Genomic DNA, 55049 nt, shown 5'->3' with positions numbered 1-55049 from the left:
CGCCGAGCGGCATGGCCATCGCCGAGATGGGCGGCGACCAGCACGGGCGGCTGCTGCGCACCAACGACGCCCTGTGCCGGCTCCTCGGGCGGCCCGCCTCCGTCCTGCGCCGGTACTCCTTCTCCGACCTCGTCCACCCCGAGGACATCGGGACGCTGCTGCGCACCTCCGCCGAGGGCGGCCGGGCGGAGCTGCGGCTGGGGCGGCGCGACGGCACGTACGTGTGGGTCTCGCTGCGCAACTCCGTCGTCGCCGACGCCGCCGACGGGCCCCGGTTCCTGCTCACGCACGTCGAGGACATCGAGGAGCGCAAGCGGCACGAGCTCCAGCTCGCGCACCGGGCCAGCCACGACTCCCTCACCGGCCTGCCCAACAGCGCCGAGCTGCGCGCCCGGCTCGGCGCCCGGCTGTGCCGGCGGCCCCAGTCGGTGCGGGCCGGCGCCGTGGAGGCGCTGGACGCGGCCTTCGAGGGCCGGCCGGAGGGCGGCGTCGGGGCGGGCGGCGAGCACGGCTACGACGGCGGGTACCCCGCGGCCGGCGCGGGCCAGGGCGGAGCCGACGGCTTCGACTTCCCCGGCCTCCCGGGGCAGCCCGAGGGCCCCTACGACCACCACGTCCACACGGTGGCGCCCGCCTCGGACGTCGACGACGGCACCAAGGGGCTCGCGGTGCTCTTCTGCGACCTCGACGGGTTCAAATCGATCAACGACCGGTTCGGGCACCACACGGGCGACGCCGTCCTGATCGAGGTGGCCCGGCGGCTGACCACGGGCGTCCGGGACGGCGACACCGTCGCCCGGCTCGGCGGTGACGAGTTCGTCGTCCTCGCCGACGGCCTCGGCGCGGCGGACGCCGCCGATCTCGCCGTCCGCCTGCGCAACGCGATCATCCCGCCGATCCGGGTGGACGGGCGGGCCGTGCGGGTCGGGGCGAGTTTCGGCATCGGCTGGGCCAGCTGCGGGATGTCGGCGGACGAGGTGCTGCGCTCCGCCGACCAGCGGATGTACATCGAGAAGAGGTCCCGCTCCAAGGCGCACCGCCGGGCCGGGTGATCGGATCGGCCACCCGTGGGCGCACGTGTTCGGGGTAGGCTCCCGTGGGTCGAAAGGAGTGACCTGCGATGACGACGCCCGCGAACAACGGCCCGCACGGTGGGGCGAACCAGCCCGAGGACGACGACCCGTTCGGCTACCTCTACGCGGACGGCCAGGCCGCCGGAGCCACCCCGCCCGGTCAGGGCGGCGGATACGGCTACCCCGGCCCGGCGGCCGGAGGTCAGCCCGGTGCGCAGCCCGGCGTCCCCCGTACCTCGTACAACCAGGTGCGCACGGTCGGTGAGCGGACGTACGGCGGCCAGCGCGGCGCCGTCCCCCAGCAGCAGCCCCCGCAGGCCTACCAGGCCCAGTACCAGGCCCCGGAGGCCCTCCAGGCCAACGGCTACGGGGTCCCGCAGCAGCCGTCCCCGCAGTCCCAGACCCAGACGATGGGTCCGGCGGGCGGCCGCGGCCGCGGCGGCAACGGCGGCGGCTCCAGCCGCAAGGGCCTGCTCATCGCGGCGGTGGCCGTGGTGGCGGCCGTCGGCATCGGCATCGGCGCGGCGGTGGTCTTCGGCAAGGACAAGGACAAGGCCGGCACGAACCAGGCCTCCCAGTCGCAGAAGCCGGCCCCCCCGAAGGGCAACCAGCCCTCGGACGACCCGAGCGCCTCGCCGCAGCCCTCGAAGACCCCGCTGCCCAAGGGCGAGGCCGCCAGCACCGGTATGGCCCTCACCGGTGGCGCGACCCTCCAGAACACCGTGCAGGGCGCCAAGAGCTCCGGCGGCCAGTACGTCGGCAACTTCAACCAGCCGGGCGCGGCGCTGACCTGGACGCTGGACGTGCCCGCGGCGGCCCAGTACAAGCTGAAGATCAGCTATGCGGTGCCGGGCAAGGCGGCGAGCACCACGCTGACCGTCAACGGCGAGCAGCAGACGCGCCCGATAAACATGAACAACTTCTCCAACGCCAAGCCGGGCGAGTGGGACAAGTGGACGTACACCCACTCCAACGTGGACCTGAAGAAGGGTACGAACACCGTCAAGATCTCCTGCGAGACCGGCAACCAGTGCGAGATCATCATCGATCAGCTCTGGCTGGAGCCGCTGTAGCCGGTTCCTAGCCCGGCTGACAGGGCGTGACCTTCACCGACCCCCGTACCTCCGCGTAGGTGCGGGGGTCGAACTCTCCCGCCGTCGGGGCGTGGACGGTGGCCGTGGCCAGGGCCACCGCGCGGGTCAGGCGGTCCGGCCAGGGGAGGTCCTCCGTCAGGGCCGACAGGAGGCCCGCCACCGCCGAGTCGCCCGCGCCCGTCGGGTTGCCGCGCAGGGTGCGGGGCGGGGTGGCGTGCCAGGTGCCCTCGGGGGTGGCGGCCAGGAGGCCGTCGGGGCCCAGGGAGGTGACCACCGCGCGGGCGCCCCGGCGGCGGGCGTCGCGGGTGGCGGGGAGCGGGTCGCGCGAGCCCGTCAGCTCGGCGAGTTCCGTCGCGTTCGGCTTGATGATCTCCGGCCGGGCGGCCACCCCGCGGCGCAGCGCCTCGCCGCTGGTGTCGAGGAGGACGGGGGCGCCGGCCGAGCGGGCCGCCCGCACGAGCACCGCGTACGCGCCGACCGGTACGCCCGGCGGCAGGCTCCCGCACAGGGCCACCGCGCGGGCCCCGGCGGCGAGTTCGGTGTAGCGGGCGAGGAACGCCGACCACTCGGCGGCCGTGATCTGCGGGCCCGGCTCGTTGAACTGGGTGGTGTCGCCGGTGCTTTCGTCGACGACCGCCAGCGTGCGCCGGGTGGTCCCGGCGCAGGGGACGAGGGCGTCCACCACCCCGGGGGAACCGGCCAGCAGCTCCCGTACGAGCGCGCCCGCCGGGCCGCCGGCGAAGCCCGTCGCCGTCACCTCGTGGCCGAGGGCGGCGAGCACCCGGGCCACGTTCAGCCCCTTGCCGCCCGCCCGTTCGGTGACGGCGGTGGCCCGGTGGGAGGTGTGCGGCAGCAGTCGCGGCACCCGGTGGGTGACGTCGAGCGCGGTGTTGAGCGTCACGGTGAGGATCATGGCCAGCCCCGGTCTTGGTGTGTGCCGGGATCATGCCAAATGGCGGGCGGCCAGCCCAGCCCTGCGGGCCGGCCGCCTCGTGTCCGTACGCCGGAAAGGCCGGTTCAGCCCAGTGGGCTGACGATCCATTCGCCCCGTCGCATGACGCCCTTGACGTCGAACTCCGCGTCCAGGACCACCAGGTCGGCGTACTTGCCGGGCTCCAGCGAGCCCACCTCGCCGTAGACGCCGAGCAGCTTGGCCGGGTTGGCGGAGATCGCCTGCACCACGGACTCCACGGGCAGCCGGTCGACGGTCACCGACCGCTTGAAGGCGGTGTCCAGGGTGAGCGTGGAGCCGGCGATGGAGCCGCCCTCCACCAGCCGGGCGACACCGTCCCTGACCTCCACCTCCAGCGGGCCCAGGTGGTAGGTGCCGTCGCCGAAGCCGGCCGCGTCCATCGCGTCGGTGATCAGCGCGACGCGGTGGGCGCCCGCGTGGTGGAAGGCCAGCTCCAGCATCGCCGGGTGCAGGTGGGTGCCGTCGTTGATCAGCTCGACGGTGACCCGCTCGTCCTCCAGCAGCGCCGCGATCGGGCCGGGGGCGCGGTGCTCCAGGCCGGGCATCGCGTTGTACAGGTGGGTGGCGACGGTCGCGCCCGCGTCGATGGCCTGGCGCGTCTGGTCGTAGGTGGAGTCCGTGTGGCCGATCGCCGCGATGACCCCGTGCTCGGCGAGCAGGCGTACGGAGTCCAGCCCGCCCGGGAGCTCGGTGGCGAGGGTGACCATGCGGGCGGCGCCGTGCGCGGCGTCGATCAGCTTGCGGACCTCGGCCGGGTCGGGGTCGCGCAGCAGGTCCTCCTTGTGCGCGCCCTTGCGGCAGGGGTTGATGAACGGCCCCTCGAAGTGCACGCCGGCGATCTCGCCCTGCTGGGTGAGCTCGGCGAGCAGCGCGGCGCGCCGGGCGAGCTCGTCGAGGTCCCCGGTGACGGTGGACGCGACGAGGGTGGTGGTGCCGTGCTCGCGGTGGGTCCGTACGCCGGCGAGGACCTCCTCGGCGGTGCCGGAGGTGAAGGAGGCGCCGCCGCCGCCGTGGTTGTGCATGTCCACGAAGCCGGGGACGATCCAGTGCCCCGACAGGTCGGCGAGCTCGGCGTCCTCGTGGGCGCTGCCCGCGATCCGGGCGCCCTCGACGATGACGCGGCCGCCCGCCACGATGCCGGTGGGCAGCACCACCCTGGCGCCGGAGAGAACGGTGCTGTGTGCGCGTCCGGACATCAGGCAGGTACCTCCGTGGCGAGTAGGTCCCAGGCGAGCAGCCCTGCGCCCAGGCATCCGGCGGTGTCCCCGAGGGCGGCCGGAACGATCTCGGGCAGCCGCTGGAACGTCACGCGTTCCCCGACGGCCGTCCGCAGTGGTGTGAACAAGGTTTCCCCCGCCTCGGCGAGCCCGCCACCGATGATCAGCGTGCTCGGGTCCAGCAGGGTGATGGCGGTGACGAGCCCGTCGGCGAGCGCGCCGATGGCGGCCAGCCAGACCTCCTCGGCGCGGGCGTCGCCGGACTCGACGGCCTTGGCGCAGTCGGCGGCGTCGGCCTCGGGATCGCCGGAGGCGGCCGCCCAGGCGCGCGAGACGGCCGAGGCGGAGGCCAGGGTCTCCAGGCAGCCGTACTGGCCGCAGCCGCAGGCGGGGCCGCCGGGGCGGACCACGATGTGGCCGATCTCGCCGGCGTAGCCGTGGGCGCCGGCCTCGATGCGGCCGGCGATGCCGATGGCGCCGGCGATGCCGGTGCCGAGGGGGACGAACAGGAAGCGGTCGGCGCCCAGCCCGGCGCCGATGCGGCCCTCGGCGAGCCCGCCCGTGCGGACGTCGTGGCCCAGGGCCACCGGGATGCCGCCGAGGCGCGCGCTGAGGAGGTCGCGCATCGGTACGTCGCGCCAGCCGAGGTTCGCCGCGTACACGGCGATGCCGCGCTCGGCGTCGACGATGCCCGGGACGGCGACGCCGGCGGCCGAGGCGGCCGCGCCGAAGCGGTCGCGGCCGAGGTCGAGGAGTTCGGCGGCGAAGTCCAGGATCGTCTCGACGACGGCTTCGGCGCCCCGCTCGCGGCCGGTGGCGCGGCGCGCTTCGTGCAGCAGGGTGCCGTCTCCGGCGATGAGGGCGGCCTTCATCCCGGTGCCGCCCACATCGAGGGCGATGACGTGTTTCACGGGTTTCACAGGAGACAGTCTCGCGTGCTCGAAGGGGAAAGGTCTAGTCCATTGGGCGGGATTGTTGAGCGGCCATACAAATTCGGGAACGCCTGTGGGACGGCGCCGTACGACGGTTTGGAAACAGTCCGCGCGTGACGCCGTTCCGGATGTGAAGGAGCCGCCAAAGTGGTGTAGACCTTACGTCGGATCGTACGTACAACCTGGGGTGGATCGAGAACTGTGAAGGGCCGTTACCTGAGGCTGGCCGCGTCCGGCGCCGCACTGTGGCTGACCGGAGTGACGCTGACCGGCTGTGGAGCCGTGCCGGGCCTCTCCGGGGACAACGAGGTGACCCTCCGGGTCGTGGCGGCCGACTACGGCGACAATCCGCAGAACTCCTCCGCCGGCTACTGGAAGAACCTCGCCACCGCCTTCGAGAAGGACAACCCGGGCGTCAAGGTCGAGGTCAGCGTCTACTCGTGGTCGGAGGTCGACGCCAAGGTCGCCGCCATGGTCAAGGACGGCAAGGCCCCCGACATCGCCCAGATCGGCGCCTACGCCGACTACGCCGAGGCCGGCAAGCTCTACACCGCCGACGAACTGCTGTCCGTGAAGACCGAGGCCGACTTCCTCGCCCCGCTCGCCGACGCCGGCAAGGTCCGCCGCGTCCAGTACGGCATGCCGTTCGTCGCCAGCACCCGGCTGCTCTTCTACAACACCAAGCTCCTCGGCGACGCCGGGATCATCCCCAAGGACGGCAGCACCGCCTGGCAGCCCAAGAGCTGGGCGGACGTCGAGGCCGCCGCCAAGAAGCTCAAGGCCGCGGGCGTCCCCACCCCCTTCGCGCTCCCGCTGGGCCGCGAGGAGGCCCAGGCCGAGACGATGATGTGGATGCTCGCCGGCGGCGGTGGCTACACCGACAACGAGGAGGCCTACGCGATCGACTCCCCGGAGAACGTCAAGACCTTCGAGTTCCTGCGCGACCGCATGGTCGGCCAGGGCCTCACCGGCCCCGTCGAACCCGGCAAGCTCGACCGCCAGGCCGCCTTCGACGCCTTCACCCGCGGCGAGGCCGGCATGCTCAACGGCCACCCCACGCTGCTGAAGCAGGCCGCCGGCAAGGGCGTCAAGTTCGGCATGGTGGCCATGCCCACCGCCGACGGCACCGACCACTCCACGATGGGCGTCGCGGACTGGGTCATGGCCTTCAAGAACGGCCACAAGAAGGAGGCCGGCAAGTTCCTCGACCAGCTGTACACGGCGAAGAACGTGACCAACTTCACCAACCAGTACGACCTGCTGCCCGTCACCACCAGCGGCTACCGCGCCATGGAATCCGCGAACGGCGGCCCCGCCACCCAGCTGCGCACCTTCCTCACCGCCCTCCCGAGCGCCCGCCTGTACCCGGTGGGCAAGAAGTCCTGGGCCGGGGTGAGCGAGGACGTCAAGCAGAACATCGGCAAGGCGGTCCAGCCGGGCGGCCAGCCGGCGAAGGTCCTGGAACAGATAGCGGACGCCGCCCGGAAGGCGGACGGGGCGAAGTAGCCCCTGCCGGCCCCGCACCGCGCCGGGGGGTGTCGGTGGGCCGCGTTAGTGTGGCGGTATGACAGACGACGGTCAGGCGGATGAGGCGGCGGCGACGGACGTGACGTCCGCCCGGCTGACCTCCGCCGAAGCCGCCGTACTCGCCTACGAAGGCCGCAGCTGGCCCGGCCCCGGCGCCAAGGAGCGTGCGATACGCGAGGGGCTCGGCCTGAGCCCCGTCCGGTACTACCAGCTGCTCAACGCCCTCATGGACGACCCCCGCGCCCTCGCCCACGCCCCCGGCACCGTCAACCGCCTCCGCCGCATCCGAGAGGCCCAGCGGGCCCGGCGGTAGGGCCCGGAGGGGCCCCGGGGGGAGGCCCGGTGGGAGCCTCGGGCTGGATCACGGCTGGAGGGGCTGGGCGGCGTCCCCACGACGCCGGTAGGGTCGTCCGCATGGGGAGCCATCCGCACGATCCGCCGATGCCCGTGCCCGCCACCGCCGCCGGACGCGAGGGACTCGAAGCCCTCCTCCGCACACCCCGCAGAGCCGTCGTCGCTCTCGACTTCGACGGCACCCTCGCCGACATCGTCCCCGACCCCGACCACGCCCGGGCCCACCCCGACGCCGTCCCCGCGCTCGCCGCACTCGCCCCCCGGGTCGAGGCCGTGGCCGTGGTCACCGGCCGCCCCGCCGGCGTCGCCGTCCGCTACGGCGGCTTCGCCGGGGTAGCCGGACTGGAGCACCTCGTCGTCCTCGGCCACTACGGGGCCGAGCGCTGGGACGCCGTCACCGGCGTCGTCCACGCCCCCGCCGAACACCCCGGCGTGGCGGCCGTACGGGCCGAGCTGCCCGGCTTCCTCGACGCCATCGGGGCCTGGCGCGGGACCTGGATCGAGGAGAAGGGCCGGGCACTGGCCGTTCACACCCGCCGCGCGGAAGACCCCGAGGCGGCGTTCGGCGCCCTCCGGGAACCCCTCGCGGAGCTCGCCGCCCGCCACGGGCTGATCGTCGAGCCGGGGCGCGCCGTCCTGGAGCTCCGCCCGCCGGGGATGGACAAGGGCGTCGCCCTGACCGAGTTCCTCCAGGAGCGCGACGCGGGGCCGGTCCTGTACGCGGGCGACGACCTGGGCGACCTCGCGGCGTTCTCGGCGGTCGAGAAACGACGGGCGGAGGGCCTCCCGGGGCTGCTGGTGTGCAGCGGCTCGGCGGAGGTCCCGGAACTGGCGGCCCGAGCTGACCTGGTCCTCCCGGGCCCGGCCGCGGTAGCGGCGTTCCTGGCACAGCTGGCGCAGGCCCTGCAGGCCTGAGGCCCCGGGCGCGCCGGCTTTCTGGTTGGGCCGCGGATGCCTGCCTGATCGGCATTTCGTGCGGGTAGCGGCCCCAGGCGGCCGCCGGACGCTGAGACGACAGGAGCGCGTAGCGATCTGGTGCGTGGGGTGGCGCCGGTTGACGGTGATGGGGGCCGGAAGGCTGGTCTGCCGTGTCCCGACGACCCCGACGGGTCCCTGACACGGCCGCATGTCCAAGGAACGTCCGTCCCGTTCCTTTGGGGGTTTCCCGGCAGTCTTCGTTTTTCCGTGGCGGGACGGGCTGTCAAGGGTGGCCGAAGGCCATCGCGAAGCGACGCGACGAAGGAGCGCCCTTGACAGGGCGGCCCGACGCGGAAGGACGATGAGGCTGACGGGAAAGCCCCAAGGCTGCTCTGAGACCGCCCAGGTCAGACCCCGCCCACCCCCCGCCCCGGCCGGCTCCCGGGCCTAGCCCAGTGCCTCCAGTTGGGCCGTGAACCAGGATGCCGGGGGGAGGGACGTGGCTGCCGCCGCCAGGCGTTTCGTGCGGGCCGACCGCTCCTCCTCCGGCATCGTCAGGGCCGTGTGGAGGGCTTCGGCCGTGGCCGTGACGTCGTACGGGTTGACCGTCAGAGCGTCCTGGCGGAGTTCCTCGTAGGCGCCCGCCCCCGTCGACAGGACCAGGACGCAGCCCGCCTCCGACACGACCGGGATCTCCTTGGCGACCAGGTTCATGCCGTCCCGCACCGGGTTGATCAGCGCCACGTCAGCCATCCGGTACGCCGCCAGGGACCGCGCGAAGTCGTCCTGGACGGAGACGAGCACCGGCTGCCAGTCGTCCGTCCCGAACTCGGCGTTGATGTCGGCGGCCAGGGACGTGACCGAGGCGGTGTAGTTCCGGTAGACCTCCAGGTCCTGGCGGGAGGGGTACGCCGACGCCAGGTGGACCACCCGGCCCCGCCACTCCGGGTGGACGGTCAGCAGCTCCCGGTACGCCAGCAGCCCCCGCAGGATGTTCTTCGACAGCTCGGTGCGGTCCACCCGCACGATCGTCTTGCGGTTCCCGACCTCCGCGCGCAGCCCCGCAAGCTTGTCGTCGACCTCCGGCCGGTGGGCGAGTGCCCGCAGGTCGTCGCCGTCCACACCCAGGGGGTACTGGCCGACCCCGGTGAAGCGCAGCTGCGTGTACCGGCCGTCCGCCGTCAGCCTGCGGTGGTGGACGCCGCCCTGGTGGTCCTCGCGGGGGACGAACCCGTCCGCGACGCCGTGCACGTCGTCCACCGTCGCGCCGCTGATGAAGGCGGCGGCCCAGGCCGCGGTGTGGAAGCCCAGCTGGTCGGCGCCGAGCATGCCCCACACCAGCCGGCTGCGGACGTCGTCGGGGAGCATGTGCAGGAAGTCGGGGGAGGCCCACGGGGTGTGCGTGAAGTGCGCGATCCGCAGGTCCGGGCGCAGCTCCCGCAGGGCCCCCGGGACCAGGGCCAGGTGGTAGTCCTGGACGAGGACGCGCGCGCCCGGCGCCGCCTCCTCGGCCAGCGCTTCGGCGAAGGCCTGGTTGTAGGCGGTGTACGAGTCCCAGCGCCGCCGGAACTCCGCGTCGAAGACGGGCTCGCGGGGGACGTCGTAGAGGTGGTGGTGGGTGAACCAGAGCACCGAGTTCGCGATGCCGTTGTACGCGTCGTCGTACACCGCGGGGTCGATGTCCAGCATCCGCACGCCGGGCTCGGAGACCCCCCGCCGGACCGCTTCGCGGTCGGCGTCGGAGAGGGCCGCGCAGATCCACAGGGCCTCCGGCTGTGCCGCGAGGGCCGCGGACAGGCCGGAGACCAGACCGCCCCCGCCGCGCCGGGCGCTGAGCGTGCCGTCGGCGGCGAGGGCGTACGAGAGCGGGCCGCGGTTGGCGGCGACGAGTACCTGAGAAGCCATGCCGCGAACCTAGCCCGGGGTCTCCTCGCTCAAACGTCCGGGAAATGCCCGGTTCGTCACGCGCCGGTCAAGCCGGCCGCCGGGCGGTACGGGCTCACGCCACGCGCCGGACCGCGTACTCCTCGATCTCCAGCATCGGCGGCCGCTCCTCCGTGTCCACGGGGTAGGTGCGCGGAACGAACCCGTCCGGCCCCCTCTCGAACTGGGTGAGCTCGGGCCGTACGAGGTGTCCGCGCGAGAGCCGCAGCTGGGCGGTGCGGTAGATCGCGGCGGCCATCCGGCCGAGCGCCTGCCCGCTCTGGTGCTTGTGCAGCCGGACCCCGACGTCCACCTGGGCCATGGCGTCCAGGCCGACGGTGTGCAGGGCGTCGACGAGCAGGCCGAGCTCGACCCCGTACCCGACGGGGAAGGGCAGGCGCTCCAGCAGGGAGCGGCGTACGGCGTACTCGCCGCCGAGGGGCTGGACGAAGCCGGCCAGCTGCGGCCAGTGGAGGTTGAGCAGGGGGCGCGCCACCAGCTCGGTGACGCGTCCGCCCTGGCCGGGGGCGTCCCCGAGGGGGCGGTCGTACATGGCCTTGACGAACTGCACCTGCGGGTCGGTCAGCAGCGGGCCGACGATCCCGGAGACGAAGGCGGACGAGAAGTCGCGCAGGTCGGCGTCGATGAAGCAGACGACGTCCCCGGTGGTGGCCAGCAGGGAGCGCCACAGCACCTCGCCCTTGCCGCGTACGGCGGGGACGCGGGGCAGGATCTCGTCCCGGTGCACGACGCGGGCGCCGGCCTTGGCCGCGACCTCGGCGGTGCGGTCGGCGGACCCGGAGTCGACCACCACCAGCTCGTCCACCAGGGGGACCGGCGGGGCCTCGATCAGATCGCGCCGGATCACCTCGACGATCTCTCCGACCGTGGCCTCCTCGTCGAGCGCGGGCAGCACCACGCTCACCGTGGTCCCGGTCGCCCGTTTGCGCTCCAGGAGCTGGTCGAGCGGTCGGTCGGCGGCGGACCAGGAGCGGTCGGCCAGCCAGCGCTCCACCTCATCCAGCACTCTCAGCACTCCCCGGCTAGTCGGCCGCGGCACCACACCCGGCGCTTTTCGGCCGAATTGTGATCCATCTCGCGGTTCGGACGACTGTCTCAACCAGCCGCCCCTTCGGTTACAGTCTTGAACAACGCGAAGGCCCACCGCATGCCGGGGGCCCCGCAACAAACGCACCGGCGCGCCATCGAGCGCGTATGCCGGTGCCATACCGCTCATCCAGAGGGGCAGAGGGACACGGCCCGTTGAAGCCCCGGCAACCCTCCAGTCGGTTCTCGCGATGCGATACGCATCCCGCGGGGTCCCCGGCTAGGGAAGGTGCCAATTCCGTCTCATGGCGAAGTGCGCCATGGGGAAGATGAGGAGAAAGGGCCTCGCCATCATGGCTGCACAGTCTGTCGCCACCTCTGCAAACGCCTCCGCCGCCGCCGGATCCGTCGATCTCGGCCCCGCCACCGGCCTTTCCTGTCGTGAGTGCGGCACCCGTTTCGAGCTCGGCCCCGTCTTCGCCTGCGTCGAGTGTTTCGGTCCGCTGGAGGTGGCCTACGAGCTGCCCGCCGGTGACCCGGAGGCCCTGCGCGCGGCGATCGAGGCCGGCCCGAACAACATCTGGCGTTACGCGCCGCTGCTGCCCGTCCCCGCGGACGTGGCGTCCAAGCCGAGCCTGAACCCCGGCTTCACCAAGCTGGTGGACGCGCGGAACCTGGCCAAGGAGCTGGGCGTCACCGGCAAGCTTTACGTCAAGGACGACTCCGGCAACCCGACGCACTCCTTCAAGGACCGCGTCGTCGCGATCGCCGTCGAGGCCGCCCGCGCCTTCGGCTACACCACCCTCTCCTGCTCCTCCACGGGCAACCTGGCCGGTGCCGTCGGCGCCGCGGCCGCCCGCGCCGGCTTCCGCTCCTGCGTGTTCATCCCGCACGACCTGGAGCAGGGCAAGGTCGTCATGGCCGGTGTCTACGGTGGCGACCTGGTCGGCATCGAGGGCAACTACGACGACGTGAACCGCTTCTGCTCCGAGCTCATCGGGGACCCGCTGGGCGAGGGCTGGGGCTTCGTCAACGTCAACCTGCGCCCCTACTACGGCGAGGGCTCCAAGACCCTGGCGTACGAGATCTGCGAGCAGCTCGGCTGGCGGCTGCCCGACCAGATCGTCATCCCGATCGCGTCCGGCTCACAGCTCACCAAGATCGACAAGGGTCTCCAGGAGCTGATCAAGCTCGGGCTGGTCGAGGACAAGCCGTACAAGATCTTCGGCGCCCAGGCCGAGGGCTGTTCCCCGGTGTCCACCGCCTTCAAGGCGGGTCACGACGTGGTCCGCCCGCAGAAGCCGAACACCATTGCCAAGTCCCTGGCCATCGGCAACCCGGCGGACGGCCCGTACGTGCTCGACATCGCGCGCCGCACCGGCGGCTTCGTCGAGGACGTCAACGACGAGCAGGTCGTCGAGGCCATCCGGATCCTGGCGCAGACCGAGGGCATCTTCGCCGAGACCGCGGGCGGCGTGACCGTCGGCGTGACGAAGAAGCTCATCGAGAACGGGCAGCTCGACCCCTCGCTGACCACCGTGGTCCTGAACACCGGTGACGGCCTCAAGACCCTGGAGGCGGTGTCCGGCACCGGCCAGACCGCCACCATCCGCCCGAGCCTGGACGCGTTCCGCGCCGCCGGCCTGGCCTGACCCTTCCCTCGTACTACACGGAAAGGCGGTAGCGCCATGAGCGTCAACGTCCGCATCCCCACCATCCTGCGCACCTACACCGGCGGCGCCGCCGAGGTCCCGGCCGAGGGCACGACCCTCGCGGAGGTCATCGACTCCCTGGAGGCGAACCACCCGGGCATCGCCGCGCGCGTCCTGGACGACCAGGGCAAGCTGCGCCGCTTCGTGAACGTCTACGTCAACGACGACGACGTGCGCTTCGAGGGCGGCCTGCAGACGGCGACGCCGGACGGCGCCGGCGTCTCGATCATCCCGGCCGTGGCCGGGGGCTGCTGATCCGGAAGTAATCAGAATTGCCCCCTCCGCTAAAAGCGGAGGGGGCAATTCTGCTTGATTGGGCGCGGTAGAGTTGGGGAAGTCCCCTCCGCTGTTCTTGCCCGCCGCATATGAGCGGGCTGCGTGAGGGTTGACATTGAGTCAACATGCGCGCGCCTTTTGGGGCATTGGTGAGCCTTGTCGGGCCCGACTTGCCCAGGAATAGGACAACTTTTCAGCCTATTTCCACGTTTGCTCGTGTCCAGATTTCTCGTCGGATTGACCTGTTGCAGACAGCAGCGGTGCAGATACATTCAGCCCCGGTCGAGGCGTTCCGGCGCAAGTTCTGACCCGGGTCCGCGAAGTGCGTGACCTGCGCAAGGGCCAGTAATAGGGGAGTTAGGCATGGCTCAGGGCACCGTCAAGTGGTTCAACGCGGAGAAGGGCTACGGCTTCATCGCGGTCGACGGTGGTGCGGATGTGTTCGTCCACTACAGCGCCATCCAGATGGACGGGTACCGCACCCTTGAAGAGGGTCAGCGGGTCGAGTTCGAGATCTCGCAGGGCCAGAAGGGTCCGCAGGCGGACATGGTCAAGCTCGCGGCCGGCTGAGTCGAAGCGCGATCGGCCACCGACGCACGCACCAACACGTGAGGGGCCCCATCCCGGCCGGGATGCGGGCCCCTCACGTATGCCCGGACCGTCCCGGCGCGCACGTCCCGGCCCGCCATGGCTCGAAGCCGCTTGCACTCGTGGGGGCCGAGTGCTAATCATTGGCGTTAGCACTCTCCGGGTGAGAGTGCTACAAGACGAGGACCGGGCCGGTGAGGCCCGCAGGGTCCGGCGGGAAGGAACCGCCGGGTCGGCAGGCCGTCCGTCGCGGGCGCGGGCGCGGTCCGGAGCAATCCACCCTCCCCTGTCGCCTGGCGGCGCGGGGGGAACCCCAGTCCTGGAGGACCACTTCAGATGGCCAAGATCATTTCGTTCAACGAGGAGGCCCGGCGCGGTCTCGAGCGTGGCATGAACCAGCTCGCCGACGCCGTCAAGGTCACCCTTGGCCCCAAGGGTCGCAACGTCGTCCTTGAGAAGAAGTGGGGTGCGCCCACGATCACCAACGACGGCGTCTCCATCGCCAAGGAGATCGAGCTCGAGGACCCGTACGAGAAGATCGGCGCCGAGCTGGTCAAGGAAGTCGCCAAGAAGACGGACGACGTCGCCGGCGACGGTACGACCACCGCCACCGTCCTCGCCCAGGCTCTCGTCCGCGAGGGTCTGCGCAACGTGGCCGCCGGTGCCAACCCGATGGCCCTCAAGCGTGGTATCGAGAAGGCCGTCGAGGCCGTCTCCGCCGCCCTGCTGGCCCAGGCCAAGGATGTCGAGACCAAGGAGCAGATCGCTTCCACGGCCTCCATCTCCGCCGCCGACACCCAGATCGGCGAGCTCATCGCCGAGGCCATGGACAAGGTCGGCAAGGAAGGCGTCATCACCGTCGAGGAGTCCCAGACCTTCGGTCTGGAGCTGGAGCTCACCGAGGGTATGCGCTTCGACAAGGGCTACATCTCGGCGTACTTCGCCACCGACATGGAGCGTATGGAGGCGTCCCTCGACGACCCGTACATCCTGATCGTCAACTCCAAGATCGGCTCGGTCAAGGACCTGCTGCCGCTCCTGGAGAAGGTCATGCAGTCCGGCAAGCCGCTGCTGATCATCGCCGAGGACGTCGAGGGCGAGGCCCTGTCGACCCTGGTCGTCAACAAGATCCGCGGCACCTTCAAGTCCGTCGCCGTCAAGGCCCCGGGCTTCGGCGACCGCCGCAAGGCCATGCTCGGCGACATCGCCATCCTCACGGGCGGCACGGTCATCTCCGAGGAGGTCGGCCTCAAGCTGGAGAACGCCGGTCTCGACCTGCTCGGCCGCGCCCGCAAGGTCGTCATCACCAAGGACGAGACGACCATCGTCGACGGTGCCGGTGACAGCGACCAGGTCCAGGGCCGCGTCAACCAGATCCGCGCCGAGATCGAGAACTCCGACTCGGACTACGACCGCGAGAAGCTCCAGGAGCGCCTCGCGAAGCTGGCCGGCGGCGTGGCCGTCATCAAGGCCGGTGCCGCGACCGAGGTCGAGCTCAAGGAGCGCAAGCACCGCATCGAGGACGCCGTCCGCAACGCCAAGGCGGCCGTCGAAGAGGGCATCGTCGCCGGTGGTGGCGTGGCCCTGCTCCAGGCCTCCTCGGTCTTCGAGAAGCTGGAGCTCACCGGTGACGAGGCGACCGGCGCCAACGCCGTGAAGCTCGCGCTGGAGGCCCCGCTGAAGCAGATCGCCGTCAACGGTGGTCTCGAGGGTGGCGTCGTCGTGGAGAAGGTGCGCAACCTGGCCGTCGGCCACGGTCTGAACGCCGCCACGGGCGAGTACGTCGACATGATCGCCGAGGGCATCATCGACCCGGCGAAGGTCACGCGCTCCGCGCTGCAGAACGCCGCGTCCATCGCCGCGCTCTTCCTGACCACCGAGGCCGTCATCGCCGACAAGCCGGAGAAGGCCGCCGCCGCTCCGGGCGGCATGCCGGGCGGTGACATGGACTTCTGATCGGCCCCTGGCTGATCGGCTGTTCTCGAACGAGGGCGGCACCCCTTCCGGGCGGAGGGGGTGCCGCCCTCGGGCGTTTGCGGGGGCGGGGGGTCAGTGGGCGTAGTCCTTGAGTTTCTCGGTGTCCAGCGTGATCCCGACGGGGTCGGGGAGCGTGACCGTTTCCCCGTAGGCGTACGTAACGGACCGTCGGTACATCCCGTTCTCCGGGTCGCTATGGACGATGAGCAGGTCCGCGTCCCGGTCCACGAGGAGGTACACCGGGATCCGTGCCTGGGCGTACGCGGTGCGCTTCTCGTGCCGGTCGCGCCGGTCGGTGTCGGGGTCGAAGGACGTGACCTCCACGACCATCAGTGTCCCGGCGGGATCCGCCCACTCGCCGTCCTGGGCGGCGTAGTGGTCGTACGGCGCGAGCGCCCCGTCGGCGCGGGCCCGTCCGGTGCGGTAACTGTCCACCTTCAGCCCCTGCTCGGGGTAGAGGGCGAGCTCGGGGCGCTGCTGCATGCACTGGCGCAGCAGCCACATGATGATGGCACCGTGGCGCTGATCGGGCACCGGCTTGACTCCGAGCTTTCCGTTGATGAATTCGAGCGTGACCGTCTCGGGTGCGCGGCGGGCCAGTGTCTCGAAGTCATCGAGGGACATCTGGGCGCGTGCGGCGGTGCTGGGGGTCATGGGGTCGCCTCCTCGACACCATGGTGCCCGTGTTCGGCGCCGGTGGATCGGTGGACTGGTCATCGGCGGTTCCTTTCGCGGATGCGGGCCGCGTGGGCGCGGACCTCGGCCGGGGTGAGGGTCGGGGTGAACACCGGCGGGCGGGGGGTGTCGGGGCGGCAGGCGCGGCAGCGGCCGTCGGTGAAGGCGGCGGGCGGGCCGGGCGCGCGGCATTCGGCGCACTCGGCGCGGGGCGGGGGTGGGGTTGGGGCGGGGTCGGGGTCGGGTGGTGCGGCGGGGAGTTTGGACTCCAGGCGCTTGCGGACCAGGGCCGCCGGGTGGTGGACCGGGGACGGCAGGCCGGCGGTGAGGGCGAGCCGGATGCGGTCGGGGGCGACGCCCCGGGCCAGCCAGGGCACGAGGAGCGGGGCGAGGGCCGTGCAGTCGGCCTTGGAGAGCGCGAGGGCGGGGGCGGTACGGCCGAGCGAGGCGAGGATGGCGTACGCGTCGGGGCCGGCGGGGGGTGGTGCCGGGGCCGGGGGCGGGGCCGGGGCCGGGGCCGTTGGCGGGCCCGGGGAGGTTGGCGGGGCCTGTGGCGGTGACATCGCCGGGGCCGGGGGCGCTGGTGGCGCCTGCGGGGCCTGGGCCGGTGGCGGCGGCGGGGACGGCTGGTGGGCCGGTGGGGTCGGCGGGGGTGTCTGTGGGGGTGGTGGTGGGGTGGTTGGGGCGGGGGCATCCCTGCGGGTGAACCGGGACCACCAGGCGTCGTCGCGGGGGGTGCGGGAGAAGAAGGTGCGGGTGACCCACCGTGTGGTCTCGCCGGGCAGCCGCTGCCGTACGCGGTGCAGATGGCCTGCGGTGGCCAGCCGGTTGAGGGCGGTGCGCAGGGCGCACTGGCCCCACAGGGGCAGCACGGCCGCGAGGGTCTTCACGCTGATGTCGGCGCCGTCCGGCAGCCGGTCGAGGTACCCGGCGACGGCCGCCTCCCGGGCCGGGAGGTGCGCGAAGTCGCGGGCGGTGCGGGGCGCTTGCTCCGGTGCGGCGATTTTGCCGTAGCCGGGCTTGGCGAGGGGGTGCGGGGCAGCACTAAGCTGAGTGGCATCCATGGGGATCGCGCTCACGATCTTGATGGTCAGGCCCTCGTATGGTGTTGGCGCACCGGCGGGGGCCGATTTTCGTTTCCAGCCGCAAGGTAGGGCCTGACGGCCCTGCGTGGCAAGCCGCTCACGGATCGTCATCTCACCTGGTATGGGGGCCGGTTGGGAGGGTGGTGGGTGGTGGTGGGCTCCGCCCACCACCCATTCCACAGACAGGGCGCTCGGACTCCCGCGGCTTGAGCCCCGGGCGCCGGCGACCGCCCGGAACGTGGGACGAAACGGCGCGGCGGGGCGGCGTTTGGTTGACTTGCGGCATGAGCGACGGGAAGAGCGTGTTCATCAAGATCTGCGGCCTCAAGACGCCCGAGGACGTCGACGTGGCGGTGGAGGCGGGCGCCCATGCCGTCGGGTTCGTGCTCGCGCCGAACAGCCCCCGCACCATCGACGCCGCGCGGGCGCGCGAGCTCGCCGCCCGGGTGCCGGACGGGGTGCTCACCGTCGGGGTGTTCCGGGGGCAGCCCCTGGAGGAGGTGCGCCGGCTCACCGAGGAGAGCGGCGTGCGCGGGGTGCAGCTGCACGGCGACGAGGACCGCGCGTACTACGAGGAGCTCCGCGCGCCCGGCCGGACCCTGCTGCGGGCCACCGCCGAGCACGTCGCGCGCTGCGGTGAGTACGGCGAGGACCTGCTGCTGATCGACGCCCCCGACCCGGGCTCCGGCAAGCCCTGGAACTGGGGATCCGTGCAGTTCACGGCCCCCGAGGGGCGCTGGCTGCTGGCCGGCGGGCTCGCCCCGGGCAACGTCCGCGAGGCGATCGCGGCCACCGGCGCCTGGGGTGTGGACGTCTCCAGCGGGGTCGAGCGGGAGCGCGGCGTGAAGTCCCCGGAGCTCATCCGGGCCTTCATCGACGCCGCCTCGCAATCATACGATTACTCTGAGTGAGAACACGGGGGTGGCGGCCCGCACGCCGGGCAGGACACCTCCATGGAATCGGACCACTCCGGATGGCTGCGCCGCCTGACCGGCCGCCTCCTCCCCGCGGCCGGCGGCGGAGGCCTGCCGGCGTTCACCCCGCGCCGCGCGCCCGTCTTCACCGCCGACTTCACCTCCACCGCCCAGTGGGTGGCCGGCCGCTCCTGGGCCTATCCCGACGGCGGCCCGGTCAACCCGGGCGACAACAAGCTCGACCACCTCGTCGAGGACCCCTCCTACAGCCGGAGCGGCACCTTCAGGGCCACCCGCCGCCCCGACGGGAACTGGGACACCGGGCTGCTCACCACCGAGGGCAGCGACCAGGGGTTCACCGTCCGCACCGGTGACGTCCTGGAGGCCCGGGTCCGGCTGCCCACCGAGACGGGGGCCTGGCCCGCGATCTGGACCTGGCGGGACGGCGGCCAGGAGATCGACGTCTTCGAGTACCACCCCGACAACGCGGACCTGCTGGAACTCTCCAACCACGTCCGCGAGGCCCACCGCTACCACCGTGACCCCTCCGTCCGGCCCGGCGCCTGGATCGACCTGCGGATCGAGTTCGGCAAACGGTCCGTGGTCTGGTGGGTCAACGGCACCCGCGCCTTCTCCGACGGGCGGGGCGTGGGGCGCGGCTGGCGCGCCTACCTCATCGTCAACCTGTCCGTCTGCGCGGGCCGCTACCACCCGGCGCCGGAGCCGGAGCAGACGGAGATGTCGTACGAGGTGTCGGAGCTGCGGGTCTACCGCGGCTAGGCGGGCCCGTCGGCTCCCCGGGCGGTGACCGGGCGGCCCGCCGATAATGGGAGCCGTGGACGCGCCGCGCAGGACGCACCGGGCGCAGGCCATGGCCCGCCCCAGGGGGGCCGGCCTGGCGTTCTGGCCGTTCGGCGTACGGGCGGCGGTGCTCCTGGTCCCCGTCCTGCTGGTCCTCCTGTCCCTGGCCTGGGGCGCCGCGCGTGACGCGCTGGGCCTGGGCGCGGTGTCGGCGGGGTGGGCGCTGCTGGTCATCGTCGGCCTGAGCGTGCTGCCCGTCCTGCTGGTGCTGCTCAGCGGGTTCGTCGCGTCCGGCGGCGCGGGGGGCGTCGAGCCCGGCGCGGTCAAGGCCGCCCTCACGGCGGCGGCCGCCTCCCGGCGCGGTCTGGCCGTGTCGCCGGCCGGCTTCGGCGGGGCCGTGACCTCGCTGCGGGGGCTGCGCGGCGCCGAGGTGGTGGTCGTCGACCTGGAGGACGGGCACGCCTGGTGGGAGCACCGGCTGCTGCTCCTGTGCGCGGCGGCGGCCCGGCCCGGCGGGCCGGCGGTGGTCGTCTTCACGGCGCACGGGGAGGGCCGTGACGGCCGGTACGTCGGCTGGGCGCGCCCGGCCGACCTCCTCCAGCGGCTCCAGGACGCGGACCCGGACCTGCGCAAGGCGTACCTGGAGGCCTCCGGGCAGGCCGTCGGGGTCCGTCTCGCCGAGGCGTCGGGGCCGGCGCCGGCGGCGCGGCTGATGAAGGAGCTCGGTCTGGAGGGCCTGCGCGGCCTGACGCACCCGCCGCCGCGCGACGCCCTCAGCCCGTTCCTGGAGGAACAGCTGCTGGCCCGGCGCGTGGACCGGTTCGACGGCTCACCCGACGAGATCGACGTCCCGCGGCTGCGGCAGCTGTTCGCCCCCGTCCTGCATACGCGGTCGCTGGAGCACACCGACGAGGACGCGGCCTGGCTCAGGGCGGCCCTCCTCGACGAGGAAGACCACATCGCCTTCACCGACGCGGGCCGCTACACCGGCATCCTGCCGGGTCCCGCCGTGGCCAGGACGGTGCTCCTGGCCCTGCTCCGGCCGGACGCGGGGGCGCCCGGCCTTCGATGACACCCCATCGAGGTGTTCCATGAAACCGAAACCCTTCTCCACCGCTGCCGCCCTCCTGTGCGGCCTCGTCATGATGGGTTCGACCTCGACCGCCTTCGCGTACACCCCCGCGACGGTGGCGAAGTCCGCCCTGTGCCCCACGGCCAACCCCCCGCCCGGCACGGGCTCCCAGATCACGGCCGCCGACGCCGACGCCCTCGTCCGCGCCCATAACGACGCCCGCCGGGCGGCCATCAAGAAGTACAACCCCGACCTCGCCCTGACCTCCGTCACCTGGAGCCCGAAGCTCGCGTGCGACGCGCAGGCCTGGGCGGACGATCCGGCGTCCAGCGCGAACGGTCGACTGCACCACAGCAGCCGCGCCACCAACGGCAACGAGGGCGAGAACCTGCTCAACAGTGCCCCCGGACCGGCCCGTCCCCTGATGGCGCTCGACCCCTCGGTGAGCTACAGCTGGATCGCCGAGAAGGACGCGTTCGACAAGGACCAGAACGCCCCGATCAACGACACCAATTACAAGGTCTGGGGCCACTACTCCCAGATCGTCTGGATGTCGCCCCAGTCCCTCACCACCGCGATCGGTTGCGGTGTGAAGGAGGGCGTGCCGGTGAACGAGACCAAGGGCTGGATCCTGGTATGCCGGTACGCCGCCGCGGGCAACATCATCGGGCAGCGGGCCATCCCGGCCGGCAGCGTCAAGCCGCTTCCTCCTCCCGTGCCCCCGAAGCCCCCCGCGCCCACCACGCCCTTCCGGGGCACCAGCGCCGTCGCGCAGCGCAACAACCATCTGGACGTGTTCTGGGTGGGGCCCGACGGTTCGGTGCGTTCGCAGTGGTGGGACGCCGGTGCGGGTGGTGCGTGGGCTTCGCACCCCTCGTTCAACATCGCGGCACCCGGTAGCGCCGTCCCGAGTTCGGCTGTGTCCGCCGTGTCCCAACGTGACGGTCATCTGGACGTGTTCTGGATCGGGCCTGACGGTTCCGTGCGTTCGCAGTGGTGGGACGCCGGCGCGGGCGGTGCGTGGGCTTCGCACCCCTCGTTCAACATCGCGCCACCGGGCGCCGCCGCCACGGCTTCGGGCGTGGCTGCCGTGGTGCAGCGCAACAACCATCTGGACGTGTTCTGGGTGGGGCCTGATGGTTCGGTGCGTTCGCAGTGGTGGGATGCCGGTGCGGGTGGTGCGTGGGCTTCGCATCCCTCGTTCAACATCGCGGCGCCTGGTGTGGCCGCGTCGGGTTCGGCCGTGGCCGCTGTGTCCCAGAGGAACAACCATCTGGATGTGTTCTGGATCGGGCCTGATGGTTCGGTGCGTTCGCAGTGGTGGGACGCCGGTGGGGGCGGTGCGTGGGCTGCTCATCCCTCGTTCGGCATCGTGGGTTCTGGTGCTGCCGCGCTGAGATCGGGTGTCGCCGCCGTGGCGCAGCGCAACAACCATCTGGACGTGTTCTGGATCGGGCCTGATGGTTCGGTGCGTTCGCAGTGGTGGGATGCCGGTGCGGGTGGTGCGTGGGCTTCGCATCCCTCGTTCAACATCGCGGCGCCTGGTGTGGCCGCGTCGGGTTCGGCCGTGGCCGCTGTGTCCCAGAGGAACAACCATCTGGATGTGTTCTGGATCGGGCCTGATGGTTCGGTGCGTTCGCAGTGGTGGGACGCCGGTGGGGGCGGTGCGTGGGCTGCTCATCCCTCGTTCGGCATCGTGGGTTCTGGTGCTGCCGCGCTGAGATCGGGTGTCGCCGCCGTGGCGCAGCGCAACAACCATCTGGACGTGTTCTGGATCGGGCCTGATGGTTCGGTGCGTTCGCAGTGGTGGGACGCCGCCGGAGGCGGTGCGTGGGCCGCGCACCCCTCGTTCAACATCGCCCCACCGGGAAGTTCCGCCCCGCAGTAGCGGGCAGGGGACCGGCCCCGGCGCCACGGAGGTGGCCGCCGGGGCCGGCCCCTGCCGTCAGGCGGGCCCCGCCGAGCCGTCCGCCTCCACCGCCACCACCCCCGGCAGCGCGGCCACGTCCGCGACCTGCTCCGGGCTGAGCCGGGCCGCGAAGCCGTTCAGCGCGTGGTGGAAGTAGCGGTCCGGCCGTACGCCGCCGACCTGCGCGGCGACGGCGGCCGGGTCGACGCCCCGGCGCACGGTGACGATGTACGAGGGCCAGTCGACCGGCGCCGTCCGGGACGCGGGCTCACGCCGGGCGGCGGCGTCGGCGGCGGTGGACAGGGGCAGGACGGCGACGGCGGCCAGAACGGCGGCGGCCACGGGCAGGGCTCGGCTCACACGGTTGCGCATGCGGCGAGGCCACCACGCGCGAAGGGGCCGGTCAACGACGTCGGGGGGTGTGGCGGTGGCACGTCCGTCCGGTCGGCCGCGCGCTCCCCGGGGTGGCGGCGGGCCGTACGGGTGGTCTTACCGGGGCGGCCCGGGCCCGCACTCCGGCTCGGGCCGCCGCCGCCCCAGGGGGAGAAACCTTTCGCCAGCGGTGCCGTCGGCCGGCCCCGGCGTGGATCGGCCAGACAGGGGCAGGGGGTCAAGCCGGGCCGGGGCGTGACCCGATGGAAGGGAAGGCCGCCCCCGCAGCGAGAACTCGTCGCCGCGCGGGCGGCTCGCCCATGCCGACCTTCCCGGCCCTCAGGGAGTCCCCACCATGCGCCTGCTCGTCCGTCTGGCCACCGCCGCCCTCCTCACCGTCACCCCGCTCACGGCCGGAACCGCCTCCGCCGCCGGCCCCGAACCGACCCCGGTACCGCTGCACACGGCCGCGGACTCCCTGCCCGGCCGGTACATCGTGACCCTGGAGAAGGGGGTGGACGCGGCCAAGACGGCCGAGAAGCTCGGGCTGAAGCCCTCGTTCGTCTACACCTCGGCGATGAACGGCTTCGCGGCCCCGATGACCCCGCTCCAGCTGACGATCGCCCGCGTCACCCTGGGGGTGAAGTCGGTGGAGGAGGACGGACGCGTGCGGTCCGTGCCGCTGCCGGCCTCCCCGGCGGGCGTGCGGGGGCCGGCCGCCTCGTGGGGCCAGGACCGGATCGACCAGAGACACCTGCCCCTCGACGGCGAGTTCACGACCCACGGCAACGGAGCCGGGGTGACCGCCTACATCCTGGACACCGGCATCGACTACGCGCACTCCGAGTTCGGCGGCCGCGCCAAGCCGGGCTTCGACGCCATGGGCGACGGCCGGGGCGGCCAGGACTGCAACGGCCACGGCACGCACGTCGCGGGTACGGTCGCCGGTGCCACGTACGGGGTGGCGCGCAAGGCGGACCTGGTCAGCGTCCGCGTCCTGGGGTGCGACGCCACGGGCGCGTGGTCCGGGATCATCGCGGGCATGGACTGGGTGGCCAAGAACGCCAAGCAGCCGGCCGTGCTCAACGGCTCCCTGGGCGGCGACCGGTCGCAGGCGGTCAACGACGCCGCCAACGCCCTGTTCGACGCGGGCGTCCTGCCGGTGATCGCGGCGGGCAACTCCGCGAAGGACGCCTGCTACGTCTCGCCCGCCTCGGCGGCGCGCGTGGTGACGGTCGGGGCGACCGACCGCTACGACCAGGAGGCCTTCTTTTCCAACTACGGCCGGTGTCTCACCCTCTACGCCCCGGGCCAGGAGATCGTCTCGGCGAAGCTCGGCGGCGGCAGCGTGGCCCTGAACGGTACGTCCATGGCCGCGCCGCACGTCACGGGCGTCGTCGCCCTCTACCGGGCGTCCCACCCGGAGGCGGGCACGGCGGCCCTCAAGGAGTGGCTGGAGACCAAGTCCACGAAGGACGTCGTGACCAACCTCGGCAACGGCAGCCCGAACAGGCTGCTGTGGACCGCCGGTCTCTGACGGCTCAGAGCGTACGGACGAACTCGGCCCAGGCCCGCGCGCGGAACACCACGTGCGGGCCTTCGGGCTGCTTGGAGTCCCGGACGGGGACCACGTCGGGGTGCGCGTCGCAGACCTCTACGCAGTCGCCGCCGGTGCCGTCGCTGTGGGTGGACTTGCGCCAGGTGGCCATCTCAACGCAGTCGCCGCCGCTGCCGCCGCTGTAGCTGGACTTGTGCCAGGTGGCTGCCGATAGGTCGTACTCAGGCATGGTCGTCATGTGCGTAACCCTCCGCCGCAGCTTCGATCATGGCCAGGGACTCGCGCGGTGACAGCGCATTGGCCGTGAGGAGATCGTAGGTCAGGCTGTGGCGGGTAACTGTGGCCGGATCGTCCAACAGCATGCCCATCGCGTTGCCTTGGATGTAGGCGAGGGGCGGAGCGTCCTCGAACGTCATCAGCTTCAAAGTGCCGCCCATCGAGGCGTGGGCGCCCGCACGGAAAGGGAGCACCTGGACGACGATTCGATGGGCGAGCGTGAGGTTGAGGATGTGTCGCAACGCCCCCGCCATTACGGCAGGCCCCCCAACCGCCCGCCGGATGACGGTCTCGTCGAGAATGCACCACAACATGGGCTTAGTTGGGTTCTTCAGCAGCGCGGCTCGGTCCAGCCGGTTTGCCACAAGCTCGTCGATGTCGTCTTCCGTCGCGGTCGGCCGGTAGGCGCGAAAGACTTCCCGGGCGTAGGGCTCCGTCTGGAGCATGCCCGGTAGCGCGAGAGGCGAGTACTCCTTGATGGTCACCGCCTCGGCCTCTGCCTCGGCGGCCTCCGCGAAGTGTTCCGGGTACTTGGACTTGGCCGAGGCCCCGCAGTTGCGGGTGAAGAACCCGTCCGTCCCCAGGACCTGGTCTATGGCCGTGGCGAGTTCGAGGGTGATGCGGCGGGTGCCGTTCTCCATCTGGCCGATGTACGAGCCGCTCACGAAGAGCTTCTCGCCCAGGGCGGCCTGGCTCATGTCGCGGCGTTCGCGGGCGACGCGGAGTTCGGCGCCCAGGAGGGCGCGGGGTGAGGAGGGGTCGAGGGGCTTTGCTGGCATGGCAACTCCTGCTCCAACAGCTGCGGTTGCTGCGGTTGACCTCCTTGAAGGCTATCGAGACCACCGCCACTCTGTGTAGAGGAGCTGAATACTCAGAGTAGAAAGGTGACATGTCATGGTGCTCACGCCGAAGGAGCGGATGCGGGCGGCCGAGGAGGCCGTGCGTCAGCTGAGGGAGTCCCTGGAGGGGGTCGGGGTCACCTTCCCCTCCCTCGACGTGGACGGGGTCTCCGCCGCCGGTACCTACGGGCTCCCCCTCGTGGACCTCGGCCGCTGCAACCTGGACACCGCCCTGCGGCTGGCCGCCGTCCTGCACGAGCGGGCGGGGGCGTGAGCGAGCCGGTCGAGGCGGCGGAGTTCGCCTTCGAGCTGGGGTGGCGGCTGCGCGGGCTGGAGGCGGCCCTCGGCGGCGGCGGGTGGCGGCGCGGGGGTGCGGGGCTCGCCGTACGGGTGCGGCGGGACGAGGCGGGCGGGACGTGGACGGCGGTCGGGGACGACGGGCGGCGGCGGGTGACGCGGGTGGCCGGTTCGGCGGACGAGGCGACGGCGCAGGTGCAGGAGGCGTTCGGGGTGGAGGGGTGGCGCCCGCAGCCGCCTCCGCCGCCGGGATGGCAGCGGTTCACGCTGCTGCACCGGCCCGCCGGGGAGTGCCCGCCGTACGAGGATCCGCGCTACGACCGGCTCAGGGCCCGGCCGCCGCGCGGGTGCGTGGCCGAGCCGGTCGGCGGGGGCTTCGGGCTGCGCTGCGAGCGGCCGGGGGCGCGGCTGCTGGACGCGGTGGCGGCGACGTGCGCGGAGGTCCGGGAGGGGTACGGGCTGCTGCTGTGCGATCTCGGGGTGGAGAAGGTGCAGGAGTGGGTGGAGGACGGGCCGGACGGGTGGGGTGCGGAGATCGTCGGCCAGCTGCTGCTGATGGTGGCCGAGCGGGGGCCGCGGCTGGGGTACTCGGTGGAGGACCTGGCCGGGTTCCTGCGGATGGCTGCCGGCGGGGCCGTGCCCGCCGACCCGGGGCGGGAATGAGCGTGCCGGCGGCCGAGCCCGCCCGTACGATGGCATATAGATCTGCCGCATCTTTATGCCTGGAGGGCGCGATGTCACGCACCATGGTGGACCTGGATGATGCACTGCTCGCCGAGGCGGCGGAGATACTGGGGACCACGACCAAGCGGGCGACCATCAACGGAGCACTGGCGGAGTTCGTGGCGGCGGCGCGTCGGCGGCGTTTCGTGGAACTGATGGACGAGGGTGTCTTCGACGACCTGCGCGACCCTGAGGTGATGGGGGACGCATGGCGGTGAGGTACCTGGTCGACAAGAGCGCGTGGGCCCGGATGCATCTGCCTTCCGTCCGGGAAAGGCTGATGCCGCTGTTGGAGCGCGGTGTGCTCGCCACCTGCGCGGTCGTCGACCTGGAAATCCTTTACAGCACACGCAACGCCGAGGACCACGCGCGGGGCCGCTCCGTACGCCGGGGCTTCGAGTGGCTTCCGCTGACCGACGAGATCGGCGAGCGGGCCATCGAGGTGCAGGGGCTGCTCGCGCAGAGTGGGGACCACCGCCGGGCCTCGCTGGCGGACCTGCTGATCGCGGCCACGGCCGAGCGTCATGGCGTGGTGGTCCTGCACTACGACGCGGATTACGACGGCATCGCCAAGGTCACGGGCCAGCCGGTCGAGTGGGTGGTGGAGCAGGGCTCCGTACCGTAGCCGGACTTCCCGCCGGGCGGTCCGGTCAGGCCAGGGCCGGTTCCTCCGTCGGCTGGCCCGGGGCGGTGGGCGGGGGCGCGGGGGCCGGGGCGGTGTTCAGTTCGTCCAGCATCTGCCGCGTGAAGCCGAAGAAGTACGTCGCCGCGAACCCCGTCACGTAGCCCGTGAGCAGGCCGCCCGCGTAGACGGCCAGGGTCGCGGCCATCCCCGAGGTGCCCTCCAGCAGCGGGAACAGCGCCCAGCCCGAGGGGCCGATGGCGGTGGAGCCGAAGGCGACGCCCAGCTGGTTGAACAGGCCGATGAACGCCCCGCCCGCCGCGCCGCCGACGCAGGCGGTGACGAACGGGCGGCCCAGCGGCAGCGAGACCCCGTAGATCAGCGGCTCGCCGACGCCCAGGAGGCCGGCCGGGAGCGCGGAGCGGATGGTGGCGCGCAGCGAGCCGTTGCGGGGGAGGCGGCAGTAGACGGCCAGGGCCGCCCCGACCTGGCCCGCGCCCGCCATCGCGAGGATCGGCAGCAGGACGGTGTATCCGGTCTGGTCGATGAGGGTGGTGTGGATGGGGATCAGGGCCTGGTGCAGGCCGAGCATCACCAGGGGGAGGAACAGGCCGCCCAGGACCATCCCGGCGACGGCGCCGCCGGTGGTGAGGAGCCGGTCGGCGAAGGTGCCGATGCCGGCGGAGACGGTCCCGGCGACGCACATCAGGCCGTAGAGGGTGACCAGGCCGGGGACGAGCACGGTGAGGGTCGGGGTGACCAGCACGTCGAGGGCTTCGGGGACCCGGCGCCGGCACCAGCGCTCGACGCGGACGGCGAGGAGCGCGGCGGCGAGGGCGCCGAGGACCCCGCCCTGGCCGGGGGAGAGGTGCTGCCCGAAGGCGTCGATCTTCGCGACGCCGGGGAAGACGATCACCGCCGCGACCGCCCCGCCGAGGACGGGCGTACCGCCGAACTCCTTCGCGGTGTTGTGGCCGACGAACACGGCGATGAGGGACATGAACCCGGAGCCGATCGCGGCCAGCGCCGGGACCAGCGCGGGGACCCAGCCGAGGTTGGCGAGGAGCCCGCCCAGGCCGGCGATGATCCCGCAGCCGATGAGGGCGGGGATCAGCGGGACGAAGACGTTCGCGATCCGGCGCAGGAACAGCTTGAACGGGGTGGCGTTGCGGGCCTTGCGGGCGTTCTTGAGGGCCGCGCCCCGGGCGGCCAGCGCCTCCGCCGTGACGGCCGGCCGCGCGCGGGACGCCGTACGGGCTTCGGCGACGAGGGTCTCGAACGCGGGGGTGACCCGGGCGACGGCGCCCGGCCCGAGCACGATCTGGTACGTGGCGCCGTCCTCGACCACGCCGAGGACGCCGGGGACGGCCCGCAGGGCGGCGTCGTCGACGAGGGAGCGGTCGTGCAGGCCGATCCGCAGGCGGGTCATGCAGTGCGCGACGGAGCCGACGTTGTCCGGGCCGCCGACCAGGGGCAGGATCGCGGCGGCGGTGTCACGGTTCTTGTCAGGGGACATGCGGTCGCCTTGCTGTGGGGGCCGGAGGGTGGGGGGCCGGGGGTCAGCGGACGGCGGCGAGCGCCTCGCGCAGGTGGCCGTGGGCGGCGGTCAGCAGACGGGCGGCGGTGGGGCCGTCCACCCCGCCGAGGAGGACGAGGATCGCGTTCTTGACCTCGCCGCCGGTGGCGGTGAGCGCGGCCTCGATCTCCGCGTCGGGCGCGCCGGTGGCCAGGGCGACGATGCGGCGGGAGCGGGCGCGCAGCTTCTCGTTGGTGGCGCGGACGTCGACCATGAGGTTCCCGTACGTCTTGCCGAGGCGGATCATCGTGACCGTCGAGATCAGGTTCAGGACGAGCTTCTGCGCGGTGCCGGCCTTCAGCCGGGTGGAGCCGGTGAGCAGCTCGGGGCCGACGACCACCTCGATGCCGTGTTCGGCGGCCGCGGCGAGGGCGGATCCGGCGTTGCAGGACAGTCCGACGGTGAGCGCGCCGCGCGTCCGGGCGAACTCGACGGCGCCGATCGCGTACGGGGTGCGGCCGGAGGCGGAGACGCCGACGACGGTGTCGTCGGCACTCAGGCCGAGGGCGGTGAGGTCCTCGGCGGCCAGTTCCGGTGAGTCCTCGGCGCCCTCGACGGCCTTCACCATGGCGCCGGGGCCGCCCGCGATCAGGCCGACGACCTGCGCGGGGTCGGTGTTGAAGGTGGGCGGGCACTCGCTGGCGTCGAGGACGCCGAGCCGGCCGGCGGTGCCGGCGCCGGCGTAGAGGAGGCGGCCCCCGCGGGCCATCCGCTCGGCGATGGCGTCGACGGCGGCGGCGATCTCCTCCAGCCGGGCGGCGACGGCGGCCGGGACGGTGGCGTCCTCGGCGTTCATCAGCCGGGCGATCTCCAGGGTGGGGAGCCGGTCGATCTCGGCCAGGTCGGGGCGGAAGGCCTCGGTGGTGAGGGTGTCGAGCTGGGCGCGGAGGTCGGCGTACGCGGTCATGTGCGGGCTCCTGCGGGCGGTGGCTCTGCGGTGCGCTGTGGTGGCTCTGCGGTGCAGTGTGGTGGCTCTGTGGTGGCTGTGTCGTGGCTCTGTGCTGCTTCGCGGTGGCTCTGTGCGGGGCGGGGGCTTCCCGGCGGGGGCTTCCCGGTGGGGGCCATGGTGGCACCGATGGGGACCCGGCGGCGGTCCGCCGGGCCGGGTGGGGGAGGCATCCCCTCCCCTTTTCGGGCGGTGAGGGGTCAAAATGAGCCCATGGACCACGCGACCCCCCTGGAACAGGCGCTTCATGTCGCCCGTGCTCTGGTTCTCGCCGATCTCGCCGCCGGTGAGGTCGCCGATGCCGATGTCGTCTCCCTCGTCGAGGACTCGGTCACGCACCGCCGGTGGTGGGTGGAGCAGTGGCCGGAGGGGGTCAACTACCTTGCCGGACTCGTCGCGCAGGACGTGAAGGACGCCCTGCTGGAGAAGTACGGGCGCTGGCCGCTGTGCCCCGTGTGCGCGCACGGGGATCCGCACGCGCTGGACGTGGAGCCGGAGCTGGGCCCGGACCCGCACTGGGTGTGCTCGGAGGCCGGTGTGAAGGTGGCGGCGGTGGGCGGTCTCGGCCCCGTCTTCCACCCGGGCCGGTGAGCCGCCGGTGACGGTGTACATCGACCCGCCGGTGTGGCCGGGGCACGGCCGCCTGTGGTCGCACATGGTCAGCGACGTCTCGTACGAGGAGCTGCACGCCTTCGCGGCGGGCATCGGCTGCCCGCCGCGCGCCTTCGAGCGCGACCACTACGACGTGCCGTCGCACCGGTACGCGGACGCGGTGGGGGCGGGGGCGGTGGAGATCGGCAGCAAGGAGCTGGTCCGCCGGCTGACGGAGGCGGGCCTGCGACGGCCGAAACATCGCCCGCCGATGGCCTGAATGCCCGTCATCTCTCCTGCTTTCAGGGTGATTTGCTGAACTAGGATGACCGCGGTTCGGCCACTCGTATCGGGATGAGGGGGATCGTGCGGCGGTCAGTGCTGTTCGTACACGGGACCGGAGTCCGTGAGGCTTCGTACAAGGAGACCTTCAGCGCGGTCCGGGCCCGCCTCGCGGACATCAGGCCGGAGCTGGAGGTCCGCGGCTGCTTCTGGGGCAGGGAGCAGGGCGCGGCCATGGCTCTGGACGGGGCCTCCGTGCCCCGCTACCGGCAGACGCGGGGCGGCGCGCCGGAGGACGACGAGATCGCCGTCTGGGACGTCCTGTACGAGGACCCCTGGTACGAGCTGCGGCTGCTCGGGCTCCAGCCCGTGCCGGAAGAGGGCTTCGGGTTCGGGCTGCCGCCCTCCGAGGAGTTCCTCGCCGAGGTCACCGGGTACGCGCCGGGGCCCGCCGTGGTCGAGGCGTTCGCCGCGCGGGGCCTGGCCGAGGAGTTCACCGAGGCGCTGCGGGTCGTGGTGCGGGCGCCCGAGCTCCACGACGCGGCCGCGACGGCGGACGCGGACGGCACCGAGCACCGCCGGGCCGTGGCCCGCGCCGTGGTGGCCATGACCCTCGCCCTGGCCTTCGAGCGGGGCGGCGAGGTCTCCGGGACGGTGCGCGACGAGCTGCTCGCCGTGCTCGGCACCGAGCTGTACGCCGAGGGCCGGTCCGTCGGCGGCTTCCTCGCCAAGGCGCTGGCCCGGCCCGTGGGCTGGCGGGGCCGCTACCGGCGCGGGGCGTGGGGTGACGCGACGCTGCCGGCCGTCGGTGACATCCTGCGGTACCAGGCCCGTGGTCAGGGCGTACGCGACCTGATCAAGCGGACCGTCGAGAACACGCCGGGGGACGCGGTCACCGTGATCGCGCACAGCCTCGGCGGGGTCGCCTGCGTCGACCTGCTGGTGCGCGAGCGGCTGGAGCGCGTGGACCAGCTGATCACGGTGGGCTCACAGGCGCCGTACTTCTACGAGATCGGGGCCCTGGTCTCCCTCGAACACCCCGAGGGCCTGCCGCCGGGCTTCCCGGCGAGGTGGCTGAACATCTACGACGACCGCGACCTCCTCTCGTACCAGGCCTCGGAGGTCTTCCCGGGCCGGGCGCAGGACCACCGGGTCGACAACCGGCAGCCCTTCCCCTGGGCGCACACCACGTACTGGTCCAACCAGGAGGTCTGGAACGCGGTCGGCACATGGCTGAGCTGACCGGGCCCTCCTTCCCCGACCCGGAGCGGGTGCACGCCCTGCTGGTCGGCATCGAGGACTATCCGCGCATGCCGGGCGGAGCGCTGCCGGGCGCCGCGGCCGACGCGATGCGGCTCGCCCGCTGGCTGCGCCGGCGCGGGGTCCCCGGCGGGAACATCAGGCTGCTGCTGGCGCCGATGAAGGACTCCTGGCCCGCCCTGAACACCGAGGCACGGGAGCTGGGCGTGGCCATCGAGCCCGTCATCTCCCGCGACCAGATCCTCGACAAACTCGCGCCGTCCGTGCGGTCCGTGCAGTCCGCACCGTCCGCGCCGTCGCGGAGCGTGCCCGAGGGCGACGTGCTGTACGTGTACTGGGGCGGGCACGGCGAACTGGACCGGGGCGACCGCCGGCTCCTGCTCTGCCCGGACGCCTCGGACGCCGATCGGCGCTACCTGGACCTGATGGACCTGCGGGACTACCTGACCCGGCCGGACGTGGCGAGCTGCCGCCGGCAGGTCTTCCTCGTGGACGCCTGCGCGACCTTCGTGCCGGCGGGCCGGACCAGACGGGACGTCGCCGTCCTGCCGACGGGCAACCGGGTGCCGGTGGAACAGTTCATGCTGCTCGCCGCCGCGTCGGGGCAGGCGGCGACGCATCGCGGTGCCGCGCGGACCGGGGCGTTCTCGACCGCCGTCATGGACTGGCTGGAGGAGCACTCGCCGGACCTGGGCACGGACCTCGACGCGCTGGTCGCGCACGTCAAGGAACACTTCGCCGGCCACCGCCTGGGCAGCCGGCAGCTCCAGACCCCGGTCACGCTGGTGATCCAGCCGGTCGGTGGTGACGTGGAGATCTGGCAGCGGTCGGCGGGCGCGACCCCGCCGGACCGCGCCCCGTCCGCCCCGTCCGCCCCGGCGGCGAAGCCGTCGCGACGCGGCGGGGGCGGCCGGGCGGCGGCGTGGGCGGCCGGGGGCGGGGCGCTCGCGCTGGTCGCGATGGTCGCGATCGTGGCGATGTTCCTGTCCCGGGGGGACGACCCGGACCGCCCGGACCAGCCGGGGCCCTCGGGGGCTCCGGCGGTGGCGGCGGTCGCGTCGGCCTCGGGGCCGGCGACGCCGTCGCCGTCCCCTTCGGCCTCCCCGTCGCCTGTTCCCTCGGTTCCGACGGGCGCCACGTCCGCTTCGCAGAAGCCGGCGGTGTCACCGTCGGCGAGTGTTCCGGGGCAGTCGTGCGGAGCCGAGCACACGACGAGCGTCGCCGACGTCCTGGAGACGGTCTGCTACGTGCGCACCGGCGGGCGGATCACCATGGTGGCCATCGTCCGGGCGACCGTTCCCAAGGACGTGACGGTGAACCTCTGGCTGGCCGGGCCGAACAGGTCCTACGTGTTCCCCGCCGGCGGGCCGAAGGCGTGGACGATCCGGGCCGGCAGCGCGTCTCAGCGGTTCGAGATGGACGTGACCGCCACGCTCAAGGCCAAGTCCGACTACGAAGTCCACATCAGCACGCTGACCGAGGGGACGAGCGCGCAGTACGCCACGACCGACCCGAGCCGCGGCCATTCGATGCCGTTCACCTACTGACGGCGTCCGTCGGCGCCGGGGCGGGGGTCGAGCCGGTGATCAGCCGGGTCGCGCCCGACCGGCGGTCGATGCGGAGCGCCAGCAGGGTCAGGGCGATCGCGGTGACGGTCATCGCCGCCCCCGCCCACGCGGTGGCGGCATACCCGTACCCGCCGTCGATGACCGTGCCGCCGAGCCAGGGGCCGCCCGTGTTGCCGAGGTTGAACGCGGCGGTGGTGGTGGCTCCGGCGAGGGTGGGGGCGGCGCCGGCGACGTTGAACATGCGGGCGTTGAGCGCGGGGGCGGTGAAGAACGCCGAGACGCCGAGCAGGAAGGACAGCGCGACCGCCGCCACCTGGACCGAGGCCAGCAGGGCGAGGGCCGTGAGGAAGACGGTGGAGGCGGTGATGCCCCAGATCATCACCGTGAAGAGGCGGCCGTCGGCGATCCGGCCGCCGACGGTGGTGCCTACCAGCGCGCCGACGCCGAAGAGGGCGAGGACCCACGGCACCCAGGCCGAGTCCAGTCCGGCCACGTCCGTGAGCAGCGGCGACAGGTAGCTGAAGGCGCAGAACACGCCGCCTGCGGCGAGGGCGGTGACGGCGACGGCCAGCCACACCTGGAGGTCCCCGTAGATGCCGAGTTCGCGGCGCAGGCGGGGCTTCTCGGCGGGCAGCGGGATCTTCGGGATGAGCGCCAGGATGCCGGCGAGGGCGACGGCGGAGGCGGCGCCGACGGACCAGAACGCGGAGCGCCAGCCGAGCTGCTCGCCGAGGAAGGCGCCGGCGGGGACGCCGAGGACGTTGGCGATGGAGAGGCCGCCGATCATGATGGACATGGCGCGGGCGCGCTGGTCCTCGCGGACCATGGCGATGGCGACGGCGGCGCCGACGGCCCAGAACCCGGCGCAGGCGAAGGCCGAGACGACGCGGGAGGCGAAGAGGAACCCGTAGGAGGGGGCGAGCGCGCCGGCGACCTGGCCGAGGCCGAAGAGGCTGATGAGCGTGATGAGGGTGGTGCGGCGCGGGAGGCGCAGGGTGGCGACGGCCAGCAGCGGCGCCCCGATGACCATGCCGATCGCGAAGGCGGATATGAGCAGGCCGGCCCGTGGGATGGAGACTCCCATGTCCTCGGCGATGGGCGGCAGGAGCCCGGACAGCATGAATTCGCTGGTGCCGAGGGCGAAGACGGAGAGGCCGAGGACGTACACGGCGACGGGCATGCGGGACGGGGCGTTGGCTGAGGCTGCGGGCATGTTTCTCACGAACCGGAGGGAAGCGGGGCGCATTCCCGGCGGGGCGCGGGGTGTGTCAGGTCAGGGTGGCGAGTTCGGCGGCGAGGTTGCGGCGGGCGGGGGCCTCCCAGTGGGCGGCGCCGTACGGGGTGCGGAAGAGCCGGGGCAGGGCGAGGAGCTGGCGCAGGACGGCGGCGCGGCCGGTGCGGAAGGCCTCGTCCGGGACGAAGGCGTACTCGGCGCGGACGGCGGCGGCGTAGGCGGCGTAGGCGCCGGGGTCGTCGGGGCGGCCCGCGAGGACGGCGAGGTCGGCGTCGCAGAGGGCCTCGCCGTTGGTGTCGCCGGGGGCGGGGTCGTGGGTGACGGTGAGCCGGACCAGGCGGGCGACCTCGGCGGTGCGGGCGGGGCCGACGCCGAGCTCGGGGAGGGCGCGCTCGGCGAGGGCGGCGCTGCGTTCCTCGTTCTCGGAGCGGTCGGGCCGGTAGACGGCGTCGTGGAACCAGGCGGCCAGTTCGACGGCGGTGGGGTCGGCGGCGTGCGGGGCGAGGAGGTCGAGGCGTGCGAGGACGTCGGCCAGGTGGGCGGTGGTGTGGTAGCGGCGCTGGGGCTCCGCCCAGGCGGTGAGGAGGCGGTCGGCGTAGGGGGCGGGGTCCTGGCCGGCCCCGGCCGCGGCGGCGGTGGCCGCCCAGCGGCGGCGCAGCGTGTCGGTGTCGGTGCCGGTGTCCGTGCCGGTGCGCGTGGGGGTGTCCATGCGGACATTGTGCGGGTGGCCTGATGGTGCTGGTGATGGGTGGGCCGGGGCCCGTACCCTGATATTGGACTAGACCTATTTTCCCTATGTTCCGAAGGATGGGATCACATGAGCAACCGTGCGCTCCTGGAGGTGATCGCCCTCGACGCGGAGGACGCGGTCGCCGCCCAGGCGGGTGGGGCCGACCGGCTGGAACTGGTCACCGACATGGCCGCCGACGGGCTCACCCCGTCGCGCGAGACCTTCGCGGCGATCCGCTCCGCGGTCGACATCCCGCTGCGCGTGATGCTCCGTCTGACGGACGGGTTCGCGGCGGGCGACGTCGCCGCGCTGGCCCGGGCGGCGCGGGAGCTGCGGGCGGAGGGGGCGCAGGAGTTCGTCCTCGGGTTCCTGCACCCGGACGGCAGCCCCGACCTCGCGGCGGTCGAGACGGTCCTGGCGGAGCTCGACGGCTGCCGGTGGACCTTCCACCGGGCCATCGACCGCGCGGCGGACCGGGACGGCCTGCGCAAGGCGCTGGCCGACCTGCCGGGGCTGGACACGTACCTGACGGCGGGCTCGGCGGCCGGGGTCCCGGAGGGGCTGGGCGTCCTGATCGCGGAAGCCGCGGCGGGCCGGCGCGGCGAGCCGGGGTACGGGCCGCGGATCCTCGTCGGGGGCGGGCTGGCGTTGTCGCACGTGCCGGTGCTGAGGGAGGCGGGCATCGACGCGTTCCACATCGGCGGCGCGGCCCGTCCCTCCGGGTGGGGGCGGCCGGTGTCCGCGGAGGCCGTCGCGGAGTGGCGGGCGGCGCTGGGGTAGTCCTGCCGGGACGGGGCCGGGGGCCGGGTGCGGGGGCCGCTGCGCGGAGCCTCTCCCCGCCCCGCCCTTTCTCCGTTTCTCCCCCGGCTACCGCCGGGAGGTGCCCCCAGGGGCTCCGCCCCGGACCCCGTTGCGCTCAAACGCCGCGCGGGCTACATACAGCCCCGCTACGCCAATGCCGCCGGCAGGGGGGTCGCGTGGTGGGTTGTGAGGCCTGAGACGGCTCGGGTGAGGCAGACGTACAGGCGGCGCAGACCGGTGCGTTCGTCCGGCTCGCCGTCCACGATCGCCGCCGGCTCGTCCAGCACGACGTAGTCGTACTCCAGACCCTTGGCCAGCGACGCCGGAACCAGCGTCAGCCGGGACTCGGCCGTCGTCTCCTCGCCGGGCGACAGGTACGGCAGCCCCGCCGCCACCAGCGCCTCCGCCAGCAGCGGGATCCGCGCGTCGGCCGCGATCAGCCCCACCGAGCCCTCGTACGCGAGGAAGTCCCGGCAGGCGCCGATGACGTCCGCCACCAGCTCGTCCGGGGCCGACGCGGACACCGTCAGCGAACCCGGGGTCTCACGCACCGACGACACCGCCGCCAGCCCCGGCGAGATCTGCGGCAGCAGCCGCGACGCGTACGCGATCACCTCGCGCGGCACGCGGAAACCCGCCGTCAGCTCCTCCAGCACCGCCTCCGGCTTCCCCAGGTGCTCCAGCGCCTCGCGCCAGCTGCGCGTGGCCCACGGGGTCGTGCCCTGCGCGAGGTCGCCCAGGACCGTCGCCGAACCCGTCGTGCAGCGGCGGCCCACCGCCCGGTACTGCATGGGGGACAGGTCCTGCGCCTCGTCGACGACGACGTGCCCGAGCGAATGCGTCCGCTCCACCAGGTCCGCGGCCTCGTCGATGAGCACCAGGTCCGCCGCCGACCACTTGGCCGACTTCACGCTCCGGAACGGCTTCGGCCACAGCAGCAGCTTCTGCTCCTCCTCCGTGAGCACCCCCTCGGCGTGCTCCGCCAGGAACGCGGGGTCCGACAGCAGCCGCAGCACCAGCTTCGCCGGTTCGACCAGCGGCCAGACCGCCTTGACCGCCGCCTTCACCGCCGCGTTGCGGGCCACCGCGTCCTGCACCCGGTCGTCCGGCGCCTCGCCCGCCTGTTCCATGCGCACGAGGACGGCGTGCGCGATCCGCTGCGGCAGCGCGTCGCGGGCGGCGCCGTAGCGGATGTCGCGGTTCTGGAGCTCGGTGACGATCTCCTCCAGCTCGTACGCGGGCACCCGCCAGCGGCGCGAACCGCGGACCACCATCAGCGGTTCGGCGGGCACGCTGACGTGCGAGCGGACCGCGCGGCGCAGCACCTCCGCCATCCGGGCGTCGCCCTTGACCACGGCGGTCGCGGCGGCGTCGGTGCCGCGCACCTCCAGACCGGGGCGGGCGACGAGGTCGTCGACGGTGGCCTGCTGCACCTCCAGCTCTCCCAGGGCCGGCAGGACCTGCTCGATGTAGTGCAGGAAGGAACGGTTCGGCCCGATGACGAGCGTGCCGGTGCGGGCGAGCCGCTCGCGGTGCGCGTACAGCAGGTACGCGACCCGGTGCAGGCCGACGGCCGTCTTCCCGGTGCCGGGGCCGCCCTGGACGCAGACCGAGCCGGACAGGCCGGAGCGGACGATCTCGTCCTGCTCGGGCTGGATCGTCGCGACGATGTCGCGCATCGGGCCGACGCGGGGACGTTCGATCTCCTGCTGTAGCAGCTTGCTGACGGCCGCCGCCTCGGCCGGGTCGGAGAGGTGCTCGTCCTCGTACGCGGTGAGGTCGCCGCCGGTGTACCCGAAGCGGCGGCGCAGGGCGATGTCCTGCGGGTCGGCCTTGGAGGCGCGGTAGAACGGCTGCGACACGGGGGCGCGCCAGTCGATCACCATCGGGTCGCCGTCGGCGTCGTGGACGTGGCGGCGGCCGATGTAGAACTGCTCGCCCCCCGCGCCCTCGGCGAGGTCGGCGCCCGGGGCGTGGAGGTAGTCGAGGCGGCCGAAGAACAGCGGGGTGTGGGCGAGGTCGGCCAGCGCCTTGATCCGGTCGTCGATCTGCGCCTGGAGGACGGCGGCGTTGACCCAGTTCGCGGTGACGTCGCGGATGTCGAGGGCCTCGACGTCCTCGCGCATCGCGCGCAGGGCGGCCCGGGAGGCGGCCAGGTGGGCGCGCTCGCGGCCGAGCAGGCCGGCGGTGTCGGGCGTGGTGTCGGGGGCGTGCGCGGTGTCGGGGGCGTGCGCGGGCACGGGACTGCCTCCAGCGGCTTCGGTGCGGAACAGAAACCCACCGGTTACCGGCCGGTGGGCGGCTCTCCCCGGTACGGCGGCGGGAGGCGGCAAGAGCGGAGATTGTAGTCAGCGGGCGGGGCGGGCGCGAATGGATTTACGGGTGGATGTACGGGTGGATGTACGGGACGCGGATCCCGGGCCGCCGGTACCCCCGAACGGGTGTCATACCCCGGGGTGTCAGACCTTCGGCAGAGCCCTAGGGGAACCCATGGGACGTGAGGAGGACCCCGGGGCCCGTGAAGTTGGCTCTCCAGACCGATGTGCACGGCCGGGCGAAAACGCACCATGGATCCATGAGCACCGCAACCTTCACCCCGATCCAGGGCGGCCGCCCTAGCGGCGCCACCGCCACCGCCTCCCACCACCCCCGGCACCGCGTCGGGGACGCCCTGCGCGCCGTCAAGGTCTTCGCGACCGCCGTCGTGAGCGTCGCCGTCCTCGGCGAGTACTCCGAGGACGCCGGCGTCATACGCCGCTGACCTGCGGTCACGGGCGTGTGGCCTGATCCCGGCGGAGGGTGTGCGCTGATCCACTAGGGTCACGCGCGTGACCCGCAGCACCGATCCCGACCGCTCGCCGTCGCCCCTCGCCGGCATGCTGGTCACGGGGGCGCTGCTCACCCTCGGCGTCCTGTGCGTCGCCCTGCGCGTCCCGACCGCCGACGCCTGGCTCAGCGGCTTCTGCGCCGCCGACTGGCACCCGCCCGCCGGCTACCCGCCGTTCGCCGCCATCCTCCTCACCCCCGCCGCCTGGCTGCCCGCCGGTGTGCTCAAGGCCGTCCTCGTCCTCGGGAACGGCGGCCTGCTCGCCCTGCTGGTCCTGCTCTCCTGCCGCCTCGGGGGAGTACGCGCCCGGCCGGGTCCCGTCCTGGCCGCCACCATCGCCGGGCTGTGGCTGGAGCCGCTGTTCCAGAGCCCGCTGCCCGGACAGATCAACCTGGCCCTGGCCTGCCTGACCCTGTGGGACCTGGGCCGGCCGCGCGCCGCCCTCGGCCGGGGCTTCGCGCTGGGCACCGCCGCCGGGATCACCCTGGCCCCGGCCGTGTTCATCCCGTACCTGCTGCTCACCGGCCGCGTCCGGGCCGGCCTGACCGCCCTGGCCGGCCTCACCGGCACCGCCCTGCTCGGCGCGCTGGTCCTCCCCGAGGCCTCCGCCGCCTTCTGGGCGCACCTGCCGCCGGCCGCCGGCGGGGCGCCGCTGCTGCACTGGCGGCACTTGTGGGTGTGGGCCGTCCCGCCGCTCACCGTCCTCGTGGCCAGGGCGGCCGCCGCCCTCCGGCGCCGCCGCCCAGGGCCCGGACCCGCACCCGGCCCCGGTACCGGCCCCGTGACGACGGGCCGGATCCCCGCCCCGAGGTCACCCCTGGGGCGGGACGGCGAGGGCGGCTCCGGCCCGGTCAGTCACCCGCCAGCAGCTCGTCGGCGTCCATGATCCGGTACGCGTACCCCTGCTCCGCCAGGAACCGCTGGCGGTGGGCGGCGAAGTCCTGGTCGATCGTGTCGCGCGCCACGACCGAGTAGAACCGCGCCTCGTGCCCGTCCGCCTTCGGCCGCAGCACCCGGCCCAGGCGCTGCGCCTCCTCCTGCCGGGACCCGAAGGTGCCCGACACCTGGATGGCGACCGTGGCCTCGGGCAGGTCGATGGAGAAGTTCGCGACCTTCGAGACCACCAGGACGTTGATCTCGCCCTCGCGGAAGGCGTCGAAGAGCTTCTCGCGCTGCGCGTTCGACGTCTCGCCCTTGATGACCGGCGCGTCCAGGTGCTCGCCCAGCTCGTCCAGCTGGTCGATGTACTGGCCGATGACCAGCGTCTGTTCACCCCGGTGCTTGTGCACCAGCGCCTCGGTGACCTTCCGCTTCGTCGCGGTCGTCGCGCAGAAGCGGTACTTCTCCTCGGTCTCGGCCGTCGCGTACGCCAGCCGCTCCGACTCGGTCAGGTTCACCCGGACCTCGACGCAGTCGGCGGGCGCGATGTAACCCTGCGCCTCGATCTCCTTCCACGGCGCGTCGAACCGCTTCGGCCCGATCAGGGAGAACACGTCCGACTCCCGGCCGTCCTCACGCACCAGGGTCGCCGTCAGACCGAGCCGGCGGCGCGCCTGGAGATCGGCGGTGAACTTGAACACGGGCGCCGGCAGCAGGTGCACCTCGTCGTAGAGGATCAGCCCCCAGTCCCGCGAGTCGAACAGCTCCAGGTGCGGGTAGACGCCCTTCCGCTTCGTGGTGAGGACCTGGTACGTGGCGATCGTGACGGGCCGGATCTCCTTGCGCGTACCCGAGTACTCGCCGATCTCCTCCTCCGTCAGCGACGTCCGCTTCACCAGCTCGTGCTTCCACTGCCGCGCCGAGACCGTGTTCGTCACCAGGATCAGCGTGGTCGCCTTGGCCTTCGCCATCGCCCCCGCCCCGACCAGCGTCTTGCCCGCACCGCACGGCAGCACGACCACGCCCGACCCGCCGTGCCAGAACCCCTCGACGGCCTGCGCCTGGTACGGCCGCAGCGCCCAGCCGTTCTCCTCCAGCTCGATCGGGTGCGCCTCGCCGTCCACGTACCCGGCGAGGTCCTCGGCCGGCCAGCCCAGCTTCAGCAGCGTCTGCTTGATCTGCCCGCGCTCCGACGGGTGCACCGCCACCGTGTCCGCGTCGAGCCGCGCCCCGACCAGCGGGGTGATCCGCTTCGACCGCAGGATCTCCTCCAGCACGGGCCGGTCCGTGCTGGTCAGCACCAGCCCGTGGACGGGGTGCTTGGAGAGGGTCAGCCGCCCGTAGCGGGCCATCGTCTCGGCCACGTCGACGAGCAGCGCGTGCGGGACGGGATAGCGGGAGAACTCCACGAGCGCGTCGACGACCTGCTCGGCGTCGTGCCCGGCCGCCCGCGCGTTCCACAGCCCCAGCGGGGTGATCCGGTACGTGTGGATGTGCTCGGGCGCCCGCTCCAGCTCGGCGAAGGGGGCGATGGCCCGGCGCGCGGCACCGGCGAGCTCGTGGTCGACCTCCAGGAGGAGGGTTTTGTCGCTCTGGACGATGAGAGGCCCGTTCACGCCTGTCCCTTTCCGGCGGGGTGGCGGCCGCCCGGGCGCGGGCGGCCAAACCTCCAGTCTGCCGCATCCCGCCGCGGGCGCGGCTACGCGTCGAGGTGGGGCAGCGGCCCCGACGGGTACGGGGTCTCCACCGGGAGCAGGGCGCGGGCCGCGCCGGTGTCCCCGGCGCGCAGCAGGCTGTGGATCTCGCGGACCAGCGGGGTGACGTCGCGGATGGCCACCGTCCACTCGTCCGCGTAAGCCCGCGACGCCGGGCCGGACAGGCCCAGCTGGAGGGACCGGTACGGCAGCGGGTTCAGGTGCGGGTCGCGCTCCGGGTCCCACTGGACGCGGACCGGGGAGCGGGACAGGGTCCTCTTCCAGTCCGCGCGGTCGGTGTGCACGCGCGGCGCGTAGTGCGACAGGCAGGCCTGCGCCAGGGCCCCGTCGAAGCCCTCACGGCTGATCTCGACGGCCAGCACCGTCTCCTGGCCCTCCTTCGTGGCCCAGCCGCAGCGGTACATCATCCACAGGAACGACGGCTTGATCCACGTCATCCGCTCCCGCTTCCAGGCCGGCGGGAAGCGGCCGTCGCGGGCCGCCGGCAGACCGAGTGCGGGGGAGTACGCCTGGTACACCGTCACGGTGCTGGCGGTGTGCGCGGCGCGGATCTGGCGCGTGGGGATGTCCGGGGTCTGGGTCTCCTGCATGAGCCCAGCGTGCGGGCCGCGCACCCCGGCCCGCCAGGCATTTTCCCTACCGGGGGTCCCCTAGACCTGGTCCTCCGCCAGTTCCGCGACGCCCGTGATCCGGTGCAGGGCGTACGTGCGGACCTCGTCCGCCGTGTGGTCGTAGCCGGTGACGAAGCCGCCCTCCACCCGCACCGGGGCGATGACCCGCTGGCTCGCCGCCCCCTCCGCGTTGACGTACCCGATCCACACCGCCGACCCCGTCAGCGCGGCCGCCTGCACCGTCGCCAGGGTCTCCGCCGCGCTCGTACGGGGCAGTTCGCCCGGCGCCGGGGCGCCCGACTGCCCGGCTGGCTCCTTGCGGACCGCCGTCGCCGCCAGGTCACCCGCGCGGATCGCCCGTACGGCCGCACCCAGCAGCGTCGCGTCCGGCACCGGCGGCCCGTCCGGCACCGGCACCGGCGCCGCGCGCTCCGGGGTGCGGTACGCGGCCGCCCGCGCCACCAGCACGTCACCCGTACGGGACTCCGCCGCCGGGGCGTACCCCATCGCCCGCAGCCCGTCGAGCAGCGCACCCGGCTCCGCCTGCGCCGCCAGCACCGTCGGCGCGAGCCGGCGCAGCCCCAGGCCCGCCGAGCGCCTGTCCGCCAGGATCTCGCCCAGCATGGCGTCGTCGTCGCAGCGCACGTACGAGGAGGCCGCGCCGACGCGCAGGTGCCCGTGCCGCCGGGCCACGTCGTCGATCAGGTACGCCAGCGGCTGCGGCACCGGGGTGCGGCTGTGCTCGGCGAGGAAGGCGTGCAGGTCGGAGGCGGTCTGCCCGGAGTCCAGGGCGCGGCGCACCGAGCCCGGCGTGAACCGGTACACCGTCGCCCCGCCCTTGGACTCCACGTCCGCCAGCACCGCCAGCACCTCGCCCAGCGGCCGGCGCAGCGGCCCCGGCGCCACCGCCGTCAGGTCGGCCTGGAGCAGGACGTGGTCCACCGGCTCCGGCAGCAGCGGCGCCAGCAGCGGCGCCGGGTCGCGGCCCTCCAGCAGGGCCCGGCCGAACGCGCTGAGCGCGCCCCGGCCGGTGACGCCCAGCACCTCGGCGTCGTGCAGGGTCCAGTGCGCGAGCCGGGCGCGCAGGTCGCTCGTACCGCGCTCCGGACGCTCCCACGCGAGCCGCTCCAGCAGCGCGTCCGGGTCGGGCGAGCCGCCCTCGGGCAGCGCGGCGAGGAGCTCCAGGACCCGGCGGCGCACCTCGGGCGCGGGCGAGCGGTCCAGGTCGGGGCCGAGCGCGGCCAGGGTGCGGCCCTTGGCGTCCTGCTCACCGACCATCCCGGCCGTACGGGTGGCGGCCAGCCAGGCAGAGGCGAGCGCCGACCACCGTTCGGCGGGGGGAAGTTCGCACCAGTCGTCGAAGGCGGGCGTCGGCGCGTACCGTTCGTCGGCCTCGCCGTCGCTGGCCAGCAGCCCGGCCGCGTAGGCGAGTTCGATCCAGAACGCGGCCGCCTGCTCGGTGGTGTCCAGGGCCGACGCCGTCCGCTTCAGGTCGCGCACGGCGAGCCCGCCCGCCCGCAGCACCAGCGGACCGGTGTGCTCCCAGGACTTCACCAGCTCCTCGACGGTGGCCAGCGCGGCCAGCGCCTGCCCGGCGGCGTTCGCGTCCACAAGCTGTGGACGGTGCTCGCGGTGCACGCCGACCGGCGGCGCCACCGGCGCCGTCGCCCGGTGCGCCAGCCCGCCGCGCAGGTGCAGGGCCACCTCGCGGGGCAGTACGACGGTGCGCGGCGAGGCCGGCAGCAGCAGCCCCCGGTCCCGCAGCCAGCGCACGGGCGGCGCCGGGTTCGGCGTCACCTCCCCGTACGGCGGCCCCCACACGAGCCGCCCCAGCACCTGGTGGGCCTCCGCCGGAGCCCCGTCCAGCAGCGCCGACATCCGCTCCGGGTCGGTGAACAGCCCGGTCAGCGCGGCCACCGCCGACACCGGGTCGTGCGTGGCGGGCAGCCCCGCCGCCGCGACGATCTCCTGCACCCGGGTCGGCGACATCCCCGCCGTGGCCTCCGCGACGGTGGGCCCCAGGCCCGTCGGGGAGGGCCGCTGCGCGGACGGGGCGAGCAGCTCCCGGGCGGTGCGCACCAGGCGCAGCCGGTCGTCGTCCCCCCACACCAGGGCCTGGTCGCGCAGGGTCCCCAGGGCCCGGGGGAGGGCGTCGCGGGCCGCACGGTCCTTCGTGTCCTCACCGCCGGTGCCGGTGAGCAGCTCCTCCAGCACCGGGTACGGGCAGGGGTCCGGGGCCACCGCGAGAGCCTCGGCCGTCTGGAGGGCGAACCGGTCGAGGCGGTCCAGGGCCCGCACCACCGACGCCCGGGTGCCGGCCCGGGTGGCCAGCTGCGTGACGTCGCCGGGCACCGGGTTCAGCAGGTCGGGGCGGGCGTGCAGCAGCGCGGCGAGCGCCGCGTCGTCGCGGGCGCGGAGCGCCTCGGCGAGGGAGCGCGGAGGGGGTGCGGTGGTGCTTCCGGGCGTACGTCCCGTCGTGCTTCCCTGTGGACTTCCCTCGGGCACGGTGCTCGCCTCCTGGTCACGTCGGCCGGTCGTCGGCCGGTCCCCATCCGGGCAACGGTATCCGCTGCGCCGACGACCGCTCCACGCGTGCACGCGCTACCTTCTGGGGCGTGGGGATCGAGAGCGACCATCTGGTCTACGAATACCTGAGCCGGGTCGGCGACTTGGCGCAGCAGCGGCAGCTGTCGTCGGGGGACCGGATGCGACTGGTGGCGGGGCTGCGCGACGAGATCGACCGGCGGCGCGCCCGGTTCGAGCCGGAGACGCCGGAGGCGGTGCGGGCCGTCCTGGAGCGGCTCGGCACCCCGGAGGAGGTCCTGGCCGAGGCGGCGCGGGCCGCCGAGCCCGCCGCCGCACCGGACCCGGCACCGGCCTCGGTACCGGTCCAGCGCGGCAACCGGCGCCGTCCGAAGTCCGCCCCGGCCCCGGAGCCGCAGAACGTGCCGCCGCACCTGGCGGGCCTCGACGAGCTGGGCGGCGCGTCCTCCGGTGACGGCGAACCCGACTGGTGGCGGCTGCCGTCCACCGGCCGCGGGCCGCAGGTCGAGGGCTTCGCGGGCGGCATCGAGATCCCGGAACTGCTGGGCCTCCCGGACGAGGAGGAGCCCAAGCCCACCGCGCCGCCCGGCCCCGCCCCGGAGGGCGGCGGCCTGCTGCGCCACCTGCGCAAGCGCCGCGAACGCCGGGAGGCGGCCCGGGCGGCGGACGCGGACCAGGCCGGGCCGGCCAAGACCCCGCGCCCCCGCCCGCACGGCTTCCTCCTCCTGTCGGCGCTGCTCCTGGCGGCGGGCGCGCTCACCGGCTACTGGCCGCTGCTGGGCGCGGGCGCGCTGGTGGCGTACGTGTCCCGGGTGCTCGGGCCGCTGGAGCGCAAGTGGGTGATCCTCGGCGTGCCCGCCGGGGTCTTCACGGCGGCGATGCTCTGGCTGTGGGGCCGCACCACGGGCCGCTGGGGCGACCCCCTCCCGACGGACCAGCTGGGTCCGGCCTTCCAGTCGATGTGGCCCGCCCTGGCCCGCACGGCGGGCGCCGTCCTGGCGGCGTACCTGACCTGGCGCAGCCGACGGCGGTAGGGAGCGGACCGCTGGGCGGGGCGAAAGCCCCGGCCCTTCTCCGAGACCGCCCAGGTCAGACCCCGGCAACCCCGCACCCGGGCCCCGCCCCCCAACGGCACACCTCTGGCCGAAAATGGGGCAAGAGCTGACATTCCGCCAAATAACGCTATCCGATAAGCCAACCTCCGCTTACCCTCCCGCGCCCCGCTGGAGTCTCGGCACAATGGCGCTATGACCTCCCACCTCCCCCCACAGCTCACCGTCGGATTCGACCTCGACATGACGCTCATCGACTCCCGCCCCGGCATCAGGGCGGCGTGGCAGGCGCTCAGCGCGAAGACCGGCGCGTACATCGACGCCGACCTGGCCATCACCCGTCTCGGGCCCCCGCTGGAGGAGGAACTGGCCTACTGGTTCCCCGAGGAGCAGATCCCCCCGATGCGGGACCTGTACCGGGAGCTGTACCCGGACTACGCCATCGAGCCGACGCCGGCGATGCCCGGCGCCCGGGAGGCGGTCAAGGCGGTCCAGGCGCTCGGCGGCCGGGCGATCGTCGTCACGGCGAAGAACGAGCCCAACGCCCGCCAGCACCTCGACCACCTCGGCATAGAGGCCGACGCCGTCATCGGCTGGCTCTGGGCCGAGGGCAAGGCCAAGGCGCTGCGCGAGTACGGCGCGCAGGTGTACGTCGGCGACCACATCGGCGACGTGCGCGGCGCCCGGACGGCCGGAGCCCTGTCCGTGGCGGTGGCGACCGGCCCGTGCGCGGAGCCGGAGCTGCGCGAGGCGGGTGCGGACGTGGTGCTGGAGGACCTCACCGCGCTGCCGCAGTGGCTGGCGGAGTTCGCCCGCACCCTCGCGGTCTGAGCCCGGCCGACCCGGCCGGGAGAAGGGGCGTCAGGCGGCCTGGGAAGCCCGGGCCGCCCGGCGCTGGGCCGCCGCCGAGCGCAGCACGCCCGCGGCGGAGATCGCGAAGCCGACGCCCATGAGCATGCACACCGCCCACGCGTACGACGGGAACGGGTCGGTGCCCAGGAACAGCGGGGCCATCGTGGCGAGCGTCGCCACGGCGCCGACGATGAAGACGATGCCGCCGGCCTTGACCAGTCCGTCGCCGGGCCGGGCTTCGTCGGGGTGAGGAGTAACAGTCACCCCACCAGGGTAGTTCCCTGGCCGAAGCGGTGGAGCGGGAAGGACCGGGGAACGTCTTGCCACCCGGACCAGGACCATTAGCCTGGAGGAGGCGGGTCGAAGGACCCGCTGTACTGCTATCCGGAGCCGTTCACATCGGCAAACCGGACCCGACGAGCACAAGGACAGAGGACGGACGTGCCTACCGGCAAGGTCAAGTGGTTCAACAGCGAGAAGGGCTTCGGCTTTCTCTCCCGTGACGACGGCGGAGACGTCTTCGTGCACTCGTCGGTGCTCCCCGATGGGGTCGACGCGCTCAAGCCCGGGCAGCGCGTCGAGTTCGGCGTCGTCGCGGGACAGCGCGGTGACCAGGCGCTTTCGGTAGTCGTGTTGGAGCCGACGCCCTCCGTGGCGGCCGCGCAGCGACGCAAGCCCGACGAGCTCGCCTCGATCGTGCAGGACCTGACGACCCTGCTGGAGAACATCACCCCGATGCTGGAGCGCGGCCGCTATCCCGACAAGGCGCACGGCGCGAAGATCGCCGGCCTGCTGCGCGCGGTGGCCGACCAGCTCGACGTCTGATCGTTCCCGCGCGCGTACATCCGCGTACACCGGTGCCCCGCCGCTCCTCCGAGCGGCGGGGCACCGTCGCGTGCGGCCCGCGGTTACGGGAAGCTCAGGGCGTCCGGGCCGATGGCCGGAACCAGACCTTCGGCCGCGGCCCTGGTCAGCAGCCCGCGCACGGCCGCGTAGCCGGCGTCGCCCAGGTCGGCGGTGAACTCGTTGACGTACAGCCCGATGTGCTGGTCGGCGACCTTCGGGTCCAGCTCCTGCGCGTGCGCCCGTACGTACGGCCGGGAGGCCTCGGGGTCCTCCCACGCCATCCGCACCGACGTGCGGGCCGCCTCGGCCAGCGCGCGCAGCGTGTCCGCGCCCAGCGAGCGCTTGGCGATGATGGCGCCGAGCGGGATCGGCAGGCCGGTGGTGGACTCCCAGTGCTCGCCCATGTCGGCGAGGCAGTGCAGCCCGTACTCCTGATAGGTGAACCGGGCCTCGTGGATGACCAGTCCGGCGTCCACCCGCCCGTCGCGCACGGCGGGCATGATCTCGTTGAAGGGCAGCACGACGACCTCGCCGACCCCGCTGGGGAGCACGTCCGCCGCCCACAGCCGGAACAGCAGGTAGGCGGTGGAGCGTTCGCTCGGCACCGCGACCGTCTTCCCGGCGAGGTCCAGTCCCGGCTCGCGGGTGAGGACGAGCGGGCCGCAGCCGCGCCCCAGGGCGCCGCCGCAGGGCAGCAGCGCGTACTCCTCCAGCACCCACGGCAGGACCGCGTACGAGACCTTCAGCACGTCCAGCTCGCCACGCTCGGCCATGCCGTTGGTGACGTCGATGTCGGCGAAGGTCACGTCGAGGACGGGCGCGCCCGGGACGCGGCCGTGTGCCCACGCGTCGAAGACGAAGGTGTCGTTCGGGCAGGGCGAGTAGGCGATGCCGAGCGTGCTCAGGGGGGTGCGGTCGGGGGTGTGGTCAGCGGTCGCGGTCATGGCGTTCTCCCCAGGTGACGAGTACGGGGCCCAGCGCGCGGAACCCGTCGGCGAGGGCGGCGAGCGCCTCCCCGATCCGCCAGGCGGCCCGGTCGCGCGGCCCGACGGCGTTGGACACGGCGCGGATCTCCAGGACCGGCAGCCCGTGCGCCGAGGCCGCCTCCGCCACCCCGAAGCCCTCCATCGCCTCGGCCCCGGCGAGCGGGTGCCGGGCGGCGAGCTCGGCGGCGCGGGCGGCGCTGCCGGTGACGGTGGAGAGGGTGAGGACGGGCGCGAGGAGCGCCCCGGTGGCCTCGGCGGCGCGGGCGGCCAGGTCGGCGGGCGGAAGGTGCACGCTGCGGCCGAAGCCGAGCTCCCGCACGGGGACGAAGCCCTCGGGGGTCTCGGCGCCCAGGTCGGCGGCGACGAGCGCGTCGGCGACCACGAGCGAGCCGAGCGGGGCGGCGGGGGCGAACCCGCCGCCGATGCCGGCGGAGATGACGAGCGAGTAGTCGGCCAGCGCGAGCGCGGTGGCCGTGGCGGCCGCGGCGGCGGCCGGCCCGACACCGCCGACGAGCACGTCGGCGGCGAGGCCGGGCAGGTCCCGGCGGGTGATGAGGTAGCCCCCGGGGAGGGTGCGCGGTTCAGGCGTGACCGGGTCCTGATGAGGGGTGAGGCCGGAGGCCACGGAGTCGGCCTCCGCGGCCACCGCGGTCACGATCAGCGCGCGCACGCTGCGCCGCCGCCGCTTACTTCTTGAGCTTGAGCTTGAAGGACCAGACGGCGAGGGGCTTGCCGTCCTCGCCGACCTGGACGAAGCCCAGCATCTTCGACTGGGGCGCCTCGCCCTGGCCGCCGGTCGCGAAGACGTCGGCGCCCGCGAAGCTGCGGTAGGTGTTCGCGGAGGGCTCGGTGATCGGCTGGCCGTCGAGGACCGCCTGCCACTTGTTGCCGTCCTCGACGATCTTCGGCTCGACACCGAGGCGCAGCGTGTCGCCACGGCCGTACTCGATGGTCTTGGCGTCCTTCACGCCGGTGAGGCACTCCTGGACCTTGTCCATGGAGAGGTCCTTGCCGCCGTCGGCGCGGCAGTCGGACTCGGCGGACACCGAGGAGCCGCCGACGGTCACCGTCGCGAGCGGCGTCGGCTTGTCGCAGGCGGACAGGAGGAGGAGGCCGGCGGACACGGCTCCGAGGGCCGCGACGCTGCGGCGGGCCCTACCCGGGAAAAGCGGTGCGGTCATGAGCCGAAGGCTATCTGGCCGCCGGGCCGCGCCGCCGCACGGGGGTCCTACGGCGGCGTGCCCTTGCGCTCCGCGGGGGGCGGGGGGCTCTGCGGGGCGGGGTCGGCCGGGGGCTCCGCGCCTCAATCGCCGGCGGGGCTGAAATTTCGCTGCGCGAAATTCAGCCCGCGCAGGCACCTGCCCGCGCCGTTACGCCACGCGGGTCTGGGTGGAGCCCCGGCGGTGGGTGGTGAGGAAGCCGCGCAGGGCGATCGCCGTGCCCAGGGCCACCACCGCGGCCGCCACCGACATGCCCAGGACACCGTTCAGGGGGAGGGCGATGCCGATGCCGCCGCCCAGGACCCACGCCATCTGCAGGAGGGTCTCCGAGCGGGCGAAGGCGGAGGTGCGGACCGCCTCCGGGACGTCGCGCTGGATCATCGCGTCCAGGGAGAGCTTCGCCAGGGCCTGGCAGAAGCCCGCCGTGCCGGCCAGGACGGCCATGAACGGGCCGCTGAACAGGAGCGCCGCGAGGACCGCCACCCCCAGGGTGGCGGCCAGCACCGACGCCACGATCGCCTCGGGGGCGCGGGCCCGCAGCCAGGCCCCCACGGCGGTGCCGCACGCGTTGCCCACGCCCGCCGCGACGCCCACGATGCCGAGGGAGACGGCCGCGCTCTGGCCGCCCAGCGGGTGCTCGCGCAGCAGGAACGCCAGGAAGAAGATCAGGAACCCGGACAGAGCCCGCATCGCCGCGTTCGCCAGCAGCCCGCACAGCACCGGACGGCTGACCGTGCGCAGCCCGGGCCGTTTCGAGTGCGCCTCGTGGGTGGAGAGGCGGGCCCGGCGCTCGCCCTTGGCGTCGTCCACCTTGTGCGGCAGCTGGAACGCCGCGAACGTCCCCCACACGAAGATGGCGCAGGCCCCGTACAGCGGCCACGGAGGTCCGAGCAGGTGCAGCGCGGCCCCGACCGGCGCGGCGGCGCCCGTCGCGAGGAGCCCGGCGAGGGTGACCCGGGAGTTCGCCTTGACGAGGGAGAACCCCTTCGGCAGGAGGCGCGGGACCACGGCGCTGCGTACGACGCCGTACGCCTTCGAGGCGACGAGGACGCCCAGCGCCGCCGGGTACAGCTCCAGGCCGCCGGTGGCCACCGCGCCCGACATCATCACCGCGAGCAGCGCCCGCGTCAGCATGGCGCCCGCCATCGCCGCCCGCCGTCCGTGCGGCAGCCGGTCCAGCAGGGGGCCGATGACGGGGGCCAGCAGGGTGAAGGGGGCCATGGTGATCGCCAGGTACAGGGCCACCCGTCCGCGTGCCTCGTCCGTGGGAACGGAGAAGAACACCGTCGAGGCGAGCGCGACCGTGATCATGACGTCGCCGGCGCCGTTGATGGCGTGCAGCTCGATCAGCCGGCCGAGCCCCGATTCCCCGGCCCCGTGGGCGTGGGTGACCCGACGGATCCCGCGCGCCGTACCGGTGAACGGGAGGTGCAGGGCACGCCCGACCGCCCGGCCGGCCCGCCTGGCCGGTCCCGAGCCGTCTGGGGACGACCGTGCGGGAGCCACGTGGCCATAGTGCCCCAGACCGCCCGCCGGGACCCGTCCCGGCGTGTCGGGGTGCGCTCCGGGGGCGGTCGCCGGGTGCTCCGGGGAGGCTCGCGGGGTTGGTCCGGGTGCCTCCGATGTCCGCGAATCGGACCTCGCATGTGGGCCGAAGGCTTCAGAGGAGGTAGCGTGCGTAGCGCGCCACCGGCGGTTGCTCTTGGCCGCGCGCCTCTTCGCGATCCCGCAGAATGGATCACATGGGGTGCGCCCGAGGCCGATCGGGGCGCGGACGTCGACGCGGCCCTCTGGTCCGCTCCGCCCGCGCTACGTACGGACGAGACCGACGGGTCGTTGTGGACGACAGTACGGACGGCGCACTCGTGAGACGGCGTAGGAGAGAACGAGACCTGTGAGTGCTGCGACGACGCGAAGCCGTACCCCGCGTACCCCCGCCCCCGACCGCCTGTGCGTCGAGGCCGTGGAGCTCGCCCGTGAGGCCGCCGAGGAGGCCGCCTACCCCGGGGTGGTGGGCGAGCACGTCTCCGCCGTAGCGGAGGGCGACCGGGTCGTCACGCACTTCTTCGAGTGCAAGGAAGCGGGCTACCGGGGCTGGCGCTGGGCCGTCACCGTCACCCGCGCGTCGCGCGCCAAGAACGTCACCCTGAACGAAACGGTGCTGCTGCCGGGTGACGACGCGCTGCTCGCGCCGGAGTGGGTGCCGTGGAGCGAGCGGCTGCGGCCGGGCGACATGGGCCCGGGCGATCTGCTCCCCACGGACGCGGACGACCTGCGGCTGGAGCCCGGGTACAGCGGCGAGGACGTGCCGCCCCCGAACTCGGCGGTGTCGGCGGAGCTGGCCGAGCTGGTGGAGGCGGAGGACGCCGACGTCACCGACCGGATCGTCGTGCCCGCGCGCGGCTCGATCACGGCCGTGGCGGAAGAGCTGGGGATGCGGCGTGCGCGGGTGCTGTCCCGGTACGGGCTGCACACGGCCGCCGACCGCTGGGACGAGTCCTTCGGGGCCAAGACCCCCATGGCGCAGGCCGCGCCGGCCTCGTGCGTGTCCTGTGGCTTCCTGGTGGCCATCGGAGGGTCGCTGGGGCAGGCCTTCGGGGTGTGCGCGAACGAGTTCGGGCCGGCCGACGGGCGGCTGGTGTCGCTGTCGTACGGGTGCGGTGGGCATTCGGAGGCGGCGGTGATGCCGAAGGCTCCGAGGCCGGCGGAGCCGGTGCTGGACTCCATGGCGATGGACGAGTTCCCGCTGCGGCCGGCCGTGGAGCCGGATCCGGCGGCGGCGTCGGACCTCCCGTCCGAGGACCTGGGTCACTCGTAGCGGCACTCGCGCCGTGCGGGGCGCTGCCCCGCGCGGCGGTCCGCACGTACCCTCGGTGCCATGGACATGGTGGGGATGACCGGGCGGGTGACCGGGGCCGTGGGGCCGGGGCTCGTCGGAGAGGTCATCGTGCACATCAGGGGCGGCGCCGAGCACTTCCTCGCGTACCCCGCCCCCGGCGAGCGCGCGCGCATCGAGGTCGGGGCCGTCGTCACCGTCGTGGAGCACCAGCCCCCGCGCACCGTCTACGTGATGGGCGTCTACGACGACTGAGCGCGCCCTCGTATCAAGATGGCGACAAGAATGATCCGGCCACTTCTCCCGTGGCCCCCGGCAGGCGCACACTCACCTCCGTCGGTGCCGAACGGCACCGTGCTAAGGGGGCGTTGCCGATGGCTATCGGCGTCGTGGCGGGAGTCGTTCTCGCCGCAATCATTGCCTTGATCGGCCTGTTCAAGCTCATGTGGCGGGTGGCCGAACCGAACGAGGCGCTCGTCATCTCCGGGTCCACGCACAAGACCGAGGGCATCGGCGAGGGCATGGGCTTCCGGATCGTCACCGGCCGCGGCACGCTCGTCGTGCCGGGCGTGCAGGCGGTGCGCAAGCTGTCGCTGGACCTCAACGAGACGCAGCTGAACGTGGACTGCGTGACCCACCAGGGCATCCCGCTGCGGGTCAAGGGCGTCGTGATCTTCAAGATCGGCGACGACTACGTGTCCATCGCCAATGCCGCGCGCCGCTTCCTCGACCAGCAGAAGATGATGCCCGAGCGCGTGCACATCGTCTTCGCCGGCCATCTGCGTTCCATCGTCGGCGGTCTGACGGTCGAGGACATGATCCGGGACCGGGAGAAGCTGACCGGGCAGACCCGGGCGGCCTGCGGGACCGAGATGGAGAAGCTCGGGCTGATCGTGGACTCCCTCCAGATCCACGAGATCGAGGACCCGACGGGGTACATCAAGAACCTCGCGATGCCGCACGCGGCCGCCGTCCAGCGTGACGCCCGCATCGCGCAGGCCGAGGCCAACCGGCTGGCGACCGAGGCCGAGCAGACGGCGTTCGCCCGGATGGCGGAGGCCACCCGCGACAGCGAGATCCTCCAGGCCGGTTACCAGGCCGAACGGGACAAGGCCGCGGCCACCGCCCGGCAGGCGGGCCCGCTGTCGGAGGCGGCCGCCCGCCAGGAGGTCGTCGTCCAGGAGACCCGGGTCGCGGAGCTGGAGGCGCACCGGCGGGAGCAGCAGCTCCAGGCGGACGTGCGCAAGCCCGCGGACGCGGCCGCGTACCAGACGAGGACGCTCGCCGAGGCGGAGCGCGACGCCCGCATCTCGGCGGCGCAGGCCAAGGCGAAGGAGACCGAGCTGGCGGCGGCGGCCGAGGCGACCCGGGTGAAGACGGCCGCGGCCGCCGAGGCCCAGGCCACCGAGGCGCGCGGGCACGCGGCGGCCACCGCGACCCGCGTCAGCGGTGAGGCGGAGGCGGCGGCCACCCAGGCCAAGGGCCTCGCGGCGGCCGAGTCGGCGCGGGCGAACGGTCTCGCGCAGGCGGAGGCGGCGAAGGCCAAGGGTCTGGCCGAGGCCGAGGCGATCAAGGCGCGGGCCGCGGCCCTCGCGGAGAACCAGGAGGCGGTGGTCGCCCAGCAGCTCGCCGAGAACTGGCCGGCGATCGTCGAGGCGGGCGCCGGGGCGTTCGGCAACGTCGAGCACATGGTGCTGCTCAACGGGGCCGAGGGGATGTCGGAGATGTTCGCGAAGGCCCTGACGATGGGCGGTACGGGGCTGGGCGTGGCACGCCAGCTGCTGGCGTCGATGGCCGTCCAGCAGAAGGGGGAGGGGGAGGGGCCGGCCTCTGCCGTCACCCCCGTGAACGGCAGAGGCCCCGGCCGGACGCAGATCCCGATCGACGAGGACCGGGTCTGACCGGCGGCGGGCACCGGCTGACGGCCGGAAACCGATCTTAGGCCGGTGCCGGCCGCAGGAATGTGCGTTGCGCGCAAGGATCGTTGACCTTGCGCGCAACGCGTTTACGGCGCAGTTCCGTGGGGCTCGTGCCGTAGGCGCGGCGGAAGGCGCGGGTGAAGACGGCGGTGCTGCTGAAGCCCCAGCGGGAGGCGATGGAGTGCACCGGCCGGGCCCTCGGGCCGGACCGCAGCAGATCGGCGCGGGCGCCCGCCAGGCGGCGGCCGCGGATGGTGGCGGCGACGCCCGCGGGGCGGTCCTGGAAGAGCAGGTGCAGGCGGCGCAGGGAGATGTGGTGGCGGGCGGCCACGGCGCCGGGGGTCAGCTCCGGGTCGCCGAGGTTGTGCTCGATGTAGGTGTCGATCTGCCGCAGCAGGGCTTCCTCGCGGGCTTCGGCGGGGAGGTCGTCGTAGACGTCGAGGCGTTCGGCGAGGCAGGCGGTCGCCAGGCCGAGGGCGGCCGAGCCGAGCCGGGCGAGCTCGCGTTCGCCGCAGCCGTGGGCGTGGGCCCCGATGCTGCCGAGGAACTGGGCGAGGGCCGCGCCGGTGCCGCGGGTGGCGGGGATCCGCTGGGCCAGCAGCCGGTCCACCCGTTCGGGGCGGAACGGGAGGGCGGTGCGGGGGAGTTGGAGCACCACCGTGCGGGGCGGCGTGGCGCCGGGCTCGTAGGGGTGGGAGGTGTCGCAGAGCACGAGGCCGCCGGTGACGAGGGCCAGTTGGTAGCGGTCGGGGCCGGGGTCGGGGGTGCGGGGGGTGGTGGACACACGGACGGGGCCGAGATCGAGGTAGTCCACGTTTCCCGCCCCCGTTCTGATGTCCGCCATGGGCATGCCATGCCCTCCGTTGTGGGCTGGGACGCGGCTCCGCTCCCCGGCGGTTCCGGGCGCGGGTGCCGCTGCGCGGGGCGAGGTCCCCTACCCGCCCTTCGCCCGTTCCCTGGGGCTCCGCCCCAGACCCCGCGCCTCAAACGCCGGCGGGGCTGTTCATAGCCCCGCCGGCG

At 73.6% G+C, this 55049-nt stretch carries 55 protein-coding genes and 1 riboswitch (1 of these 56 running past the window's edge); of the genes, 31 read left to right on the top strand and 24 right to left on the bottom strand.

What is annotated here, in order from left to right; translation table 11 throughout:
- On the top strand, positions 1-1052 hold the 3' portion of the coding sequence (gene cdgB, locus ABT403_RS22240; protein WP_344162691.1) for a diguanylate cyclase CdgB. The gene continues 655 nt to the left of window position 1, outside the view; the window shows 1052 of its 1707 coding nt (coding positions 656-1707); the start codon falls outside the window, past its left edge; its stop codon occupies positions 1050-1052.
- A gap of 68 nt (positions 1053-1120) precedes the next feature.
- Complete coding sequence (locus ABT403_RS22235; RefSeq protein ID WP_344162694.1) at positions 1121-2146, top strand: CBM35 domain-containing protein; 1026 nt, start codon at positions 1121-1123, stop codon at positions 2144-2146.
- 7 nt (positions 2147-2153) lie between these two features.
- Here ABT403_RS22235 and ABT403_RS22230 read toward each other — a convergent pair whose 3' ends face one another.
- From ABT403_RS22230 to ABT403_RS22220, 3 genes are all read right to left on the bottom strand, one after another.
- Positions 2154-3080 (bottom strand): 1-phosphofructokinase family hexose kinase, encoded by a 927-nt coding sequence (locus ABT403_RS22230; protein WP_344162697.1) that lies wholly within the window; start codon positions 3078-3080, stop codon positions 2154-2156.
- Between the two features lie 104 nt (positions 3081-3184).
- Positions 3185-4336 carry an N-acetylglucosamine-6-phosphate deacetylase gene (nagA, locus tag ABT403_RS22225; protein ID WP_344162700.1) on the bottom strand — a complete coding sequence of 384 codons (1152 nt, stop codon included), beginning with the start codon at positions 4334-4336 and terminating at the stop codon, positions 3185-3187.
- Positions 4336-5268: an ROK family protein gene (locus ABT403_RS22220; protein WP_344165732.1), complete on the bottom strand. Its 933-nt coding sequence runs from the start codon at positions 5266-5268 to the stop codon at positions 4336-4338. Before ABT403_RS22220 ends, nagA begins: the two co-directional genes overlap by 1 nt.
- Positions 5269-5490: 222 nt before the next feature.
- Between ABT403_RS22220 and ABT403_RS22215 the strand changes: the two genes are divergently transcribed.
- From ABT403_RS22215 to otsB, 3 genes are all read left to right on the top strand, one after another.
- The gene (locus ABT403_RS22215) at positions 5491-6795 is read left to right on the top strand and encodes an extracellular solute-binding protein (RefSeq protein WP_486388781.1); all 1305 of its coding nucleotides are present in this window, start codon (positions 5491-5493) and stop codon (positions 6793-6795) included.
- 58 nt (positions 6796-6853) lie between these two features.
- Positions 6854-7129 (top strand): DUF3263 domain-containing protein, encoded by a 276-nt coding sequence (locus ABT403_RS22210; protein WP_344162703.1) that lies wholly within the window; start codon positions 6854-6856, stop codon positions 7127-7129.
- A 101-nt stretch (positions 7130-7230) separates the two neighbouring features.
- The gene (gene otsB, locus ABT403_RS22205; protein ID WP_344162706.1) at positions 7231-8085 is read left to right on the top strand and encodes a trehalose-phosphatase; all 855 of its coding nucleotides are present in this window, start codon (positions 7231-7233) and stop codon (positions 8083-8085) included.
- Positions 8086-8535: 450 nt separating this feature from the next.
- Here the strand turns inward: otsB and ABT403_RS22200 are convergent, their stop codons facing one another.
- On the bottom strand, positions 8536-9993 hold the full coding sequence (locus ABT403_RS22200) for an alpha,alpha-trehalose-phosphate synthase (UDP-forming) (protein WP_344162709.1): 1458 nt from the start codon (positions 9991-9993) through the stop codon (positions 8536-8538).
- Between the two features lie 94 nt (positions 9994-10087).
- Positions 10088-11038 carry a glucosyl-3-phosphoglycerate synthase gene (locus ABT403_RS22195; protein ID WP_344162712.1) on the bottom strand — a complete coding sequence of 317 codons (951 nt, stop codon included), beginning with the start codon at positions 11036-11038 and terminating at the stop codon, positions 10088-10090.
- 203 nt (positions 11039-11241) lie between these two features.
- Positions 11242-11394, top strand: a riboswitch (SAM riboswitch).
- Between ABT403_RS22195 and thrC the strand changes: the two genes are divergently transcribed.
- The 4 genes from thrC to groL all read left to right on the top strand — a co-directional run bounded on the left by thrC (position 11388) and on the right by groL (position 15590).
- Complete coding sequence (gene thrC, locus ABT403_RS22190; RefSeq protein WP_344162715.1) at positions 11388-12710, top strand: threonine synthase; 1323 nt, start codon at positions 11388-11390, stop codon at positions 12708-12710. It overlaps the preceding riboswitch by 7 nt.
- Positions 12711-12746: 36 nt before the next feature.
- On the top strand, positions 12747-13025 hold the full coding sequence (locus tag ABT403_RS22185) for a MoaD/ThiS family protein (protein WP_344162718.1): 279 nt from the start codon (positions 12747-12749) through the stop codon (positions 13023-13025).
- A 384-nt stretch (positions 13026-13409) separates the two neighbouring features.
- Positions 13410-13616: a cold-shock protein gene (locus ABT403_RS22180; RefSeq protein WP_008743607.1), complete on the top strand. Its 207-nt coding sequence runs from the start codon at positions 13410-13412 to the stop codon at positions 13614-13616.
- 354 nt (positions 13617-13970) lie between these two features.
- Positions 13971-15590 carry a chaperonin GroEL gene (gene groL, locus ABT403_RS22175; RefSeq protein ID WP_045950713.1) on the top strand — a complete coding sequence of 540 codons (1620 nt, stop codon included), beginning with the start codon at positions 13971-13973 and terminating at the stop codon, positions 15588-15590.
- Positions 15591-15683: 93 nt separating this feature from the next.
- Here groL and ABT403_RS22170 read toward each other — a convergent pair whose 3' ends face one another.
- Positions 15684-16265, bottom strand: a complete 582-nt coding sequence (locus tag ABT403_RS22170) for a Uma2 family endonuclease (RefSeq protein WP_344162725.1) — start codon at positions 16263-16265, stop codon at positions 15684-15686.
- Between the two features lie 59 nt (positions 16266-16324).
- Positions 16325-17365 carry a hypothetical protein gene (locus tag ABT403_RS22165; protein ID WP_344162727.1) on the bottom strand — a complete coding sequence of 347 codons (1041 nt, stop codon included), beginning with the start codon at positions 17363-17365 and terminating at the stop codon, positions 16325-16327.
- Positions 17366-17655: 290 nt separating this feature from the next.
- On the opposite strand from ABT403_RS22165, the gene ABT403_RS22160 reads away from it, so the two are divergent.
- The 4 genes from ABT403_RS22160 to ABT403_RS22145 are packed head-to-tail and all read left to right on the top strand — an operon-like array spanning position 17656 to position 22046.
- A complete protein-coding gene (locus tag ABT403_RS22160) occupies positions 17656-18282 on the top strand; it encodes a phosphoribosylanthranilate isomerase (RefSeq protein WP_344162730.1) in 627 nt (208 codons plus the stop codon).
- A gap of 42 nt (positions 18283-18324) precedes the next feature.
- Entirely contained in the window at positions 18325-19065 is a 741-nt protein-coding gene (locus ABT403_RS22155) for a LamG domain-containing protein (RefSeq protein WP_344162733.1), read from the top strand.
- Between the two features lie 55 nt (positions 19066-19120).
- Positions 19121-20158, top strand: a complete 1038-nt coding sequence (locus ABT403_RS22150; RefSeq protein ID WP_344162737.1) for a hypothetical protein — start codon at positions 19121-19123, stop codon at positions 20156-20158.
- 19 nt (positions 20159-20177) lie between these two features.
- A complete protein-coding gene (locus tag ABT403_RS22145) occupies positions 20178-22046 on the top strand; it encodes a CAP domain-containing protein (RefSeq protein ID WP_351649617.1) in 1869 nt (622 codons plus the stop codon).
- Positions 22047-22103: 57 nt separating this feature from the next.
- On the opposite strand, the gene ABT403_RS22140 is transcribed toward ABT403_RS22145, so the two are convergent.
- On the bottom strand, positions 22104-22439 hold the full coding sequence (locus ABT403_RS22140) for a protease inhibitor I9 family protein (RefSeq protein ID WP_344162743.1): 336 nt from the start codon (positions 22437-22439) through the stop codon (positions 22104-22106).
- 355 nt (positions 22440-22794) lie between these two features.
- Between ABT403_RS22140 and ABT403_RS22135 the strand changes: the two genes are divergently transcribed.
- Positions 22795-23976, top strand: a complete 1182-nt coding sequence (locus tag ABT403_RS22135; RefSeq protein ID WP_344162746.1) for a S8 family peptidase — start codon at positions 22795-22797, stop codon at positions 23974-23976.
- 4 nt (positions 23977-23980) lie between these two features.
- On the opposite strand, the gene ABT403_RS22130 is transcribed toward ABT403_RS22135, so the two are convergent.
- On the bottom strand, positions 23981-24235 hold the full coding sequence (locus ABT403_RS22130; RefSeq protein ID WP_344162749.1) for a DUF397 domain-containing protein: 255 nt from the start codon (positions 24233-24235) through the stop codon (positions 23981-23983).
- On the bottom strand, positions 24219-25052 hold the full coding sequence (locus ABT403_RS22125) for a helix-turn-helix domain-containing protein (protein ID WP_344162752.1): 834 nt from the start codon (positions 25050-25052) through the stop codon (positions 24219-24221). The genes ABT403_RS22130 and ABT403_RS22125 overlap by 17 nt, the downstream gene beginning before the upstream one ends.
- Positions 25053-25167: 115 nt before the next feature.
- Between ABT403_RS22125 and ABT403_RS22120 the strand changes: the two genes are divergently transcribed.
- The 4 genes from ABT403_RS22120 (at position 25168) to ABT403_RS22105 (ending at position 26757) form a co-directional block, all read left to right on the top strand.
- Positions 25168-25386: a hypothetical protein gene (locus ABT403_RS22120; protein WP_344162754.1), complete on the top strand. Its 219-nt coding sequence runs from the start codon at positions 25168-25170 to the stop codon at positions 25384-25386.
- Positions 25383-26072 (top strand): hypothetical protein, encoded by a 690-nt coding sequence (locus ABT403_RS22115; RefSeq protein WP_344162757.1) that lies wholly within the window; start codon positions 25383-25385, stop codon positions 26070-26072. The genes ABT403_RS22120 and ABT403_RS22115 overlap by 4 nt, the downstream gene beginning before the upstream one ends.
- 71 nt (positions 26073-26143) lie before the next feature.
- Positions 26144-26350, top strand: a complete 207-nt coding sequence (locus ABT403_RS22110) for a type II toxin-antitoxin system VapB family antitoxin (RefSeq protein WP_344162760.1) — start codon at positions 26144-26146, stop codon at positions 26348-26350.
- Positions 26341-26757 (top strand): PIN domain nuclease, encoded by a 417-nt coding sequence (locus tag ABT403_RS22105; protein WP_344162763.1) that lies wholly within the window; start codon positions 26341-26343, stop codon positions 26755-26757. Before ABT403_RS22110 ends, ABT403_RS22105 begins: the two co-directional genes overlap by 10 nt.
- 25 nt (positions 26758-26782) lie before the next feature.
- Here ABT403_RS22105 and ABT403_RS22100 read toward each other — a convergent pair whose 3' ends face one another.
- Both ABT403_RS22100 and murQ read right to left on the bottom strand, forming a co-directional pair.
- Complete coding sequence (locus ABT403_RS22100) at positions 26783-28270, bottom strand: PTS transporter subunit EIIC (RefSeq protein WP_344162766.1); 1488 nt, start codon at positions 28268-28270, stop codon at positions 26783-26785.
- Between the two features lie 43 nt (positions 28271-28313).
- Positions 28314-29237, bottom strand: a complete 924-nt coding sequence (murQ, locus tag ABT403_RS22095) for an N-acetylmuramic acid 6-phosphate etherase (RefSeq protein WP_344162769.1) — start codon at positions 29235-29237, stop codon at positions 28314-28316.
- Between the two features lie 252 nt (positions 29238-29489).
- On the opposite strand from murQ, the gene ABT403_RS22090 reads away from it, so the two are divergent.
- The 4 genes from ABT403_RS22090 to ABT403_RS22075 all read left to right on the top strand — a co-directional run bounded on the left by ABT403_RS22090 (position 29490) and on the right by ABT403_RS22075 (position 32956).
- Entirely contained in the window at positions 29490-29867 is a 378-nt protein-coding gene (locus tag ABT403_RS22090) for a DUF8819 family protein (RefSeq protein ID WP_344162772.1), read from the top strand.
- Between the two features lie 7 nt (positions 29868-29874).
- Positions 29875-30147: a DUF4031 domain-containing protein gene (locus ABT403_RS22085; protein WP_344162775.1), complete on the top strand. Its 273-nt coding sequence runs from the start codon at positions 29875-29877 to the stop codon at positions 30145-30147.
- 86 nt (positions 30148-30233) lie between these two features.
- Positions 30234-31391, top strand: coding sequence for a lipase family protein (locus ABT403_RS22080; RefSeq protein WP_344162778.1), 1158 nt, complete (start codon positions 30234-30236; stop codon positions 31389-31391).
- Positions 31379-32956 carry a caspase family protein gene (locus ABT403_RS22075; protein WP_344162781.1) on the top strand — a complete coding sequence of 526 codons (1578 nt, stop codon included), beginning with the start codon at positions 31379-31381 and terminating at the stop codon, positions 32954-32956. The genes ABT403_RS22080 and ABT403_RS22075 overlap by 13 nt, the downstream gene beginning before the upstream one ends.
- On the opposite strand, the gene ABT403_RS22070 is transcribed toward ABT403_RS22075, so the two are convergent.
- The gene (locus tag ABT403_RS22070; RefSeq protein ID WP_344165738.1) at positions 32946-34157 is read right to left on the bottom strand and encodes a Cmx/CmrA family chloramphenicol efflux MFS transporter; all 1212 of its coding nucleotides are present in this window, start codon (positions 34155-34157) and stop codon (positions 32946-32948) included. The genes ABT403_RS22075 and ABT403_RS22070 overlap by 11 nt on opposite strands.
- 88 nt (positions 34158-34245) lie before the next feature.
- Positions 34246-34920, bottom strand: a complete 675-nt coding sequence (locus tag ABT403_RS22065) for an HD domain-containing protein (protein WP_344162784.1) — start codon at positions 34918-34920, stop codon at positions 34246-34248.
- 108 nt (positions 34921-35028) lie between these two features.
- On the opposite strand from ABT403_RS22065, the gene ABT403_RS22060 reads away from it, so the two are divergent.
- Positions 35029-35721 carry a copper homeostasis protein CutC gene (locus ABT403_RS22060; protein WP_344162787.1) on the top strand — a complete coding sequence of 231 codons (693 nt, stop codon included), beginning with the start codon at positions 35029-35031 and terminating at the stop codon, positions 35719-35721.
- A gap of 167 nt (positions 35722-35888) precedes the next feature.
- On the opposite strand, the gene ABT403_RS22055 is transcribed toward ABT403_RS22060, so the two are convergent.
- Positions 35889-37982 (bottom strand): HelD family protein, encoded by a 2094-nt coding sequence (locus tag ABT403_RS22055; protein WP_425580235.1) that lies wholly within the window; start codon positions 37980-37982, stop codon positions 35889-35891.
- A gap of 335 nt (positions 37983-38317) precedes the next feature.
- Between ABT403_RS22055 and ABT403_RS22050 the strand changes: the two genes are divergently transcribed.
- Positions 38318-38503, top strand: a complete 186-nt coding sequence (locus tag ABT403_RS22050) for a hypothetical protein (RefSeq protein ID WP_344162790.1) — start codon at positions 38318-38320, stop codon at positions 38501-38503.
- Positions 38504-38570: 67 nt separating this feature from the next.
- Positions 38571-39455 carry a glycosyltransferase family 87 protein gene (locus ABT403_RS22045; RefSeq protein WP_344162793.1) on the top strand — a complete coding sequence of 295 codons (885 nt, stop codon included), beginning with the start codon at positions 38571-38573 and terminating at the stop codon, positions 39453-39455.
- Here ABT403_RS22045 and ABT403_RS22040 read toward each other — a convergent pair.
- The 3 genes from ABT403_RS22040 to ABT403_RS22030 form a co-directional block, all read right to left on the bottom strand.
- Positions 39421-41064, bottom strand: coding sequence for a DNA repair helicase XPB (locus tag ABT403_RS22040; RefSeq protein WP_344162796.1), 1644 nt, complete (start codon positions 41062-41064; stop codon positions 39421-39423). The two genes, ABT403_RS22045 and ABT403_RS22040, sit on opposite strands and share 35 nt — an antisense overlap.
- An 83-nt stretch (positions 41065-41147) precedes the next feature.
- The gene (locus tag ABT403_RS22035) at positions 41148-41753 is read right to left on the bottom strand and encodes a DUF4291 domain-containing protein (RefSeq protein ID WP_344162798.1); all 606 of its coding nucleotides are present in this window, start codon (positions 41751-41753) and stop codon (positions 41148-41150) included.
- 60 nt (positions 41754-41813) lie between these two features.
- Positions 41814-44279, bottom strand: a complete 2466-nt coding sequence (locus ABT403_RS22030; RefSeq protein WP_344162800.1) for a helicase-associated domain-containing protein — start codon at positions 44277-44279, stop codon at positions 41814-41816.
- Between the two features lie 110 nt (positions 44280-44389).
- On the opposite strand from ABT403_RS22030, the gene ABT403_RS22025 reads away from it, so the two are divergent.
- On the top strand, positions 44390-45352 hold the full coding sequence (locus ABT403_RS22025; protein WP_344162802.1) for a hypothetical protein: 963 nt from the start codon (positions 44390-44392) through the stop codon (positions 45350-45352).
- Between the two features lie 213 nt (positions 45353-45565).
- Positions 45566-46201, top strand: coding sequence for an HAD family hydrolase (locus tag ABT403_RS22020; protein WP_344162804.1), 636 nt, complete (start codon positions 45566-45568; stop codon positions 46199-46201).
- Between the two features lie 30 nt (positions 46202-46231).
- Here the strand turns inward: ABT403_RS22020 and ABT403_RS22015 are convergent, their stop codons facing one another.
- Complete coding sequence (locus ABT403_RS22015; RefSeq protein ID WP_344162807.1) at positions 46232-46486, bottom strand: hypothetical protein; 255 nt, start codon at positions 46484-46486, stop codon at positions 46232-46234.
- Positions 46487-46663: 177 nt separating this feature from the next.
- Between ABT403_RS22015 and ABT403_RS22010 the strand changes: the two genes are divergently transcribed.
- Complete coding sequence (locus ABT403_RS22010; protein WP_042811480.1) at positions 46664-47047, top strand: cold-shock protein; 384 nt, start codon at positions 46664-46666, stop codon at positions 47045-47047.
- Between the two features lie 83 nt (positions 47048-47130).
- Here ABT403_RS22010 and ABT403_RS22005 read toward each other — a convergent pair whose 3' ends face one another.
- The 4 genes from ABT403_RS22005 to ABT403_RS21990 all read right to left on the bottom strand — a co-directional run bounded on the left by ABT403_RS22005 (position 47131) and on the right by ABT403_RS21990 (position 50780).
- Entirely contained in the window at positions 47131-48012 is an 882-nt protein-coding gene (locus ABT403_RS22005) for a 1,4-dihydroxy-6-naphtoate synthase (protein ID WP_344162811.1), read from the bottom strand.
- A complete protein-coding gene (locus ABT403_RS22000; RefSeq protein WP_344162814.1) occupies positions 47996-48724 on the bottom strand; it encodes a futalosine hydrolase in 729 nt (242 codons plus the stop codon). The genes ABT403_RS22005 and ABT403_RS22000 overlap by 17 nt, the downstream gene beginning before the upstream one ends.
- 16 nt (positions 48725-48740) lie before the next feature.
- A complete protein-coding gene (locus ABT403_RS21995; RefSeq protein WP_344162817.1) occupies positions 48741-49235 on the bottom strand; it encodes a DUF2771 domain-containing protein in 495 nt (164 codons plus the stop codon).
- Positions 49236-49424: 189 nt separating this feature from the next.
- The gene (locus ABT403_RS21990; protein WP_344162820.1) at positions 49425-50780 is read right to left on the bottom strand and encodes an MFS transporter; all 1356 of its coding nucleotides are present in this window, start codon (positions 50778-50780) and stop codon (positions 49425-49427) included.
- 388 nt (positions 50781-51168) lie between these two features.
- On the opposite strand from ABT403_RS21990, the gene ABT403_RS21985 reads away from it, so the two are divergent.
- The 3 genes from ABT403_RS21985 (at position 51169) to ABT403_RS21975 (ending at position 54011) form a co-directional block, all read left to right on the top strand.
- On the top strand, positions 51169-52092 hold the full coding sequence (locus tag ABT403_RS21985; protein ID WP_344162823.1) for a DUF3027 domain-containing protein: 924 nt from the start codon (positions 51169-51171) through the stop codon (positions 52090-52092).
- Positions 52093-52158: 66 nt separating this feature from the next.
- Positions 52159-52365 carry an NfeD C-terminal domain-containing protein gene (locus ABT403_RS21980; protein ID WP_344165744.1) on the top strand — a complete coding sequence of 69 codons (207 nt, stop codon included), beginning with the start codon at positions 52159-52161 and terminating at the stop codon, positions 52363-52365.
- A 119-nt stretch (positions 52366-52484) separates the two neighbouring features.
- Positions 52485-54011, top strand: a complete 1527-nt coding sequence (locus ABT403_RS21975) for a flotillin family protein (protein ID WP_344162826.1) — start codon at positions 52485-52487, stop codon at positions 54009-54011.
- Between the two features lie 37 nt (positions 54012-54048).
- Here the strand turns inward: ABT403_RS21975 and ABT403_RS21970 are convergent, their stop codons facing one another.
- On the bottom strand, positions 54049-54873 hold the full coding sequence (locus ABT403_RS21970; protein WP_351649602.1) for a helix-turn-helix domain-containing protein: 825 nt from the start codon (positions 54871-54873) through the stop codon (positions 54049-54051).
- Positions 54874-55049 lie beyond the last annotated feature (176 nt).

This window comes from Streptomyces sp. NPDC000075 (genome assembly GCF_040301925.1).
GTDB lineage: Bacteria > Actinomycetota > Actinomycetes > Streptomycetales > Streptomycetaceae > Streptomyces > Streptomyces polychromogenes.
This window is presented reverse-complemented; position numbering and strand designations above follow the sequence as displayed.

Coding starts and splice junctions, on each gene's coding strand:
- ABT403_RS22235 (WP_344162694.1), top strand. CDS start 1,121: ATGACGACGCCCGCGAACAACGGCCCGCACGGTGGGGCGAACCAGCCC.
- ABT403_RS22230 (WP_344162697.1), bottom strand. CDS start 3,080: ATGATCCTCACCGTGACGCTCAACACCGCGCTCGACGTCACCCACCGG.
- nagA (WP_344162700.1), bottom strand. CDS start 4,336: ATGTCCGGACGCGCACACAGCACCGTTCTCTCCGGCGCCAGGGTGGTG.
- ABT403_RS22210 (WP_344162703.1), top strand. CDS start 6,854: ATGACAGACGACGGTCAGGCGGATGAGGCGGCGGCGACGGACGTGACG.
- otsB (WP_344162706.1), top strand. CDS start 7,231: ATGGGGAGCCATCCGCACGATCCGCCGATGCCCGTGCCCGCCACCGCC.
- ABT403_RS22200 (WP_344162709.1), bottom strand. CDS start 9,993: ATGGCTTCTCAGGTACTCGTCGCCGCCAACCGCGGCCCGCTCTCGTAC.
- thrC (WP_344162715.1), top strand. CDS start 11,388: ATGAGGAGAAAGGGCCTCGCCATCATGGCTGCACAGTCTGTCGCCACC.
- ABT403_RS22185 (WP_344162718.1), top strand. CDS start 12,747: ATGAGCGTCAACGTCCGCATCCCCACCATCCTGCGCACCTACACCGGC.
- ABT403_RS22180 (WP_008743607.1), top strand. CDS start 13,410: ATGGCTCAGGGCACCGTCAAGTGGTTCAACGCGGAGAAGGGCTACGGC.
- groL (WP_045950713.1), top strand. CDS start 13,971: ATGGCCAAGATCATTTCGTTCAACGAGGAGGCCCGGCGCGGTCTCGAG.
- ABT403_RS22170 (WP_344162725.1), bottom strand. CDS start 16,265: ATGACCCCCAGCACCGCCGCACGCGCCCAGATGTCCCTCGATGACTTC.
- ABT403_RS22160 (WP_344162730.1), top strand. CDS start 17,656: ATGAGCGACGGGAAGAGCGTGTTCATCAAGATCTGCGGCCTCAAGACG.
- ABT403_RS22155 (WP_344162733.1), top strand. CDS start 18,325: ATGGAATCGGACCACTCCGGATGGCTGCGCCGCCTGACCGGCCGCCTC.
- ABT403_RS22145 (WP_351649617.1), top strand. CDS start 20,178: ATGAAACCGAAACCCTTCTCCACCGCTGCCGCCCTCCTGTGCGGCCTC.
- ABT403_RS22140 (WP_344162743.1), bottom strand. CDS start 22,439: ATGCGCAACCGTGTGAGCCGAGCCCTGCCCGTGGCCGCCGCCGTTCTG.
- ABT403_RS22135 (WP_344162746.1), top strand. CDS start 22,795: ATGCGCCTGCTCGTCCGTCTGGCCACCGCCGCCCTCCTCACCGTCACC.
- ABT403_RS22130 (WP_344162749.1), bottom strand. CDS start 24,235: ATGACGACCATGCCTGAGTACGACCTATCGGCAGCCACCTGGCACAAG.
- ABT403_RS22125 (WP_344162752.1), bottom strand. CDS start 25,052: ATGCCAGCAAAGCCCCTCGACCCCTCCTCACCCCGCGCCCTCCTGGGC.
- ABT403_RS22120 (WP_344162754.1), top strand. CDS start 25,168: ATGGTGCTCACGCCGAAGGAGCGGATGCGGGCGGCCGAGGAGGCCGTG.
- ABT403_RS22110 (WP_344162760.1), top strand. CDS start 26,144: ATGTCACGCACCATGGTGGACCTGGATGATGCACTGCTCGCCGAGGCG.
- ABT403_RS22105 (WP_344162763.1), top strand. CDS start 26,341: ATGGCGGTGAGGTACCTGGTCGACAAGAGCGCGTGGGCCCGGATGCAT.
- ABT403_RS22100 (WP_344162766.1), bottom strand. CDS start 28,270: ATGTCCCCTGACAAGAACCGTGACACCGCCGCCGCGATCCTGCCCCTG.
- murQ (WP_344162769.1), bottom strand. CDS start 29,237: ATGACCGCGTACGCCGACCTCCGCGCCCAGCTCGACACCCTCACCACC.
- ABT403_RS22090 (WP_344162772.1), top strand. CDS start 29,490: ATGGACCACGCGACCCCCCTGGAACAGGCGCTTCATGTCGCCCGTGCT.
- ABT403_RS22075 (WP_344162781.1), top strand. CDS start 31,379: ATGGCTGAGCTGACCGGGCCCTCCTTCCCCGACCCGGAGCGGGTGCAC.
- ABT403_RS22070 (WP_344165738.1), bottom strand. CDS start 34,157: ATGCCCGTCGCCGTGTACGTCCTCGGCCTCTCCGTCTTCGCCCTCGGC.
- ABT403_RS22065 (WP_344162784.1), bottom strand. CDS start 34,920: ATGGACACCCCCACGCGCACCGGCACGGACACCGGCACCGACACCGAC.
- ABT403_RS22060 (WP_344162787.1), top strand. CDS start 35,029: ATGAGCAACCGTGCGCTCCTGGAGGTGATCGCCCTCGACGCGGAGGAC.
- ABT403_RS22050 (WP_344162790.1), top strand. CDS start 38,318: ATGAGCACCGCAACCTTCACCCCGATCCAGGGCGGCCGCCCTAGCGGC.
- ABT403_RS22035 (WP_344162798.1), bottom strand. CDS start 41,753: ATGCAGGAGACCCAGACCCCGGACATCCCCACGCGCCAGATCCGCGCC.
- ABT403_RS22020 (WP_344162804.1), top strand. CDS start 45,566: ATGACCTCCCACCTCCCCCCACAGCTCACCGTCGGATTCGACCTCGAC.
- ABT403_RS22005 (WP_344162811.1), bottom strand. CDS start 48,012: ATGACCGCGACCGCTGACCACACCCCCGACCGCACCCCCCTGAGCACG.
- ABT403_RS21995 (WP_344162817.1), bottom strand. CDS start 49,235: ATGACCGCACCGCTTTTCCCGGGTAGGGCCCGCCGCAGCGTCGCGGCC.
- ABT403_RS21980 (WP_344165744.1), top strand. CDS start 52,159: ATGGTGGGGATGACCGGGCGGGTGACCGGGGCCGTGGGGCCGGGGCTC.
- ABT403_RS21975 (WP_344162826.1), top strand. CDS start 52,485: ATGGCTATCGGCGTCGTGGCGGGAGTCGTTCTCGCCGCAATCATTGCC.
- ABT403_RS21970 (WP_351649602.1), bottom strand. CDS start 54,873: ATGGCGGACATCAGAACGGGGGCGGGAAACGTGGACTACCTCGATCTC.